58 protein-coding genes and 1 pseudogene (2 of these 59 cut by a window edge) are annotated in these 57,671 nt (G+C 32.0%); 49 read left to right on the forward strand and 10 right to left on the reverse strand.

Annotation, left to right across the window (positions count from 1 at the left end):
- The 9 genes from HBE96_RS23260 to HBE96_RS23300 all read left to right on the forward strand — a co-directional run.
- Positions 1–454: the 3' portion of a hypothetical protein gene (locus HBE96_RS23260; protein WP_169300082.1), read on the forward strand. The gene continues 329 nt to the left of window position 1, outside the view; the window shows 454 of its 783 coding nt (coding positions 330–783); its start codon lies beyond the left edge, outside the window; the stop codon is at positions 452–454.
- Positions 455–469: 15 nt separating this feature from the next.
- Entirely contained in the window at positions 470–1,474 is a 1,005-nt protein-coding gene (locus HBE96_RS26055; protein WP_206155043.1) for a hyaluronate lyase N-terminal domain-containing protein, read from the forward strand.
- A gap of 13 nt (positions 1,475–1,487) precedes the next feature.
- Positions 1,488–2,072: a hypothetical protein gene (locus HBE96_RS23270; protein ID WP_169300083.1), complete on the forward strand. Its 585-nt coding sequence runs from the start codon at positions 1,488–1,490 to the stop codon at positions 2,070–2,072.
- Between the two features lie 12 nt (positions 2,073–2,084).
- Positions 2,085–2,426: a hypothetical protein gene (locus HBE96_RS23275; RefSeq protein ID WP_169300084.1), complete on the forward strand. Its 342-nt coding sequence runs from the start codon at positions 2,085–2,087 to the stop codon at positions 2,424–2,426.
- Positions 2,426–2,590 carry a hypothetical protein gene (locus HBE96_RS23280; RefSeq protein WP_169300085.1) on the forward strand — a complete coding sequence of 55 codons (165 nt, stop codon included), beginning with the start codon at positions 2,426–2,428 and terminating at the stop codon, positions 2,588–2,590. Before HBE96_RS23275 ends, HBE96_RS23280 begins: the two co-directional genes overlap by 1 nt.
- A 124-nt stretch (positions 2,591–2,714) precedes the next feature.
- A complete protein-coding gene (locus tag HBE96_RS23285; protein ID WP_169300086.1) occupies positions 2,715–2,948 on the forward strand; it encodes a hemolysin XhlA family protein in 234 nt (77 codons plus the stop codon).
- A gap of 12 nt (positions 2,949–2,960) precedes the next feature.
- A complete protein-coding gene (locus HBE96_RS23290) occupies positions 2,961–3,788 on the forward strand; it encodes a GH25 family lysozyme (RefSeq protein WP_169300087.1) in 828 nt (275 codons plus the stop codon).
- 3 nt (positions 3,789–3,791) lie between these two features.
- Complete coding sequence (locus HBE96_RS23295; protein WP_169300088.1) at positions 3,792–4,157, forward strand: hypothetical protein; 366 nt, start codon at positions 3,792–3,794, stop codon at positions 4,155–4,157.
- A 104-nt stretch (positions 4,158–4,261) separates the two neighbouring features.
- The gene (locus HBE96_RS23300; RefSeq protein WP_425350790.1) at positions 4,262–4,504 is read left to right on the forward strand and encodes a GMP synthase (glutamine-hydrolyzing); all 243 of its coding nucleotides are present in this window, start codon (positions 4,262–4,264) and stop codon (positions 4,502–4,504) included.
- Between the two features lie 85 nt (positions 4,505–4,589).
- On the opposite strand, the gene HBE96_RS23305 is transcribed toward HBE96_RS23300, so the two are convergent.
- From HBE96_RS23305 to HBE96_RS23320, 4 genes are all read right to left on the reverse strand, one after another.
- Positions 4,590–5,657, reverse strand: a complete 1,068-nt coding sequence (locus HBE96_RS23305) for a site-specific integrase (protein ID WP_169300089.1) — start codon at positions 5,655–5,657, stop codon at positions 4,590–4,592.
- A 15-nt stretch (positions 5,658–5,672) separates the two neighbouring features.
- Positions 5,673–5,852: a MerR family transcriptional regulator gene (locus HBE96_RS23310; protein WP_206155044.1), complete on the reverse strand. Its 180-nt coding sequence runs from the start codon at positions 5,850–5,852 to the stop codon at positions 5,673–5,675.
- A 76-nt stretch (positions 5,853–5,928) separates the two neighbouring features.
- Positions 5,929–6,084 (reverse strand): hypothetical protein, encoded by a 156-nt coding sequence (locus HBE96_RS23315; RefSeq protein WP_169300090.1) that lies wholly within the window; start codon positions 6,082–6,084, stop codon positions 5,929–5,931.
- Between the two features lie 70 nt (positions 6,085–6,154).
- Entirely contained in the window at positions 6,155–6,358 is a 204-nt protein-coding gene (locus HBE96_RS23320) for a hypothetical protein (protein WP_169300091.1), read from the reverse strand.
- Positions 6,359–6,553: 195 nt separating this feature from the next.
- Here HBE96_RS23320 and HBE96_RS23325 point away from each other — a divergent pair, with 195 nt between their 5' ends.
- Positions 6,554–7,675, forward strand: coding sequence for a DNA-methyltransferase (locus tag HBE96_RS23325; RefSeq protein WP_169300092.1), 1,122 nt, complete (start codon positions 6,554–6,556; stop codon positions 7,673–7,675).
- A gap of 366 nt (positions 7,676–8,041) precedes the next feature.
- Positions 8,042–10,102: a hypothetical protein gene (locus HBE96_RS23330; protein ID WP_169300093.1), complete on the forward strand. Its 2,061-nt coding sequence runs from the start codon at positions 8,042–8,044 to the stop codon at positions 10,100–10,102.
- 176 nt (positions 10,103–10,278) lie between these two features.
- Here the strand turns inward: HBE96_RS23330 and HBE96_RS23335 are convergent, their stop codons facing one another.
- Genes HBE96_RS23335 through HBE96_RS23350 form a run of 4 tightly spaced genes read right to left on the reverse strand, consistent with a single transcriptional unit; the run spans position 10,279 to position 15,977 of the window.
- On the reverse strand, positions 10,279–11,076 hold the full coding sequence (locus HBE96_RS23335; RefSeq protein ID WP_169300094.1) for an AAA family ATPase: 798 nt from the start codon (positions 11,074–11,076) through the stop codon (positions 10,279–10,281).
- A 9-nt stretch (positions 11,077–11,085) separates the two neighbouring features.
- Complete coding sequence (locus HBE96_RS23340; RefSeq protein ID WP_169300095.1) at positions 11,086–13,971, reverse strand: DNA polymerase domain-containing protein; 2,886 nt, start codon at positions 13,969–13,971, stop codon at positions 11,086–11,088.
- Positions 13,964–15,652, reverse strand: coding sequence for a DUF5906 domain-containing protein (locus HBE96_RS26895; RefSeq protein WP_169300096.1), 1,689 nt, complete (start codon positions 15,650–15,652; stop codon positions 13,964–13,966). The genes HBE96_RS23340 and HBE96_RS26895 overlap by 8 nt, the downstream gene beginning before the upstream one ends.
- A 1-nt stretch (position 15,653) precedes the next feature.
- Positions 15,654–15,977: a hypothetical protein gene (locus HBE96_RS23350; RefSeq protein WP_169300097.1), complete on the reverse strand. Its 324-nt coding sequence runs from the start codon at positions 15,975–15,977 to the stop codon at positions 15,654–15,656.
- A gap of 900 nt (positions 15,978–16,877) precedes the next feature.
- Here HBE96_RS23350 and HBE96_RS23355 point away from each other — a divergent pair.
- From HBE96_RS23355 to HBE96_RS23380, 6 genes are all read left to right on the forward strand, one after another.
- Positions 16,878–17,144, forward strand: a complete 267-nt coding sequence (locus HBE96_RS23355) for a resolvase (protein ID WP_169300098.1) — start codon at positions 16,878–16,880, stop codon at positions 17,142–17,144.
- 167 nt (positions 17,145–17,311) lie between these two features.
- Positions 17,312–18,277: a helix-turn-helix transcriptional regulator gene (locus tag HBE96_RS23360; protein WP_169300099.1), complete on the forward strand. Its 966-nt coding sequence runs from the start codon at positions 17,312–17,314 to the stop codon at positions 18,275–18,277.
- Positions 18,277–19,782, forward strand: coding sequence for a DUF5050 domain-containing protein (locus HBE96_RS23365; protein WP_169300100.1), 1,506 nt, complete (start codon positions 18,277–18,279; stop codon positions 19,780–19,782). The genes HBE96_RS23360 and HBE96_RS23365 overlap by 1 nt, the downstream gene beginning before the upstream one ends.
- 44 nt (positions 19,783–19,826) lie before the next feature.
- Complete coding sequence (locus HBE96_RS23370) at positions 19,827–21,320, forward strand: AAA family ATPase (RefSeq protein WP_169300101.1); 1,494 nt, start codon at positions 19,827–19,829, stop codon at positions 21,318–21,320.
- Positions 21,286–22,869: a hypothetical protein gene (locus HBE96_RS23375; RefSeq protein ID WP_169300102.1), complete on the forward strand. Its 1,584-nt coding sequence runs from the start codon at positions 21,286–21,288 to the stop codon at positions 22,867–22,869. Before HBE96_RS23370 ends, HBE96_RS23375 begins: the two co-directional genes overlap by 35 nt.
- A 105-nt stretch (positions 22,870–22,974) precedes the next feature.
- Positions 22,975–23,736, forward strand: coding sequence for a hypothetical protein (locus tag HBE96_RS23380; protein WP_169300103.1), 762 nt, complete (start codon positions 22,975–22,977; stop codon positions 23,734–23,736).
- A 154-nt stretch (positions 23,737–23,890) separates the two neighbouring features.
- Here HBE96_RS23380 and HBE96_RS23385 read toward each other — a convergent pair whose 3' ends face one another.
- Positions 23,891–24,274, reverse strand: a complete 384-nt coding sequence (locus tag HBE96_RS23385) for a helix-turn-helix domain-containing protein (protein ID WP_169300104.1) — start codon at positions 24,272–24,274, stop codon at positions 23,891–23,893.
- Between the two features lie 657 nt (positions 24,275–24,931).
- Here HBE96_RS23385 and HBE96_RS23390 point away from each other — a divergent pair.
- From HBE96_RS23390 to HBE96_RS23405, 4 genes are all read left to right on the forward strand, one after another.
- Positions 24,932–25,513: a recombinase family protein gene (locus HBE96_RS23390; RefSeq protein ID WP_169300105.1), complete on the forward strand. Its 582-nt coding sequence runs from the start codon at positions 24,932–24,934 to the stop codon at positions 25,511–25,513.
- Complete coding sequence (locus HBE96_RS23395) at positions 25,510–26,004, forward strand: hypothetical protein (RefSeq protein ID WP_169300106.1); 495 nt, start codon at positions 25,510–25,512, stop codon at positions 26,002–26,004. The genes HBE96_RS23390 and HBE96_RS23395 overlap by 4 nt, the downstream gene beginning before the upstream one ends.
- A 51-nt stretch (positions 26,005–26,055) precedes the next feature.
- Positions 26,056–26,343 carry a hypothetical protein gene (locus HBE96_RS23400; RefSeq protein WP_169300107.1) on the forward strand — a complete coding sequence of 96 codons (288 nt, stop codon included), beginning with the start codon at positions 26,056–26,058 and terminating at the stop codon, positions 26,341–26,343.
- Between the two features lie 927 nt (positions 26,344–27,270).
- Entirely contained in the window at positions 27,271–27,567 is a 297-nt protein-coding gene (locus HBE96_RS23405) for a hypothetical protein (RefSeq protein WP_169300108.1), read from the forward strand.
- A gap of 51 nt (positions 27,568–27,618) precedes the next feature.
- On the opposite strand, the gene HBE96_RS23410 is transcribed toward HBE96_RS23405, so the two are convergent.
- Positions 27,619–27,816, reverse strand: a complete 198-nt coding sequence (locus HBE96_RS23410) for a hypothetical protein (protein ID WP_169300109.1) — start codon at positions 27,814–27,816, stop codon at positions 27,619–27,621.
- 795 nt (positions 27,817–28,611) lie between these two features.
- Here HBE96_RS23410 and HBE96_RS23415 point away from each other — a divergent pair.
- The 28 genes and pseudogenes from HBE96_RS23415 to HBE96_RS23545 all read left to right on the forward strand — a co-directional run.
- Positions 28,612–29,580, forward strand: a complete 969-nt coding sequence (locus HBE96_RS23415; protein WP_169300110.1) for a tyrosine-type recombinase/integrase — start codon at positions 28,612–28,614, stop codon at positions 29,578–29,580.
- Positions 29,580–29,789: a hypothetical protein gene (locus tag HBE96_RS23420; RefSeq protein WP_169300111.1), complete on the forward strand. Its 210-nt coding sequence runs from the start codon at positions 29,580–29,582 to the stop codon at positions 29,787–29,789. Before HBE96_RS23415 ends, HBE96_RS23420 begins: the two co-directional genes overlap by 1 nt.
- 2,900 nt (positions 29,790–32,689) lie before the next feature.
- Entirely contained in the window at positions 32,690–32,881 is a 192-nt protein-coding gene (locus tag HBE96_RS23425; RefSeq protein ID WP_169300112.1) for a hypothetical protein, read from the forward strand.
- A 221-nt stretch (positions 32,882–33,102) separates the two neighbouring features.
- Entirely contained in the window at positions 33,103–33,675 is a 573-nt protein-coding gene (locus HBE96_RS23430) for a capsid assembly scaffolding protein Gp46 family protein (protein WP_243187045.1), read from the forward strand.
- 81 nt (positions 33,676–33,756) lie between these two features.
- A complete protein-coding gene (locus HBE96_RS23435; protein ID WP_169300113.1) occupies positions 33,757–34,587 on the forward strand; it encodes a major capsid protein in 831 nt (276 codons plus the stop codon).
- A gap of 93 nt (positions 34,588–34,680) precedes the next feature.
- Positions 34,681–34,935, forward strand: coding sequence for a helix-turn-helix domain-containing protein (locus HBE96_RS23440; RefSeq protein WP_169300114.1), 255 nt, complete (start codon positions 34,681–34,683; stop codon positions 34,933–34,935).
- 439 nt (positions 34,936–35,374) lie between these two features.
- Positions 35,375–36,163 (forward strand): hypothetical protein, encoded by a 789-nt coding sequence (locus HBE96_RS23445; RefSeq protein WP_169300115.1) that lies wholly within the window; start codon positions 35,375–35,377, stop codon positions 36,161–36,163.
- Positions 36,164–36,264: 101 nt separating this feature from the next.
- The gene (locus HBE96_RS23450) at positions 36,265–36,432 is read left to right on the forward strand and encodes a hypothetical protein (RefSeq protein ID WP_169300116.1); all 168 of its coding nucleotides are present in this window, start codon (positions 36,265–36,267) and stop codon (positions 36,430–36,432) included.
- 564 nt (positions 36,433–36,996) lie between these two features.
- Positions 36,997–38,172: a hypothetical protein gene (locus HBE96_RS23455; protein WP_169300117.1), complete on the forward strand. Its 1,176-nt coding sequence runs from the start codon at positions 36,997–36,999 to the stop codon at positions 38,170–38,172.
- A gap of 135 nt (positions 38,173–38,307) precedes the next feature.
- A complete protein-coding gene (locus tag HBE96_RS26815; RefSeq protein WP_281064373.1) occupies positions 38,308–38,433 on the forward strand; it encodes a hypothetical protein in 126 nt (41 codons plus the stop codon).
- Between the two features lie 437 nt (positions 38,434–38,870).
- On the forward strand, positions 38,871–39,254 hold the full coding sequence (locus HBE96_RS23460) for a hypothetical protein (RefSeq protein WP_169300119.1): 384 nt from the start codon (positions 38,871–38,873) through the stop codon (positions 39,252–39,254).
- 4 nt (positions 39,255–39,258) lie between these two features.
- A complete protein-coding gene (locus tag HBE96_RS23465; protein ID WP_169300120.1) occupies positions 39,259–40,824 on the forward strand; it encodes a phage terminase large subunit family protein in 1,566 nt (521 codons plus the stop codon).
- 401 nt (positions 40,825–41,225) lie between these two features.
- Positions 41,226–42,584 (forward strand): phage portal protein, encoded by a 1,359-nt coding sequence (locus tag HBE96_RS23470; protein WP_169300121.1) that lies wholly within the window; start codon positions 41,226–41,228, stop codon positions 42,582–42,584.
- Between the two features lie 956 nt (positions 42,585–43,540).
- Entirely contained in the window at positions 43,541–44,140 is a 600-nt protein-coding gene (locus HBE96_RS23475) for a recombinase family protein (RefSeq protein WP_169300122.1), read from the forward strand.
- A 240-nt stretch (positions 44,141–44,380) separates the two neighbouring features.
- Positions 44,381–45,271, forward strand: a complete 891-nt coding sequence (locus tag HBE96_RS23480; RefSeq protein ID WP_169300123.1) for a hypothetical protein — start codon at positions 44,381–44,383, stop codon at positions 45,269–45,271.
- A gap of 203 nt (positions 45,272–45,474) precedes the next feature.
- Positions 45,475–45,696 (forward strand): BhlA/UviB family holin-like peptide, encoded by a 222-nt coding sequence (locus tag HBE96_RS23485; protein WP_169300124.1) that lies wholly within the window; start codon positions 45,475–45,477, stop codon positions 45,694–45,696.
- 92 nt (positions 45,697–45,788) lie between these two features.
- Positions 45,789–46,142 carry a hypothetical protein gene (locus HBE96_RS23490; protein WP_169300126.1) on the forward strand — a complete coding sequence of 118 codons (354 nt, stop codon included), beginning with the start codon at positions 45,789–45,791 and terminating at the stop codon, positions 46,140–46,142.
- A 6-nt stretch (positions 46,143–46,148) separates the two neighbouring features.
- On the forward strand, positions 46,149–46,526 hold the full coding sequence (locus HBE96_RS23495) for a hypothetical protein (protein ID WP_169300127.1): 378 nt from the start codon (positions 46,149–46,151) through the stop codon (positions 46,524–46,526).
- A gap of 212 nt (positions 46,527–46,738) precedes the next feature.
- The gene (locus tag HBE96_RS23500; RefSeq protein WP_169300128.1) at positions 46,739–48,193 is read left to right on the forward strand and encodes an Ig-like domain-containing protein; all 1,455 of its coding nucleotides are present in this window, start codon (positions 46,739–46,741) and stop codon (positions 48,191–48,193) included.
- A 134-nt stretch (positions 48,194–48,327) separates the two neighbouring features.
- Positions 48,328–48,429, forward strand: a pseudogene (locus HBE96_RS23505) (GMP synthase (glutamine-hydrolyzing)); the annotation flags it as partial.
- A gap of 272 nt (positions 48,430–48,701) precedes the next feature.
- Complete coding sequence (locus HBE96_RS23510; protein WP_169300129.1) at positions 48,702–49,391, forward strand: response regulator transcription factor; 690 nt, start codon at positions 48,702–48,704, stop codon at positions 49,389–49,391.
- Positions 49,381–50,490: a sensor histidine kinase gene (locus HBE96_RS23515; protein WP_169300131.1), complete on the forward strand. Its 1,110-nt coding sequence runs from the start codon at positions 49,381–49,383 to the stop codon at positions 50,488–50,490. The genes HBE96_RS23510 and HBE96_RS23515 overlap by 11 nt, the downstream gene beginning before the upstream one ends.
- Positions 50,491–50,878: 388 nt before the next feature.
- Positions 50,879–51,742: an ATP-binding cassette domain-containing protein gene (locus HBE96_RS23520; RefSeq protein WP_169300132.1), complete on the forward strand. Its 864-nt coding sequence runs from the start codon at positions 50,879–50,881 to the stop codon at positions 51,740–51,742.
- A 2-nt stretch (positions 51,743–51,744) separates the two neighbouring features.
- On the forward strand, positions 51,745–52,971 hold the full coding sequence (locus tag HBE96_RS23525; protein WP_169300133.1) for an ABC transporter permease: 1,227 nt from the start codon (positions 51,745–51,747) through the stop codon (positions 52,969–52,971).
- A gap of 4 nt (positions 52,972–52,975) precedes the next feature.
- Positions 52,976–54,091 (forward strand): hypothetical protein, encoded by a 1,116-nt coding sequence (locus HBE96_RS23530; RefSeq protein WP_169300135.1) that lies wholly within the window; start codon positions 52,976–52,978, stop codon positions 54,089–54,091.
- A 596-nt stretch (positions 54,092–54,687) separates the two neighbouring features.
- Positions 54,688–55,734, forward strand: a complete 1,047-nt coding sequence (locus tag HBE96_RS23535) for a PocR ligand-binding domain-containing protein (RefSeq protein ID WP_169300136.1) — start codon at positions 54,688–54,690, stop codon at positions 55,732–55,734.
- Positions 55,735–55,946: 212 nt separating this feature from the next.
- A complete protein-coding gene (locus tag HBE96_RS23540; RefSeq protein ID WP_169300137.1) occupies positions 55,947–57,296 on the forward strand; it encodes a glucose-6-phosphate isomerase in 1,350 nt (449 codons plus the stop codon).
- 74 nt (positions 57,297–57,370) lie between these two features.
- Positions 57,371–57,671 carry the 5' portion of a YaiI/YqxD family protein gene (locus tag HBE96_RS23545; protein ID WP_169300138.1) on the forward strand. 137 nt of this gene lie beyond the right edge of the window, so the window shows 301 of its 438 coding nt (coding positions 1–301); its start codon is at positions 57,371–57,373; its stop codon lies off the right edge, out of view.

The following is a 57,671-nucleotide window of genomic DNA, read 5'->3' on the forward strand; positions in this document are numbered from 1 at the left end:
AAGTACTCCTATAGCTCCAATATTGCAACGTGATTTAGACGCATATGAATTATGTATTGCAGATATTTATGTGAATAAAGGTGTAATAAGTATAGTACAGGCTAATATAACAGACTTAAGAATGAATACTAGTTTGTGTGGTTGGGTAAATTCACTTATACAAGCTGATACCACTGCAATATTTAATCAGTATTTGGATTGGTATAATACTAAAACAAGACAATATGATACAGACTTTACAACTTGGAGTAATGCAGAAAAAACTAATTTTGAAGCGACAAAGGAACAATTAGAGAAAGATTTTATTATATGGTTTAAATCTGTAAAAAATACTTTAAGTGGTGATGTTGCTGGAAATCTATTAAATATAATAACTGCTGTTCCTAGAATTTATAGGGGTACTACAGATCCCATTGAACCAAGAAATGTTGATTTTTGGTTTAAGGAAATATAGAAGAAGGTGAGATGATTGTCCCAAATAATTAAAATTAAAAGAGGATTAAAGAAAGACTTAACAATATTACAAGAAGGGGAAATGGGATTTTGCACTGACAAAAAGGAATTTTATATTGGTAATGGTACTGAAAATACTCTTATAAACAAAGATGTAAATATTAAAGTCGAGAATTCTATAATATCCAATGATAACCCTAATAATGTTATAGAACTTGTTGCAGGAAACAATATTAATATAACACCAGATGAAACTAATAATAAGATAACTATTTCTTTAAAAAATAATGTTGAAACAAAAGAAGAATCTCAAGCAAAAGCTAATACAGCTGAAAGTAATGCAAAAATATATGCTGATAATAAAGTTGCAAGTATAGTTAATTCAGCACCGACTACATTAGATACATTACAAGAACTTGCTAAAGCATTAGGTGATGATCCAAACTTTGCAACCACAATAACTAATATGGTAGCTTCAAAGGAAACTCCACAAGGAGCACAACAAAAAGCTAATATAGCTGAAGGCAACGCAAAAGCATATGCGGATAGTATTAAGCCTACAACATTACCTGCTAATGGTGGTAATGCAAACACATTAGACGGAAAACATGTGAATGATTTTGCTCCTAGTGGATATGGTTTAGGAACAATGGCAACAAATATCTCTAGTATGGATTTAAATAATTATAAAATAACTGGTTTTTTTAGAGGAAGTAATGTAATTAATGCTCCAAACACAGGATGGTTTTGGTTTATTATAATTGGACATGATACTGGTTGGACTAATCAAATAGCTATATCATATGGGGCAAATAATATTGGGAATATAATGTATTCTAGGATATACCAAAATGCTAGTAGTTGGACGGGTTGGAATAGAATTGCTAAAACAACAGATATTCCAACGAAGTTAAGTCAATTTGCAAATGACATAGGAGCTGGTAGTGGAGTTAAAATTACAACATCTGTAAATAGTCCAAGTGCAATAAATGCAGGTGATTTTTGGTACAAAATAATTTAAGGAAGGTGATACGATGTCAGATAAAAATATTCAGATGGCACAAAGGAATGAAAATAATACCGCATGGGATAATTTATATCCAAAGACTAAAGCAGTAAATGTAGATGTAAATCCCATAGATGGTATAGCTGGAAGTGATGTACAAACAATATTAAACAACCTTTTTCAATATGCCAGTAATGGTAAAACAGCAGTTGCTAATGCAGTAACTGCTAAAGGTGTTTCCGCAAGCCCTTCGGATACATTTTCAGTATTGGCTACTAAAGTAGGGCAAATTAATACAGGTAAAAAATCGGCTAGTGGCTCTATTGGATTTAGTAGCTATTTTAGTTCACAAGACGTTACTGGGTTACAATTTGTACCAAGTATTATATTATTAAGATATTCATATGCATATAGTGGTGCTTCACATATAGGACATAGTGTAAGTTTATATATGTTTGATGGATGGTATACTATGACAGATTCTTGGAGGCAAGATATAACGGTAAATAAACAACCAACCTCGAATTGTTTTACAGCAAATTATAAATACACAGCAGATGGCGGGTATAATGGCGTTACTGGTAGTAGTTTTGATTGGATAGCAATAGAATAGGAGGTTTTTTCAATGCAAATAGGTATGAGATTAATTTTTGATAAGCAAACAGGAAAAATTTTAAATGGTGTATTAGGAGAAATGCAAGGTGATCTGCAAGAAGGATTAAGACCAGCTGAAATAGATTTTATAGATCTTCCTTATGGTTATAATGATAATAATTTTAAAGAAGCTCTTGAATATCATGTGGATATAACAAAAAACAAAAGCACTGCATCTATAAAGGATTTAATAATTATAGACAAGTATATAGAACACACAGAAACAGAAGAAGAAAAATTAAAAAGAGAAAAAGCAGAATTAGAAAATCAATTATTATTAAAAGAAAATAAAGATTTAGGAGGTATTTTATAATGGTAAATCAAATAATTGTAAAAATAATAGCAGAAAGAATAATTAATAAAGGATTAAATCCTTTAAGAAATAGAGTATTTTTATTAGAAGATGTAACTAATGTAGATTATAAAAAGGCTGTAGAAGATTATATTATAATTAATAGTGGAGCTGTAACACAATAGAAAAAATATGAGTTTATATTATAAAAATTCAATGTAATAAAACAATATTAATGGCAATAAGGAATGACTAGAAATAGTCTTTTTTTTATTGCCTATTTTTAGTGGAGAGAAGGTGTATATGAATATGAATAATGAAACAGTAGAATTAAAAATTAATGAACACAACACAACGTTAAAAGAGCATGATAAAAGACTTGATAGAGTTGAACAGGATGGAAGAGAGTTTAGAACAGAAATTAAAAACCTATGTGAAAACATTAAAAATTTAACAGGTGCAATTAAATGGCTAATAGGACTTGGAGCAAGTACTTTGCTTGGGTTCTTTTTTTATGCCATTCAATCACATATTTTTGAGTAGGAGATGATTATATTGAAAGGAATAGATGTTAGTAATAATGATGAAAATATAGACTTTAATCAAGTAAAAAATGCAGGATATGAGATAGTATATTTAAAAAGCACAGAAGGACTTACTTATAATGATAATAAAATGAGAGAATTTTACGAAGGGTGTAAAGCAAATCAATTAAAGATAGGTTTCTATCATTTTCTTAGAAAAAATGATCCAACACAAGAAGCAATACATTTTCTAAATGCAATATCAGGATTAACATATGATTGTATTCCAATGCTAGATGTTGAAGGGAATGATAAATGTGACTTAACAGATGGTTCTGCTACATGGAGAACTCAACAATTTTCAGATTATTGTAAATCTCAAGGTGTACAAATTGGATTATATACATATACAAGTTTTTTAAAAGAATCTATGGGTGGAAATACACTGGAGTTACCTTTATGGATTGCAGAATATGGTGTTGATAGTCCAAACATTTCTCAAGATTACATAGGGTTTCAATTTACAGAGGAAGGAAGAGTTCCAGGTATCGGAACTAACTGTGATATAGATAATTTTGACGAAAGAATATTTGTAAATGGAGGTAAAAAGAAAGTGGAAAGTATAGTAATTTATAATTATGGAGCAGATATGCATAGTGCGGAGATATTAGCAGATTATTTAAATTGTCCTACTATATCTAATGGAAGAAGTTTTGATTATAGTTGTGTTAAAAATGTTTATGCTGTAGGTGGAAAAGCAGATCAATACACTAGTTATCTTACTAAGTTAATTGCCGGTGATGATAGATATTCTACAGATCAAGCTGTATTAGATTTTATAAAAAATGGAGGTAAGTAATATATGACTAATGAATTAGTAAAATCAATTATAAGTGATGGAGCTTACATAATAATTACAGGTTTGTTTGGCATAATAAGTTTTCAATTTAAAAAATTTATTGCAGAACATAATGATTATATTCAAAAAGAAAAGGAATTAGTTAAAACACAAATAGGTGCAGAACAATACTATAAAAATAAAGATAAAGCTATAGATTTAATATTAAGGATAGAAGAAGAAGCCAAAGCTTATAATTGGGATAGTGAAGTGAAACATTCTAATGCTGTAAAATTGATTTCTGAGAAAACAGGATTAAGTTCAGAGGATATTTATGATATTATAAAAAGTACCGTAACTAAAATAAAAACTGGACAGGTGGTAAAATAATTATAATTTTTGTTAAGGTACAATTAATTTTGCACCTGTTTTTTCATTTTTTATTGACTATTTAATGGAAAATATTTTATAATAGTCATAGAAGAATATCATAAATGCTTTTTATGATATGTCATAGGGATATGCAAAGTGGTTTTGAAATAAGTATAAAAGTATTTCAAAGAGCAATAGCTTTAAGAGCAGTAACATCTTCTGATGCAATGACTTCTGAATGGGCTAGAATACCTTATGAAGTTTTAGATATAGTTTCAAGAAGAATTGTTAATGAAGTTCATGGAGTAAACAGAATTGTTTATGACGTAACTTCAAAACCACCTGCTACTATTGAGTGGGAATAAGAACTAAAAACCTTGAATACATTGAAAATACAATGTATTCAAGGTTTATTTTTTATTCTGCGTACTAAAATCGTACTAACTGTATTTAGCCTCTTATCAGCTTTTGAAGTTGAGTTGCTACTTCTGTTTGCTTGTGTGGGTAGAGGTGCGAGTACGTCTCGAGGGTTGTCTCCACCCTTTCGTGGCCTAACCTTTCAGCAATTAGCAATGGAGAAAATCCCATCTCTATCAACAGAGATGCGTGCGAGTGGCGTAGGTCGTGTACTCTAATCTTTTTTAGGCCACTTTTCTGTGAACCTCGCTTCATTTCTATGGTGAGTAATGATTTAGTGACTGGAAAAAGCCTGTCTGTCGGCTGAATACCATATAGTTTATTCATGTACTCTCTTAATGAGTCGGATAAAGACTCAGGTAAGGCAATGATGCGCTTGCTTTTCGGTGTCTTTGGTTGAAGAATGAGGTCTTCACGGTTATATCTAGCGTAATTCTTATTGACTGAAAGCGTGTTGGCCTCGAAATCAAAATCACTTGGGGTTAGAGCCAGTAGCTCGCCCGAACGGATACCTGTCCAGAACAGAGTTTCAAGCATTAGCTTTGACATTGGTTTCTCATCAAATGCCCTAATAAAGAGCTTGAACTCAGCAACAGTGTAAAAACTCATAGCTTCTGCGTTTTTCTTGCCCATTGAGCCACAAAGTCTCGCAGGATTGGAACCCAATTTGTAATATTTCGTAGCAAAATTGAATATAGCAGAGAGTTGATTGTGTATGGTTTTGAGATAAGTCCCAGCATAATCCTGTTTTATTAACTCATTTTGCCACTTCATCACTGTAGCTACTTCAACAGTGCTTATTGTCATGTCCTTGAAATAGGGGAGTATCTTTAGCTCAATCAGAACCTTTTTGTTCGCAAGCGTTGTAGGTTTAAGTCTACTCTCACAGTATTCAAGGTAATGCTCATAGAGACTCGAAAACAACATATCGCTTTTGCTTCCAACTTTATCAAGAAAATCTCTCTCAAATTCATTTGCTTCTCTTTTTGTTAAAAATCCTTCTTTTTTCTTCTGTTTACGTTCGCCTTTCCAATCTTTGTAATAAAACTTGGATGTCCAAGTTGTTTTTCCTAATGCAGTTATCTGCTTAAATGCTGCCATTATTTTACCCTCGCTTTACATCATTACTTTGCTTTCAAAGTACTTTTTGCTGATTTTACCCGGTATCACAATATATTCTTTGCTAAGTAGCTCATTGTTTAGCTTTTTGATTATCCTATAAGCGGAAGTCTCAGATATACCAAGAATTTTACTGACATCCTTAGCAGTATAAAACATTATATTTATATTATTCATATTAATTATTCTCCTTTCAATTTTAAATGAAATGATGTAATTAAAGTTCCTTAAGTATAGCGCATCGGTTCCGCTTCTAAAAGGCTGGTTTAGACTTAATTTGTAGCTTACTAAGCACATCCTCTTTACTTCTAAGCACTTCCCTAGCATCCTGTATAGCTTTGCTGGATGCTATACATCTTACATCAGTTGCACAAACAGCACGCCATTCTCCGGTCTGTATCATACTCATAAACTTACACCTCCTTTTAATTAAATTTATTTTTTTGAAAACTGCATTTGTAACTGTACTATAGCTGTTTTCACTCACAATCTACATAGCAAGTACCATAGGGTAGTTGCTGAACCAACGCAAAATAACAATGGTCTGGACTAAAATAGTTGCCTTTACGTGTTGCTAACACAAGCTGTTTTGTTCTGCTATCAAACTCTCCTTTCGTATAACACCTTCCTGACATCATATTTTCCCAGTACTTACGCATTTTTTTACACTCAGATGAACTCATATTCATATCACTCCTTTCTTGTTCATTTATGGTCTGTTTTATGATAGGCACACATTCTGCAAATCTGAATTCTTACTGCCAAGAAAAAAGCATCTAACCGGCCAAGGTAGCATAGCTTATCGGCCAAGAATAAAAGATAGGGACAAAACGTTGAAGGTGTGCTATAATAGCAACACATAAATAGGAGATGATTGTATGAACAAGCCAAAACACCAGCTTACAAGGAAAGAACGCCGTTCACAAATAGAAAATTGCATAAAAGAAGACCCTTCGCTTTCTAGTAGAGGCATAGCTCGGATTTGTGGAGGTTCACACGTAACTGTACTAAAAATCAAGGAAGAAATGAAAAACACCGGTCTTATTGACCAGATGAACACAAGCGAAGAGACATGGAGAAAGCATCCGTATTTGAAAAAAAATCCACGTATTCTTGAAAATTTAAGCGAGCATGGCAAACGTGCTATTAAAGCCGATGGAGTACTTGATATGATGGAAGCGAAGAAATTGAAGAGCCCTGTGTATGCACAAAGACTGATATTTAAGGAAGCGAAGGCTGCTCGTAATAATCTGTATGTGGAGCTTGGTGAAGATGCCTGTACATTATTTGTAGCTGATATTAAGCAAGGACTCCCGCAAGTGAATGACAATAGTGTTGATTTATTGCTCACAGATGCACCGTATGACCGTGGGAGCGTACCTCTTTTTGTAGATTTAGGGCGAGTTGCAAATCGCGTTTTACGCAAAGGTGGAGTATTACTATGTATGGTAGGTCAAAGCTATTTACCTGACCAAATTTCACAATTAAGCAAACATTTGAAATATCATTGGACGCTTGCTTGTATTACACCTCACGGTTCACCATTCTTATATAAGAAACGTTTAACAACAGGTTGGAAACCAATTCTAATGTTTGTAAAGTCAGAATATACAGGAGATATGGCGTATGACATTGTACGAGCACCTATAGAAATATCAGAAAAAGAGGTGCCTCCACATACACAGCCCATAGAAGTAGTTGAAAAGCTCTCGGAAAATCCAGAAAACATGGTGGATGACCTTGTGTATGCCCCTGCTGATAAAGCCGAGAAAGAACTACTTAGGCACGCACAACCATTACAAGTGTTTGAGACGCTAATCGAGCGTTTCAGTCGGCCTGGAGATTGCGTACTTGATGTTTTTTGCGGATCAGGGACGACAGCTGTAGCTGCTTTAAAGAAGAAACGCAAGGTGATTGCCTGTGACAAGGATGAAAATCGGGTAGAAATGACCCGTAAGAGGATTGAAAAAGAAGTCGGTATAGACGTGAAATCAATATGACTGATTCAAATCGAAGTGTCTCACATTTTGTGTTTCTTGAGTTTTTATTAGTTAATAGTATAGACATAATGACATCTGAAGACTCAGGTGTTTATTCAGCATACTGGTAGAAAAAGTAAAAATTCTAATAGACATTCTAATTAATATAATGTATAATGAGATATACATAAAAAATCTTTGCAGCATTGCTCATAGATATTGAGTGGTGTATGATGCATCAGGATGGATATGTGTTTAATATTATGAATTTTTGCAAGGTGTTAATATATATTGTAGCCGTGCATTTTTCTATATTTGACATTAACTCTTCTGATGAATCAGAAGAGTTTTTTTATGCAAATTTTATCCAAATAGGAGGGAAATAGCATGGTACAAAACAGTATTGAAGAAATTAAGGCTGCAGTTGTAGTAGTACTAGGAAAGGGTAATCCGATTGTTTCCACAGGGACTACAGAGAGTGGTAAGTCAACAATGATGGCAGCCTTGGCGAAGAATTCGGGAGTACAGGAGCTTCTTAGTATTCGTGAGGCAGATGGGAAAGGAAGTACATCAGAGGTTGAGATTATCGCAACAGATTATGAAGGTATTCCAGAAGATAAACTTGTAGTCATGGCTAAACTTGGTCGTAAAACAATAGCTGATTGCAATGATGACAACGAATTTATTGGTAATATTCTTTATTCCGCAGCAAAGGATTATAATAAAAATCGAAATATTGACTTTTACAGAAATAAGATTATCAAGACGTTTCAGAATGGCTTAAATCACCCAGCTAATGAGTCTCTTGCTTATAAAATCAAAGAAATGTCAGATAGTGATTTTGACGCCATAGCTGAGATTCTAAATAGGTTTGCAATTGATGATGTTATGACTGTCTATAATGAGATGGTGGCTAAAAAAACAAATAAAGGTCAGAATGGTGTAAAGATTTTCATTGAACTTTTGTCAAGTAAACAAATGTTTACAAGTCTTATTGAAGAGTTTTGGAAAATTATCGTTGATTTGGTAAATCGTGATGTTACAGCACTTAAGGATGATATTTCTAAGAATGGTGCTGATGTTGAGGTAGATTCAGAAGGGAATAGTCATATTATTATTGTCTTAGGTGAAGAAGACAAGGATAGCAGCATTACAGAAACACTCTTAAAGAGTGAAGATGGTTCTAAGGAATACCTCTTGTCTGATATTTCTTTAATATTTAGAGGTGATGACTACATTTTCAATGTAGAAGATAGTGACCTTTTAATTGTATCAGAGCATGATGGACAGCCGATTAGATGTTTACGCCTGATTGACACACAAGGTTTATTCCATTCTACAGGTGTTACGGCTAAAGAAGAATCTGAGAGAATTATCGATATGCTTTCAGAATACCATAGTAACAAGCTGATTTTGGTTATTAACTCATACATTACTGATACCGTAAAGGACGGATACGAAGCTATCCGAACGATGCTTCAGGATGCTAACAGGGATGTCGAGATATATATCATTTATACTCATTGGGACGAATACCTAAAGACATATAGTCAGCAGAGAAGTGACACTGGAAAATTCAGTAGAGGTAGAGGAAGTGTTGATTGGAAGCAGAAGTTAGAGTATGCCATTACTGACCAGGATGTTTTGATAAGTAGTTTAAAGAGTAGCCTTAGCTCCAATAACTCAAAGAAGAAGCCACGTTTAATTAGCATTAATCGTGCGGCTATTCTGACTGACCCTGAAAACAAAATGGAAGATGAATTGGAAAGTAAAGGGTTTGTTTATCCGGAGGCTATGAAGCATCTTCTTGAAGATGTTCTGTGTGAACAGGCTAAGTTTGGACCAAGACCGAGGGTAATCGAAGGTATTGAGAAATGCATTACTGTGGACTTGACTAATGTCTCAAAACAAGATATAAGTAGCTTATATAACAACTTGGTTGTAGAGTGCAAAGGTCTTAAACTGTATGCATCAACTGTGAGAGCCAGCACTAGAAAGTGGCGCAACTCTGGAACAGTGCATAAGTCATATGTAGTAGCAAACGAGTATGGCTTCAATAACATTGAAACAAAGTTTGTGCAGGAAATTCGTAATTATGCGATGACCTTTAGAAACAGATTACAGATTGATGCCGCCAGCTTCGTGCCTGATGTTTTAGAAAGAACTAAGTTCTGTGATGATTTTGTTCAGTATTTGATAACTAATCAGAACTTAGGACGTGAGGTTGCAGAATTGATTGGTGACGAGGCATATAAGAATGGTTTTGGGAAGAACAAAGGATTCTCTTATCAGTATGATAGATTCAAGGACATGCTTGAATATACACAGGATAAATATTTTAATGCTCCCAATATTAGTCCTACAGCAGAATTTGTTGCTTGTCTCAACCAGTCAATAGAGAACTGTGTTAAGGATTTTGTAGATGCAAACTGTATTGTAATTTATTAGTTTATACTTTTAAGTATAGGGTCAGAACCAGCATTTTGTGTAAACTGGAAAATAGCATAAGATAGAGCAGCATTTAATTGAGGCGGGAAACCGGCATACGGATTCCCGCCTTTACTGAATACTAGCTGGAACTACCGAGGGTATTTCAAGGACGGCTGTGTGTCCCTTCATTTAAGTCATAATATTGATTTCAAGTCCATTTTAGTTCCATGCTTCAACGAGTGTTTTGCTATCGGATTTAACATATTTAGAAATCCACGAGGGGAACCAGTTTTATCCCAAAGTGCACGAACTTCCTTTTCTTCATACAAAACACCAGCATCATTCAAGCACTTTAAAGTATACTTCATCAACTGATTAGCATCGAATTTTCCACAATCTATCGGGAAAACGCGAGTCATCAATTGTGCATCTCCTATTACTGCCTGTGTTGAGAGAAGTAGAATGTTCCCACCCTGCCCATGTAGTCTGGTTCGGACTGCATTCATTTCTGTTGCTTGTTTTAGCAAATTAACGGCTACTTCAGTTAAATCGTGTGATTCATCAATAATAAGAAGTGTTCTTGCACATGAAGCCGTTGCAGTCATATAAATATCCAATGCTTTTTTTAACGACGCAACACCAGTTTGTCTGATTTGCGAACCATTCAAGTATAATATTTTACAATTATCTCGCTCAAGGCCAAAGCTCTGTTGCCAATCATCATACATTATAAATTCATTCATCTGTGAAATTATACGAGCAACAGTTGTCTTGCCGCAACCCGCTGGTCCGTGTAATAACACGGCTGCGGGCATCTCGTCGAGGTCCTCAACCCAATCAATCAGCATTGATTTGAATGGGTCAATAAGCAACAAATCCTCCAACCTTGAAGGTTCTGGAAACAAGGTATTAACGCGAACGGGTGGTATTCTGTAAACATCTTCACTGTAGTCGATGATATCCAATTCTAAAATACTATGTTTTAATGACATTATTTTTACCTACCTTTCAATCGATTTTAATAGTGTATCTCTATTCAATGCGTGTTCACTGCCCATATAGTCGCAATTTGCGAACAACCATTGTGCTGCAGTCTTGCGTTCCTCTACTGAGAAGCCATTCATTTTTAAGCAATATAATGAAGCAAGTATTGCTGGATAGCGCTGTTGACCTTCTTCCCACGCACACACTGCACCATTTGCAATTGCAATCATTAGATTATGTCGTTTTACTTTGTCTGCAGGCGGTTGTCGCCTCCCTTCGAATATGTCCTTTGTCTTGCTGTCAGCTAGAGTATTTAATAGCTTCTTTATAGTTGATGTTTTATAGTCTATTCTGTCACTGAAACACTCTATACGCTTACCTGTAATGGTGATTGAGTGATTGCTTTGTGCAACATTAAACAGTTCAATATTGAAACCATCAATTTGAGCTGTACCAACCTTTTTAGGGATGTCTGCAGCCTTTGCAAGTGTTATACAGTGAATACCAAAGCCACCAGCTGAAAGCTCAGTATAGCAATCAAGTGTCTCAAGCCATTTAAAAAGTTTTGGTGAAATCCATTTGCCTGGGAGAAGTTCTTTCCAGGCCTTACCTTGCGACTCTGTTTTCAGGCACTTGTCAATGTCAACTGCCCATACATGGCCATGCGGAAGCATAACTGTCGGGAACGCTCCATCCCAAAGCTGCCATGATGCTGGGTCATTTACTCGGTAAATTGGGCGGTTTGCATCGTCGGCCAGTGGTGAAAACTTGGGGTAGTGGGCTAAAAACTCTTTAAATGTGCCTTTATAGTTTGTCCTGTCAAATGTAATTCCCGACAGTTTCATCTCTGCAAGTTCTATGTAATAATCTAAATCCAAGCGAGCAATAATTGCTTTGTGTTCTTTAGGTGATAGCTCATTCAAATTGTAATGGAACAATTCTGCACCTGAAGCGGCGTTTGGAATTGAGGTTATAGCCTTAGCCGTATTTCTTGTGAATCTACTTCCTCCTTCTATAACACGAGCAAAACGCAGAATGCGTTCCCTGATTTCTTTACCATCCCTAAACACTTGGTTAGTTGATTTACATACGAACATAAACTCACGAGCATCTTCGCAGCTACATATAGTGTCTTCGATAGGTATACCTTTTGCCAAATACGCAACAATCGCTTGCTTGATAATCCTGCCGTCATACTTCTGCAACTTAACCTTGCCTCTTGAAAATGGTCCAGCAATACCTGATGTTTTTATACCTTTGTTGGTTATTTCACCTCCCTCGGTCTTGCATAGAATATAATTATTGACGTCAAATTGGTGCATTTCAGAAAACGCTTTTGCGTCTTTCCAGTCAACTTGTGGCCTCCCGTTAATTTCAAGCTGCAAACCTGTAATTCGCTGCCATTCTGTATGAAGTTCTATAACCTTGTCCCAATCTGATTTATTAGGAACTGTGAAGAATATACCGTCAGTATTTGTATTAAGTATGTAAACATAAGGTTCAAGCATTTCAACCAGCTTTAGAAGTGCAAGCTGCCCTGTAATACAGACACTACGCATCATCTTAGGGTCGTATAATTGTCCTCCACGATTGCCCATTGCTCCAAAAACCGAAACGAGAATAATTTTATAAGCATCAGCAGCCTGTGGATTTTTTGTCTTCATTTCTATTCGATTTAAAGTCATCATCTTTAATTTTTCTGGGTACTTCATTCGGCGCGACATTAACCCGTACTCAGTCATAATGCTTGGGTACATTGAGGACACATCAGAGTCCCAAACATCACTTGCTTTAATGTATCGCTCAAAAGCACCATGTTGTCCGCCAAGACCGAAAGTTATAATACAGCCATTATCAAGAGTTACATCTTTCTTGCGTTTGCGTATTTCTGCCTTTATTTCTTCATAGTTTCCACTATTGAGAGTTACAAATTCTTTTATCTCGGCGACTTGTTCTGCAAACCATTTGTAAACTTCTTTGAAGTCTTTTTTCTGAGGTTTAAAACGCTTTGCAAGCCCGATTAGAAGTTCCTTTTGTTCCCATTCATCGTTTGAATAGTCTTTGTCATCAAAACCTAAAATGATGGCGGATTTGGAATTGCTGGACTTCTTAAGATAGTCTTGCCAACGTTTCCCATCGATATCAGAGCACATTTTAGCCAATGTGATTTCAGCTTCAACGGAAGACTTACGAGTTGGAAATATAATACTCTCAGTTGCTTCAACATCATATTTGCAGTATTCAATAATCCTTGCTTTTTCGTCTTCAGATAATTCTTCCTTATCAAATGGTACGTCACATTCGAATACTCGTTCACCTGTGATTGCCTCAATATATTTAAGTGCAACTGATTCACCGCCAGCCTCACGAACTGGCATAAGTTCAGCAACTCCGAAGTCAACCCAAGAGTCACAAGCATCACTAAGAACTTTCCAACCCGGAATGCGGTCATTGATGATTTTACAGGTTGCATCGTAAATTTTATAAGTTGAGCAGCCTTCCGTCATCATTTTAAGCAGAGGGGCATCAAATTCTTTAATATTGTACCCCATAATGAAGTCATGATTGCTTAAAAATCTCTTGAGTTTGATGTTATCCAAGCGCATATCTGACCTAAAGACATGCACACCATCGGCGTTAGATAAAACAACACACCACCAGTTAGGGAATACTTCAATATCGACAATTCCGACTTTATAGTCTGGAAAGGCCTTTGTGTAGTCAAGTGCCGGTTTCGGCAGTCTGTCGCTTATCATAGAGAGAGGCAACAGACAGCCAGTTAAAAAGTCATGTACTTGGTAGTATTTATAGAGTTGTATAATGTCAGAAGGAAGATTGTTTGGGTCAATGTATACGGGTGAACCGTCTACAACTAAGTCTCCTGTTTTATAGAGTTTACTCATCTTTTTTATCTCCTTTCCAAATATAGCATTTATCACCTTTGATAGCCTTTACTTCGAAGTCAGGCAGTAGGTTACGCAGGCGCTTACCGAAACCTTTTATAGCAAGTGGCTTACCACCAGAACCAACAAAAGATACATACTCGGCATAAACGTCAGCCACAGGCTTTCTATCAAGTTTCGCTGGGTCATTTATAAAACCATTCTCATCAAGGTAAAAGAACACACTATCGAGGTCTGCATAATAAGCTTTGAGTTCATCTCTGATTTCGGGTATATGTATGTCAATTACAGAACCCCTCTTGTTAAATTCCTTTGTAAGAAGCGACAGACAATAAGATGCAAGCTGCTCAATTTCTTCCTTTTCATACTCACAGTCAATTGCACCTGGGTCACACATAAAGACACCAGTATCGTAGTCATCTTCAGTACAGTCGATAGAAAACTTAGCATCCATAGGTAAGACAACGATACGTCTAAGTACGCCATTTGCTCCTGCCGCCGACCCAATGCGAGGTATAACATTTCCGTTATATATGCAGGTGAGCCAATTCGGAACATAATATTGGTCTTGTCCTTTTGGAGCAATACGCAAATGTTCATCTGTAACCAAACTGTTGAAATCACCCTGATTTCGGATGGAATCCTCGTTTAAGTCATCGCACACATTTATGAGTTTGAACGCAAGATTTGTTTTTCCGTGTTCTTTGGCAAATATATCTTTAAGCTGTTCTTTTGCTATATAGTTTTTTCCAACAAGGTGTGGAGCCAGTCCCGTAATTGTGGACTTACCATTGCTTGCACCCTCTCCTTTGAGAATTAAGCATACCTGAGCACCAAGCCATGTCGACATACCTATGCCAAGAAAACAACAGAATACATCAATGAGCTGTTTTCTTCTCAAAAAGACTTTTTCAAGCAATTCGGCTGGTTTACCCGTAAGCTGTCCGTTAGGAACATAGTTAAGTTCTATCCTATAAGGGATAAGTCGGTCTTGCACTTTTGCTTCCTTGCCTGGATATGGGTGCAGAACCCCGGTTTTGATGTCATATATGCCGTTGGCCATCGGTACTCTCGTTCGCCATTCGTTATATTCACTACTAATTTTAGGAGCTGAAGCTTTCAGCAAGGCTTTCACTTCGGCCATGCAAGAATATGCACCGGCACCTGTTAAAAATGTTTCAAGTGTTATGGGCATACCGTTATCTGGACTCGTACATGCCGCAACTGCCATATTGTTTTCAACGAATCGAATTTCCTCCGAAGGGGTATCTGTACGATTGAGAGCCGACCTTGGAGTAACCTCTATCACGATTTCAGTGTTTGCAAGGATTTGAGCGGCAAGCCATTCAGCACGGTTCATATCAAGTTCGTCGGTAGCAGACTTAGTAGTTCGGTCAGTTTCGAGAGCAGCCAGATAATCTTTTAAAGCATCAAGATTAGTAATAATACCACCTTGAGTAATAGCAATAGTGTTTTTAAACTCAGTCTTCAAATGAGTGATGAGGTTTTCATAACCGTCTTCGTCAAGCATTCGGCGCAATTTTCCACGGTTTGAATCACCGGTGCTAGTCAAATCACCATTTTTCTTTGTAGTGATTTTCTGCAAAGATTGATTTTGGGCACCTCCAAAGTGCTTTATATAAAAGGCTTTTTCAGCCTCAATTAGTTTAAGTTTGTCCACTTTATTTCCTCCTTTGGTTTGTATATGCAACCATTTCTAATTTTTTTGTAACCATTTTTAATACTGTTAGTTGCACCTCTTTTGCCAGCAATATCGAGGAAAACTGTGAATTGCAACTATACCGAGAGATATTTTCATAACCATTTGTGATAACGCTATATAATTTTTTTCTTTTATTAATAAAGAAGTAAAACCAAATAGTATTATGGTTATTGATTTGCTGAAACCCTTGTATCGCAAGAGTTTTGACAAGAACCATAATTTTTATAATGGTTAAATTATGGTTCTGTAAGGTGGTAAAATGGTTATTTCGTACTAATATCATATCTTTACCTCCTTACAATGCGTGCAAGCCTTCGAATGCACGATGTCAAACCCAATAGAATTAGCTATTGCAATTACTTTCGCCCTATCATTCGGGTGTTTCAATCGAAGGTGAGTGATGCGCCAATAACTCTTAAGCCCAATTTTTTCTTGATGGCAATACTGCTGCTGGGTAATCTTAGGTTGAGGAGCATTGTAATGTCTGAGTATACCCTCAATTTGAGTCGTCGATAATCCAATGTGACGACCTTCGCCAACGATGGGTCGCATACCGCAGTACGGACATCTGCCGTTAGTGAGCAAATTTTCCTGGTTAATAGTCATATAGAAACCTCCTGTCGTTTAAGTTTTATACTCCATATTGAGCAAGGCACAGGATTGATTTGAAAAATTATTTCTGACAACACATTAACCAACTATTAACTACTTATCGGCCGTCATAAAAAGCCGAAAAACAGCCATATTACGGTTGTCTTTCAGTATTTTGAAATATTTGAAGCATTTTTCAACTTGTGAAAAAGCGGTTTATCTGACCGTTTGAACACATAAAAAATCCCTAACATAAAAAATAGGTAGGGAATTTTTTATAATTTAACTGTATGATAGCACTCTAATGCTATAATTTGCATTGTAGTCTCAGAATCGATATTAGCTTTACATCCAAGAATGGTTCGGAACCTAAACATTTTTTAGTATTGTGAGTCATGAAGTTGAAGGATAACTAAGTAATTAAAATAAGTGAGAATGAAAAAGTAAACAGATACATTTAAAGATGAGGTGTTGTGCCAGAAGGAAGACTTTTTAGATGTTTTAGGCAAGAATATTGAAATGGTTATTAATAAATAAGATAGCAACTCTGTAGCTGATATAAATAAAAAAATTAGAAGATTTACAAATGTAATTGCTAAGACTCGCTAATTCCAAAGAAGATTATAATGATATTTATAGATTGCTAGAAGAAAAGCATAATGCTTTAGCTGAAGCGGCAGAAAAGAAAACTACAAGCCAAAGAATTCTTGATATGACAGCTTTTCTAAAGGAGCAACCAATGCTTATTAATGATTGTGATGAGCAACTGATAAGGAGATTGATTGGAAAAATTATGGTGTATGAGGATAAGATTACGGTAGAATTTAAGTCTGGGGTGGAAGTTAAGGTGGAGATGTAAATAAAGTTAGAAAAGAGGAGCACCTTTTGGGTTTATATAGGCTTATAGGTCGATTTTTACTATTTATAAAAAAATTTCATACTAAGTATAACAACGTCATATTTTGACGTTGTAGCATGGTATAATGAGAATGTAGCAAGAAAGTAATAGAGTTTAAGGGTGATTTGATGGACAAGATAACAAGGTTGCTTTTGTTATACTCAAAGCTGATACAAGGAGAAAAAGTCAATAAACTTAGCTTTTGTATGGAGACAGATAGTTTGCCTAGAACATTTGATAGGGATATAGAGGATGTGCGATTATACTTAAGTGAGCTGTTCTGTAATGAAGAGTTAATTTATGATAGGCAGGAAAATCTTTATTACTTTGCAGGTCCACAAAGAAAAGCACTGGAAACTATGGAGTATATGTTTATTGAAAGAGTGTTATTAGATACTGGTGCACTTCGGGCTGATGAAATGGATGGATTGCTCACACATTTGGCAGGGAATGCTGAAAATGTAGGTAAAATGGTATTACATGAAAAAGAATGTATAAAGAAGTATGATGAACCTCTTCATAAAAAAGCAATCCTTAAGATGCATGGTGACTTGGTAACCATCATATCCAATAAATCTGTTATCAAAATAAACTATATAAAAATGGGTGGAGAGGTAGTTGAAAGAGAAGTAATTCCATGTGCAATAAAATATGACTTGGGGTATTTGTATTTAATAGCATTTTTGCAGACAAGCAATAAGCAATATCCAGCATATTTTCGACTAGACAGAATTTATTCGTTCTCTGTTGTTCGAAGTCAAAGAATGGATGAGAGGCAACGTGCAGCTGAGTATATGGAGACTTATTCAAAAGGGATTACTCAAATGTATGGGGGTGAATTTATAGAGGTTCTTATTTCGTGTAAAAAAGAGTTTTACTCATACATACATGATAAATTTAGAAATGCCAATATTGTAGAGATTAAAGCTGATACAGTAAGTGTAACGCTAAATGTATTTGAGGATGGATTTATAAAATGGATAATGAGTCAACCGATAGAGTTAGTACAAATAATAAAGCCACAGGAAGTAAAAAAGAAGATTATAAATGAAGCAAAAAAAATTGTTACAATATATGCGGAGGTGCATGAATAATGTCGAAGAAAATTAAATTTCCTTTAGAGATGGATAACGGAGTAATGGTTAGAACTTTAGAAGAATTAAGAGAAAATTTTAATCTAGAAAAAGTGGTAAACTACTTTATCAGTGGAAAATTAATAACATGGCTAAATGACAGATATTATGAAAGTGAAGCAATACAAGTTGGAGAGTTAAATAGCTCAAGCTTAGACTTTAAAAAAAAGATTTGTGAAATATTTGATATTGAATATATTGAGGAAAACGATATTGATATAGAAAACATTGAAAAAAGGAATAGTAAAATTACTAAACTTAAACAGTTTACTGAAAATGAAGATATTATAAGAAATGTTAATGTAGTAGCATTTAATCAAGAGGAATTATCAGACTTGTTAGATGAAAATGCTAAAACAATATATCTCTGTGATGAGAAATTCTATCTTCCTTTAAGTAAAAATGATATTAAATATATAGGTATATCAAATCCCGTTTTGGTTATAAATAGTAAAATTGATATTGATTTAGATGAGAAAAACATTATAATAGAGGATTGTATTCTAAAAAGTGATAGCCCTATTTCTTTAAAAGTTTCAAATTCAAAAGGCATTATTTATGAAGGCGAAATTAAACCACAATATTTAAAAGACCTTGATTGGAAGGTGTATATAAAAGAACGACTGTTTTATGTGGATGAATCAATTGAGATGATGAAAGAACTTACCTGTAAGCAAGATAGTAAAGGAAAATGGTATAAAAACATAAATAGTTTATATAGAAGTAGAATAGATGGAAGCGAGGAGCAATTATTAGTTGCCGATGATACTCCAGTAGTAGATTTTTGTGTAGTTGATGATATTGTATTCTTTACCACAGGTTATAACACTGTTCTGAGTAATTTAAGAATATATAGGATTAATTTGGATGGAAGCAATAGAATAGATATGAATATAGAATGTGCAAGTTATAGTGGTGGATTATTTAAATCTAATGATGAGGACAAAGGCGTATTGTGTAACAAGAATTATTTTTTATGGATAGAAAAAGGAAAATATAACTCGAGCTTATACAAAGCAAAACATGATGGTACACAAAAAGAAAAGATTTTAAACCTAGATTATTTAACATTTAATAATGCCAAAATAACTGATAAATATTTATTTTATTTTCATGGTAAAAATGATACTTTATATAGATTAGACTTGGATACAAGTTCCAGTATACAAATTGATACAAATATTAGAAAGTTAGATACAGATGGTGAAAATTTATATTACTTAAAATGGGAGAGCACTGGGTGGGGTGAGTATAGAAATAATTCTCAAAATTGTTTTTACAAAACAGATTTAGATGGAAAAAATAAAGTGTTATTAGAGCATCATTATCCATTTAGTGCTGTAGTTCGTATGAATTATTCAAAGGGGGTATTGTATTATTATACTCGAAAAAAAATGGGAGGTTTATTTATTGATAGTAATTCTCCAGAAATTGAAAATAAAATAATACTTAGTGAGTTTAAATAAAATATTTTGAATTTCTTTACAAATAGAAAGGTGTTGGGATTATTATGAATTATAGTTTAAAAGATAAATTGGCCCGTTATATAGATGCTGGATTTCCTATCATATATTTGAATACATTTGAAGAAGATAAAGTTGATTTAATTATTAAAGAGGTAAGTTGTGGAAAAGAAATTTATGAATGGAATGAGACAAATGGCTACATAGATTTCGAAACAAAGACACCAATGATAGAGGACTGTACTCTAGAGATGATGCTTGACCAGTTGAAGCCTCAAGAAATGTTGGATAGAAAAATAATTCTACTTAAGGATGTTAATGCCTATTTAGATAACCCTAAGATTGTTTCAAAAATTAAGGGTGTAGCCAGAATGATTAACCAAGGTGTGGATACTACAATAGTAATTATTTCTAATATATTGGTCGTTCCTAAAGAGTTAGAAAAATTTATTACCATTCTTGAAATGGATTATCTGAGTAGCGATGAAATTAAACAGATAATTCTAGACTTTATCCAAGAAAATGGTCTTGATGCAGTTAAAGATAGTCTTGTTGATGAATTTGCTGTTGCATTTAAAGGGTTAACTGAATTTGAAATTTATAATCTTTTGGCACTATCATACGCTGATGATGGGGAATTGACAAGGCGGGATTTAAGACTTATTTTTGACCAAAAGCAGCAGATGATAAAAAAAGCTGGGATTTTGGAAATGATTCCACTTAAAGAAACCATAGACGATATCGGTGGTCTAGAAAATCTAAAAGGATGGTTTATTCGCAAAGCAAAGGTTTATAAAAACATGAATAAGGCAAAACAGTATGGTGTGGATATGCCAAAAGGTGTATTGATTGCAGGAGTGCCTGGATGTGGGAAATCATTAAATGCCAAGGCTGCAGCTAATTTGTTTGAAGTACCGCTTCTGCGATTAGATATGGGAAGATTGATGGGAAAGTATGTAGGTGAATCTGAGGGTAATCTTAGAAATGCAATTGCTCTTGCTGAGGCAATATCGCCATGTGTTTTGTGGATAGATGAATTGGAGAAAGCCTTTGCTGGAATTGGAGGAGATGGTGGCGGAGCAGAAGTCACAACTCGATTGTTTGGTAATTTCCTTACATGGATGCAAGAAAAAGACAGTCCAACATTTGTAGTAGCCACAGCAAATGACATTACAAAGTTACCACCTGAACTTCTACGAAAAGGTCGTTTTGATGAAATCTTTTATGTAGGCTTACCAAGTGAATCCGAAAGAGAAAAAATTTTTCAAATACATATTAATAAACGTAGACCCCAAGACTTGAAGAGTATAAGAATATCTGAACTTGTTGTAAAAACAAAAGGGTTCAGTGGAGCTGAGATTGAAGGTGTTATTAAAGATGCAGTGGAGACAGCATTTGCAGATGATAAGAAATGTGTACAAACGCAAGATGTAATTAATGCTATAAATAATACGCATTCACTTTCAGAAATTATGAAGGATGCGCTTGAAAAGATGTCTAAGGAATATGAAAATAGAAAATTCAAGAATGCTTCTAAGTGAGGTGGGAAGAATGGAAGAAAAGAAAAATTTAAAAGAAGTCACCAGTACGGAATATATATCTGAAAGAGAGGCTAAAACTGTAAAGGAGATTTTTAAAAAGTATCTTAAAGCTTATAAAGAAAAAGATGCATCAGTGACGGATAAAGAATGGTTAGAGCAATTATTTAAGACTGAATTGTCAGAAGTAACTGATGAAGAAGCAAAGCAAGACGCTGAAGAGATTGTAGAATCTATAAAAGTGTTTGATAGCAATTTGCAATCTGTAAATGAGGCTGCAGCACGAGGGACATCTAAAGAAAGTTGGCTTGTAGATAAAATGCAAGAAGTATCAGTAGGTATGGCTGTAAATGAATATGGTCAAGTACTACAATCAATAGATGATATTTTGTATCATAAAAACATGGAGTTGGCATATGCGTTGCAACGTTCAACAGATGGATATATAAAGATGAGTCCAAATTTGGACGGAAATATTGCTGAAAATATGATTGCAAAAACTACAGAATTAAGTGGTTTCCTTCAAGGTAAAAATATTAAAGTTGAAGTAAGGGATGTTTTTACAAGCAATTCTGTAGATGTAAGAGCTATTAATCTTGATACTGGAAAATATCAAAATTATCAACTTAAATTTGGTAACGATGCAAAGGCAACAATAGATTTAATTGAGCGTGGCAATTATAACAATCAACAAATAATTGTTCCTTCAGAACAATTAGAGGAAGTGCAAGCTCATTTTAAAGCAAAAGGTTCTTCGAAAACAATATCAGACCATATTGATGCTTGGGGGGCAAAAGGAAAGAAGTTCACGAAGGATGACATGAAAGAACTTCAGTTAGCTGCACAAGAAGATGGAATTATGCCAAGTATGGATTATAGTCATTATCAAACTAAAGATTTGGCAATGTCTATCGGAAAAAATGTGGGTGCAATGGCATTACAAGCTGCAGCAGTAACAACAGGACTTAATATTGCTAATAAGATATTCAATGGTGAAAAAATTGATGCTGATGAAATGGTTGAAATTGCAATTAAAACAGGAGCAGATACCTCTATTAAAGTTGTTTCGGCTGGAACACTTCAAGTTGCTATTCGAAAGGGTATAATTTCATTTATACCAAAAGCAACTCCTGCTGGTGTAATTGCCAATATAGCTTGTGTAGGAATTGAAAATGTAAAGATATTAGCAAAAATCACATCCGGAGAATTATCTATGACAAAAGGGCTCGACCAAATGGGAAGAGTTACAACATCAATGATTGGTGGATTATGTGGAATGGCTAAAGGCGCTACACTTGGAGCATCATTAACTGCATGGATGCCTGTAATTGGAGCACCCTTAGCAGTTGTGACAGGATTTTTAGGAGGCATGGTTGGTTATTTTGGTGGTTCTAAATTTGGAGATGTCATTTATAGTGCCGGAAAAAAAGTTGCAGGTGGAGCCAAGAGTGTAGCAAAGGCTGCTGTGAATGGATTGAAATCTGCTGGTCGTGCGATTGCTAGTGGAATTAAGTCAGCGGGACGTGCAGTAGCAAGTTTTCTCGGGTTTTAAGATAAATTTTATGTCACCTTAAAACAGAGTGATATCTGTTTTAAGATATAAAAATAATTAAATTCGGGAAAGATATTTAATTATTACACTAAGAAAGTATGAAATTTGACGATGGTGGTGATATGTTTGGAGAGTAAAGAAGAAATAAATTCAATTTTTAATAATTATAAAGTGTGTATAGATGACACATTTTCTTGTGATAATGAGCTGAAATGGGTATTGAATAATATTAAAGAACATCAATCATTCGAGAAACCGGATGCGTATTTGGTTAATAATGACAATATATATGCAATTGAGCATTTCCAAATTTCACAATATAGACAATATAAAGGGAGCGATACTGCAAGAATTGCAAAAGGGTCAAAAGAAAACCGTGATAAAATGAAGAATGATAGGGATTTTGACTTAAAACCAAGTATTGAAAACTTGATTGCTGCTTTAACCAAAAACCTTAAGTCTCATGCTAGTAGTTTCGAATCATATAAATCAAACATTTTGAGCATTGCAAACAGTCAAAATAAACACTATAGATTGATAATTCTTATAGAGGACTCTACAGAATCAGCTTATATAGTTAGAAGTAAAGATACGAAAGCTGTTAATCCTCTCTTACTGAAGCAGATTGTTGAATGTATTTTAGAATTTAAAAATAACGTGTGGGCAGTACTATATTCATATGGAAATGAAGTTGATAAGGTGTTGACTGGATGTACAGTTGAAGAATTAGAGGAAAATGCAAAGAATCGATGTTTTGATGCAATTGACTATGTACCTTTTGAAACAGATAGAGAATTGCATATTTCAAAGGATAGCCATAAAGAAGACAGTAATACAGTCACTATTAGATTGTTTGACCGATTATAGATTGTAAGAAATTTAATGGAAAGGAAAAATCTTTTATTCTCAAAAAAATGTTCTTGGTTCTCCTTAAACACTTTGATTAAGCCAACAAAACAAACAGTAAATAGATAATAAAAGGCAACACAGCCCTTGGTGTTTTTTACTGGGGGCTGTGTTACTATTCACTTTTATCTTGTTTCTGTAAAAACTTACGCATATTTATCATTTTTTCAAAGAAGTCAACATCACTAATTCTAGGCTTTGGCTCTTCCTCAAAACCCGCATAGGCTTCAGGTGGTAAAGGCTCCTTGTATAGAGCATGCCTATCGTGGGGTTTTCGATTGAGCAGTCTATAAATCTCACTTGCTGGTATACGCATATGACCGCCATACGTGATTACCACAGTTAGAACGCCTTTGTGATACCACTCCCGCAGAGTTTCCGTGGTGATACAGAGCATGGCTGCTGCTTGTTGTGGCCTTAATAACTTTTCTTGCAAATCTTGTGCTTCTTGTAAACATTGTAATTCTTGCTGTTCTTGCTTTACTTGTAATTCTTTCATTTACATCACCTCCATATGGCTGATACGGAGCAAAAGAGTTTGAAATTTCTCTTAATAATTGTTTTCATTACACATCTTTGTGTCTATTCGGAAAACACGTTCAATGTCTTTTTCCTGTTGTAAACGCATATAAGCTACCAGCCTATATGTGTGCTCGCTTATACCCATCAGTTTGCAATAATCCCGTATAGTACGCTTCGGTTGCTCTGTCCTACTGTGCTTCAATATGGCTGCTATCTGCTCGTCTGTTAGACTGATGTGTCTGCCGTCAGCTTTGTGATATCGACGCCCACAGGTAGGGCATCTCTCTCCGTTTAACATTTAACTTCACCCCTTGTTGTTGTTTATTTATAAACTTAATATTAGACAGGCTCCCCAGTACACTTGATTTCGCTAACTAATAAATTAGCAGTAGCCCGAGTGTGAGCTACTACTTTTGGATATGTGATTTAGATTTAGAATTGCCGTTTGTATTTCGGGTGTGTCGATAGGCTATACCCATATGATAGAGACTAAAACCGTATCAATAGGGTAGTATATTTAATTATGATATGTATCATAATACGCAAATACCCTATTGGCATAGTTTAACTCTTATGATAGTATGTGAGAGTAGGGATTTATATTGCAGGCACTAATTTTAAGGAGGCGTTAGTTATGAAGGTTGGTTATGTACGTGTATCCTGTGGAGAAACCCAGAACACAGCCAGACAGGACACTCTTATGGCTGAGCTACAAGTAGATAAGATTTACACCGATAAAATGTCAGGTAAAGATGCGTCAAATCGCCCGCAATTACAGTCTATGCTTGACTTCGTGCGTGAGGGCGATGTTGTTGTTTCGGAAAGTATATCGAGAATTGCTCGTAGTACCCGTGATTTTCTAAGCATCATGGATAAACTCAACCAGAAAGGTGTTACTTATATAAGTAGAAAAGAGTCTATTGATACCTCCACACCGCAAGGAGTCTTTATGATGACCGTGTTCGCCGCCCTTTCAGAGCTGGAGAGGCAGACTACTCGTCAGAGAGCCTTAGAAGGTATAGCTGAGGCTAAAAAACGTGGTGTATATAAAGGAAGAAAACCCATTGCAATAGATGCTGGTAAATTTAAAAGTGTATATACAGACTGGAAAGCCGGTAAAATAACAGCTGTAGAGGCGTACAAAAAGCTAGGGATATCTGCTTCGTCGTGGTATCGTAGAGTAAAAGATTATGGAAATCGAGGTGCTACCTTATGATGCTTTGCCTTACCTGTGGCTTACAACGTCCTAATTCCTATAAGAACAACACCTGCCCAAGGTGTAAATCACACCTAAAATACATTGAAGCTGCAGCTAAAGGTACAGCTGTTAAACTTCATAAGGCAGGTCTAAGCGTAAGTTATGCCACAGCTGAGGTGTACAGCTATAATAGCTATGCTGTGCATACAGTAAATATTAGTATCGGCCTAGCAAAACCATATCAAGTTGAGGTATTGCGTAGACTACCAGAAGGATATGAGTATGTTTTCCCTGAAGCACATATTATAGAATATTTAAGTCACATCCCGATAGAGCATCTCCTATCTCCTTTACTCACCTATTGTGTACTACGGTATGAGGCTCAGTACCTTGATAATGCTGAGGCAAAGGCTGTACTAAAACAGAAACTAATAGAATTAGATGATTGGGTAGACGAGGCTGTTGAGGACGGCTGGCTTGCCATATGCAACCTTGGTGGCCTACTGTGAAGTTTAAAAGGTAGCCCTAAACCTTATACTAAATCAGGGGAGGTATAGTGTATGTACTGTGTAGAAATAGGAGAACTTAAATGGTGTTACGAAACAGCACTTGAAGCGTGGAACAATAAGCATTTACAGGTGCGATTATCGTGCTCTACAATTCACCTAAATAATGGTGCTATTACAGGTGTTAAAATTTATAATGAATTTGTACAGCACCTTGACGATGATGCTGTGTTGCAGTATCACACTTTGCATGTATATAAAGTAGTTGTACAGCATTTGTATCACGTGCGTATTGCATTAATATTAAATATAAACTACCGACTTGTACCAACAGGCACCTAGTCTGCGACAGTTATAAGCTAACCAGTCACAGAGCCGTCTCGCCTGTGTGCTGTTATCTACAAATATATTGATATTTATAAGCTTAAGGAGGTATAAGTTATGTATGTAATTGAGAGAGGGGCTTCTGCGTGGTTGTGTACCACAGTCATAGAGTCATTTGAAGTTCAAGTTGTACAAATTAGGTTACGAGGTGCTATGAAAGATTTTACAAAGTTTCAGCAAAGCATTGATAACTTTGAACGCATAAATGCTGGTGTAATTAGCGTCTACAAGTGCAGTAAAGCTAGAAAGTGTGAGGATTGTACGAAGTACACAGAATGTAATATACTGCGGACGGTGCAAGAAACCGCGCAAGCTCACGCTGAATGGGTCGAGAGTAATCATGGATACACATTTTAGTAAACCCAAATAAAAACTACAAGGAGGAATTTTTTATAGATAATAATATTATTATTAAATTTCTGGGCTATTGTCCTGACGGCACATTAAAAATGGCTCTCAAAAAATCGTAAAAAGCATGGGATTTTAGAAGACTTCTATAATAAAGTAAATCAAGCTACGGATAGTGGATGTAGCTGTTGTAAGCAAGAAACAACCTTTGTGTACGCAGTACAACCAGTTGGTCTACCGATAAAACCTACCGTGCTATCCCTCTGTGACTAGTGTATAAGTCAGTTACCTGAGGTGCTAACAATCATAAACCTAGATAGTAAAGGTGCTCCTCCTTTACTGATTGATAGACAATATGAAAGCGAGGTGTGACTTATGGACTTGTACTGCTTAAAATGCAGGAAGTATGATTACCGCAATCGCCATAAATGCGATATATTAAGCTTAGTACCTGTAACAAGACAATGTCGGACACTAGCTGACAAGCTCTTTGAGCTAGGTGTAGAACCACTCAGTGTGGCTCATTTTACACAACCAGTGGTCGGCTCAGAATATAAATATATTATAAGTATACATATAGAGCTACGGCATAGCTATCCAGTAGACATTTTAGGTGACTTACCAATAAAATGGAGGTGGTTTACAGAAACTATAAGCGAAGACCACACACCACTGTCAATACCAGTATTAACATACTACGAAACATATTGTTATGACGGTGTCAAGAGTGTTGATGATAGAGTAAAACAAGTTATAGATGGATTTGTTGATTATCTAGACACTTTTCGTGACCCACAGGCCACAAAAAGTATACTTATGTTAATGTATGATTAAGACAAGAATACCACAGGGGGCGAGTAAAACCTCCTGTGGTATTCTAGCTACTTAGTCATCCTCGCCCTCGGAGCAACCAAAGTCATCAGGAACAAAGTCAATGTCTGCATAGTGCTTAAAGATAATTGCGTCTGGTATGTCATTAGGACAATCATATTCGTCTACGTGGTCGTCTTCATCACCGTCACCATAATAATAGTTGGACTTCAACTCTGCTAATTGGTCTTGGTTTAATTCTGTAACTCTCATAAAAATAATACCTCCATGATAAACTAAATTGTTTAGTATCATGATAACTTATTTTTAATTATAATTGTACTTAAATTTACAGCAGGCACTATAAATTTGGATAATAGCCTTGTACTGAAGACATATATATAGGTAGAAACTCTAATAACCCTTAGTTGAAGTATCTATCAAGTAATCCCTTAAATGCTCTTTCATATCAACTAAAGACACTCAGATAAAACATTCTGAGTGTCTTGTTACATATTAAAATAACGTGTTCCCATACCCTAGTTCAACAACTACGGAAACTGCCACCCATTTCTTTATGAACTTATTCTTTTCATTTTTACCTACTTGCTCAAAAACTATACGGTCTACAAAGTGTTGAAAACACAGGATTTCTATAAATCCTTTCGGTGTAGTCCTACCACACATTCCACGTATGTTGATATGATGGTCATACTGGCGATTGGCGACTTGTGCACTATGCGAGTAGGTCAAAGGTTAAGGGTACTTATGAACAGCCAAATCCAAATAGAAGCGTACTAAAAGCGTACTAAAATCCATTGAAGTCATAGAAAATCGAATAAAATATATGAAATTACGGAAATGAAACGCAGTAAAATCAACGATTGGAGCAACTGGAAAACATACTAGAACAGAGTGGGAATAGGATTGAAGACAGATATATCAACGGTTTAACAAAATAGAAATAAAAATATATATAAAAAAAGTGTTTATGATATTTCTTAAATTAATGGAATATCGTAAGCACTTTTTTATGTTTTTTGTGCTTAAAAAGAGGGTGTTTTAGAAGTGAAGCGTGGAGAAGTCGTAGGGAGTCGACAATTTGGAAAAAAACTTAGTAAGGAAAGAAAAAAGTATAGTGAAGTTTATAAACAATTTGTTCAACAATTAAAAATTAAGGGTAGAGCCGAACAAACAATTAGAAGTTATCATTATCACAATAAATACTTTATGGAGTTTCTAGGAGGAGACATTTATTGTGATGAAATAACAGAGAGTACCTTAGAGGATTACATTCTTTATATCAAAGAGAAGAAAGGAATTACAAACGGTATAACAATTAATAGTTATCTAAGAAACATAAGTCCAATTGTTAAGTTTTGTATGAAGAAAGGCTATATTTTAGAAGAATTTTTAATTCCAGAAGTAAAAGAACAAGAAGTAATAAAAGAAATTTACACAGGTGAAGAATTACATGATCTACTAGAAAAACCTAAAGAGCGTGATTTCGTTGAATTGAGAACATGGGCTATTATATGGACATTTGCATCTACAGGAATAAGAGCGAGGGAATTAAGAGAGTTATTGATAAAGAATGTTGATTTATGCAATAGAACAATTAATGTAAACAAAACTAAGAATAAAAAAGCAAGGATTTTACCAATATCACATTCCTTTGGCGAAGTATTGGAAGAATATTTGCAACTTAGGAGCGGGGAAGGAGAAGATTATCTATTTTGTAGTGTTTATAATACTCAATTAGCAATGTCTTCTTTACAAAAATGCATAAAAAAATATTGCAATACAAGAGGAATAGAGAAAACTTCATTACATCTATTTCGTCATACATTTATCACTAATGCAGTCAATCAGAACGTTAGTCCTTTGATTTTGCAGCGTATTACAGGGCATAGCACAATGAAGGAATTGAATAGGTACTATAATGCTAGAACAACCGATTTAGCAAGTGTAATTGATGAGATAGCACCTAAAAGTGATAAGAAAGAAAGTTATTTTAAAAAGAGGGGGAATAAGTAATGGATCACTTAATTGATAATTTTGATGTATATATTGAGGATTCTTTTAATGATTTTTATAAAGAATGGACTTCTAAGAAATATAAAAAATTTTCAGAGTGTCCTAGTTACGGTGAATTAAAAACATTATTAGATAGTGTAAATCCATTAAGAAAGTATATAGGATGGGAAAGTTTATCTATTAAGCAAATGTTGGATTGGAGGGAATAGATACTATATGAATACGTGGCTTGTTCTTATCTGTATAGTACACATAAGAGCGTTAAGAGGGTTACACGTTAGGTGGAGGGAATTCTCCCTCCTGTGAGTGGTATGAAAATAAAAACGTGAAGTAATAGGAAATCGCTGCAACCATTGATATAACCACGATACAAGGTTTTATTAAAAAATAAGGTTTTTAGTATATGTTGCTTAAAGCCACTTATATCAACACTTTGAAGTACTTTTACTCAATTCCTATTAGGGAAGAAACATCTAAATATAAAAATAAAATCTAAATCGTCATAAAATAGAAAATTGATATAACTGTTGATATACCTAGGTTTGTAAGCATTTTTGTAGTAAAAATACTGGCTAAAGTGAAGTTATTTATCAGTATGAGTAAGGAGACATAATAATCATAAAAAATAGAAAATAACCACTAAACCTAAAACCTCTACAGAGGTTGGTGATACTAGCGTTGCAAGGTATTTTTATAAAATCGTGCCAATCTCTATAGTGTAAGAGAATAACATTCAAAAAAGAATAAAGCCACCTACTGTAATAGATGGCTTGTAAAACTGAATATTGATTAATAATTCTTGTTAAAACCTAATTTAACAAAAATTTATACCTAACACATATAAATTTTATCAAAAAAATTAGGAATTATCAAGGTTTGTTTCCTATACCCTTTTTTAAGGATAGAGGTTAGTGTTTAAGCATACAAGCACTATAAATTTTGTATAAGTTTAGTGGGGCTGATGCATAAAATCCACTGGGACAAGTATTATTTCTGCTATTATATTGATTGCCCCTCAATCGGGTGTACTTGACCGATAAATAAATTAAGTAGGAAGGTAAACTGGTACATAAGGTACGGGATTATGTTGACTATTAGGGCAGTTTTTAATAGGATGAAGCATAATACAATAGCAGTATGAACTAAGCGTGTGATTAACGCAACAACTCAAAAAGCATATTTTTCCCCTTTTTCTAGGGGAAACTATATCCTCCACAATCTAAAAAGCATACTTAGTTTAAATCAAAAGTCAAGTAGTAAATAAAAAAATAGTATAGTTTTAATAACCCTCAAACACTGATTCTATGGTCAAAAAAGTGGCTATATTTTAAAGTTAGGGCGTGAGTAGTACAATTTTTATCATTAGAGTGGAAATAAAGCATTTAAAACGAAGATAGATGGAATAGGAGCGGGGTGTGGAAAATTTACCACAGGGTATGGACTGGATGTCCATAGGTGATATTTATTTTGAAACTCATATATTAGTGTGGACAAATAGAGTTTATTTATCAGTATGAGTAAAGAGTAAGAAAAAGATAATTGTCCGATTTTATAATATTTTTTTAAAGACTGCAAACCGTTGAAAACACTAGGTTTAGAATACATAGCCTAAAAAATCATAGTTTTCCTTATATGAGAGGAATAATATAAGATCCAATAAAAAGTCACGAATTAAGCATTTTTATAAAATTATCATATAATGCTAACCTATGTATATCAATGATTTTAGGTGTATTGGCATTTTAAAAAGTTCTACCGCCTATGGATAGAAATAAAATAGAAAAATGATAAATGATTAGTTGGGTTGGAATCGCTACATCAATTGATATAACTAGTTTTAGAGTGTATTTTTTATAAAAAAGTATTATTCCTATAATGTAATAGAAAAACAATACAAAACTTATTTTTTAAACACAATGTAAACCGTTGGTATGACTAATGTTATGCTAGTTTATATAAAATGCTACAATAGGAATAGAATACCTATTTGATTGATAATACGACTTATGGGGCGATTCTTACATAAATAAAGTCCATCAATCGTAGTCATACCAATGACTATAGCGATTTTACGATTATGGTTTAATAGGAGAGCGTACTTATATAAAAAATCAAATTTTGCTTTTTCCATGACTAAAATTTTGAGAAGCCTTGATACTACTGGTTTAAAGAGGTGTCTATCTCCCTTGTATATGGAGATATGCAAAAACATCTTGAAATTTTCATTATTTATTTTTTGAACATGGCTTAAATGTAGTAGTATCAATGAATAGCAGGCTTTACTATCTTAGGAACTATGGAGAGTGATAAACAGAAAGTATAAAAAAATAATAAAAAAATATAAACTTTTATGATTAAATGATAAAACAGAAAAAATCCTAAACTCGTTGATATTACTAACTTAGAGGCACTTTTTAAAACTCAACTACACGTTCATATTATGTAATACAGAAAACAAAAAATATAATAAAAAACGTAAAAATTCTCGCAAATAGAAAATCCCCATGAACATTGATATATCAAGGTTTATAAGGAATTGGTTGTTATTTTCCTTTTTATGAATAGCAAAATAATATGAAAGAAAATACTGAGTAATAAAATTTGTTAGCATTTAAAACTTATTTATCAGTATGAGTAAGAACAAGTGAAAAATAGAAAAAGATAATAATGTTCCGATTTAATTAATCTCCACAATCGTTGATATAAGTACATTTACAGGTTTATTGATATTTTCGGTATAATGAATAGTAATAATCAAAATGAGTTACTCAAAAATGGGTAATTGATTTAGGTTATTATATAACCGATTGTAAATCTGTTAGCATATTATGTAGTAGTAATATGTATTAGTTTTATATCTTAACATTATGTGGAAGTTTTATACGTTTTGTAGCAGGTTCAACTCCTGTCACCTCCAAAATTGTATAAACGTATAAGGTATTGCTAATTTGCAATGCCTTTTTATTTTGATATTAATTACATCGTTAATATATATGGAAATTTTTGTTTAATTTCATGATTTTCTTCTTTAGAGTGGCTCTTGTAGTCACTCTTTTTTTAAAGCAACTTTTGTTGGTGTAATTAAATGTAAAATTATAAGGGGAGAGAAATGTATGAAGGAGATTTAAGAGAAAGATTAAAAAATTATGTGGATACTACAGGAGTCAAATATACTTATATTTGCAAAAAGATTGATATTCATAAAAGTACAATGTCTCATTTCATTATAAGAGATAGGGCATTAAGTCAAAAAACTTTAGACAAGATATATAACTACTTATTTGAAAATAATGCGTTATAGGAATGGCTTAAAATGGTCACTAAAAGTGTCAAATTTTAAAGAGAAACACATTAGTAATACAATTAATCATTTGCGTAAAATAAACGCTTCTATGAGCGTCTTATTTACATATATAAAAATATTAAATTTATTAAGGGTTTTATAATGGAAACTTAGTAACCGACAAGTTGTCGGTGGCTAAAGGGATTGCTATAAAAAACTTAGAAAGGTGGAATGTAACAATGGAAAATTTAAACAAAGAAAATCAAGAAACTACAGAGGTGAAAGACGTAAATACCGAAGTCAAAAATGACGATGCTGATTATACTCTTAAAACAAAAGAAGAAGGTATGACACAGGAGGAATGGCTTAAAAAATTACAAAGTGAAACAGATAAAGTTAGGACAGAATATTCCAAGCAAATAAAGGAATTAAAAAATCAAATAGAAGAATTGACTCCAAAAACAAAATCTCCTGAAGAGGTTGAAATGGAAAAAAGGATTAAGGCTTTAGAAGATAAAGAAAAAGAGGTACAAGCAAAAGAAAAATTATTAAATGTAACTAATAAACTACAGGAACAGGGTTTACCTTCACAACTAGCAAAATATTTATCAGGTGTTGAAGATGTGGAAACTGAAATTAATAGTTTAAAAGAAATATTTAATAATGGAAAACTTGATAACTCTTATAAACCTAATAATCATAAAATAACTAAGGATGTAATAACTAAAGAACAATTCACAAAAATGTCCTATATGGAAAGGATGAACTTGTTTCAAAGCAATGAAGAATTATATAACAAATTATCTAAGTAATTAAGGATTCTGTAAAAATGCAGAGTCCTTTTTTAATACATAAAAATAAAAAAAATATTTAAATTCGAGGAGGAATTTTTTATGGCAAATTTAATAGTACCACAAATTTATGCTGGAATGGTAAGAGAAAAATTTTTAGGAAAGGTAAAAATCGCTAATTTAGCAACTGCACTAGGAGATTTAAAAAACACTAATGTCGGTGATACAGTTACATTCCCAAAGTGGAAGACAATAGGAGATTGTACAGAAGTTGTTAAAGGAACTCAATCTGCTATAGATAGTTTAGATCAAGATTCTAGTCAAGCAAAAATCAAGATGGTAGATAAAATTGTTAGAGTGTTCGACATTGACGATATGACAGCGTTAGGAAATTCTATTGATGAAGCAAGTAAGCAACAAGCAATAGTTTTCGCAAGAAAATTAGATACAGATTTAATAACAGAAGCATTAACTTCTCCATTAAAGTCTGCCGTAGCAGGTGCAAAGGCTATAACTGCAAATGAAATCAATAGTGGCCTGTTACTATTTGGAGATGAACAGGATACTGAAGAAATGAGTGGTATAGTAGTTAACTCATTAGTAGCATCTTCTTTTTATAATATGGCTGAATTTGTAACAACTAGAACAGATACAATGCAAGGTAATGGAATTGTTAGAAATGGTTGTATAGGCTATTTTCGAGGTATACCAGTGTTCATGAGTGATCATGGCACATTTGATACTAAAACAAGTGAATGTATTTCTTTAATTATAAAGAAAGATGCACTTGCTTTTATGGAAAAGAGGGCAATTGATATAGCAGAAGAAAGAGAAGAAAAACTTCACTGTAGTGATATAGTAGGAGACTACATATATGCTACGAAATTAATTAATGATGCTGGTGTAGTTGTTTTAAGAAAGACGATAGCCTAATTTAATTTTTAGGAGGGGTGGAATTTCCATCTCTCCTATTTTTTAATGTCAAAAGTTAATCTAAAAAAAGTTTAAAAGAAAGGAATGATATTAATGTTAAGTCCAGAAAAACTAAAATTTTTGAGATTGCTTCATTCAATTAGTCAAACAGAATTAGGCAAAGAAATGGATGGTATATCAAAAAATTATATATCAATGGTAGAAAATAGAAAAACAAAATATACAGATGAATGGGAACAAAAATATATAAAAGCAGTTTATACAATTGCAGCAAGAAAAAAAAATGAAAAAAATATTGAACAAGTTGAAGAAATGGCCCAGGAAATTAAAACTAAAAAATCTAAGTAAAGGTAGGTGAAAAGTATGGATTATTTAATAACATTAGTAGCGGTATTCTTTATTATATTTTCAGTAAATATGTATATTAAATGTAATAAAATAGAAAAACAAGTAAGAAAATTAGAAGAAAAATTAAATTAAAAAGGTAGGTGAAAACATGATGAAGTATAGTAATACGCTCCCACTTTAGTCCATAAAAAATGAGATTATAGTGGGAGTTTTAAATTTGTTTAGAAAAAAGAATAAAAAGTAAAAAAGACGTTAGACCACATTTGTTCAAAAAAAGGAGAGGATATGGACAATAATTGCTAAAAATTTAAGATAAGGAGATAAAATAATGTATAACTTTATTAAAAAATAAAAAGTGAAATATTAAAAAATCGTATGAACTTATTCAATTTTAGACACAAAAAAGTGTGAGATGTAGCAAATTACTACTTCTCATATTATGATGAAAAACGAAATCAAACAAAAGTTTCCAAGTTGGTGTAATGATACAAATACAAAATACAATTTAATGTTAAGTGATGACCTAGATTCATTATTTAGTTGTGCAATTTTAAACAAACTATTTGGCTATGAAATAAAATGGTTTTATGATTTTAATAACATGTATATTTCAGATGATAATGATAATAAAACAAAATCATTTGCAGTAGATGCTGACATGGTAAAATACCGTTGCTGGGGAAATCATGTAACTTTAAATAACCCTAAAGCAGCCAATATAAATACAATAATGGGAATAGGTCAAAGTAATTATACAGAAAAATTTTGTGGATCAACCCTACTTACAATATTAAGTTATTACTCAGCAGATTTATCAGAATTATCAGAAGAACAAAAAATGATATTGCTTACAATAGATTCAACTTATTTAGGCTATTGGTTTAAGGATGGATTTTATTGTAAAAAATATTTAAAAATGATGGAATTGGACTGCTTATTGGATGTATTAGAAAGACATTCAAAAGAAGAATTTAAGGAATTAGACATAAAATACAATCTAAATAAAGGTAAAATATGGGTAGATATATTAGATAATACTCTACATAGTGATATTCAATTGGACAAACTAAGAGAACTGTTTCCTAGTTTGTCTTTTATTTTACCTAAAAATGAATTTAGTACATATAAAAGTTTTGAAATAGTACAATCTGCATATCTAAAACACAACCGTGAAGAAGTTTTCAGTTGTGCAAGAGTATACAGAAATGCACTAAGATATTCAATTTAAAACGAAAGCAAGTTATATCAATAGGGGTACGTAAAATACGTATACCCTTTTATTAAAAATATTGGTCATGGATAAAATGTCCATAGGAAAGGATGATTATGATGAAAAGATATATATATAATTTACAACAAGCATATTTTTACATACAAAATGGAGTATTACCTTTAGATCCTCCAGCAATAAATCACAATACAAATAAAGTATATTTTACGTTTAATAATGAAAAAACAAAAGAAGTATATAAGTTGTGGTGTGATAGAAAACATTAGTATAAATTCTATGCAAAAAATGAAGGGTAGTATTTTTAGTATACTAGACTTTCATGCAAAAAACTGCTAATTAGTATTTTTTATAAACACAGTAATATTAACGGTTAAGTAGCATTTTTGAAAAAGTACGTGCAAAAAACTGTATACGTAGTATGGTTATTTTTAAAACTCATGCAAAATCCTGTATGCGTAGTATAGGTATTAGTATAAATTCCATGCAAAAAAGTGCAAAAATCCGTACCTATAGTATCTAATAGAAAAACATACCTCTAACCATTGATATGACTATGATTAGATGATTTATACTAAAAATAGTACGTGCAAAATCCTGTATATGTAGTATGGTTTTTGAGGATACTTTCATGCAAAAAAGTGTAAATATCCGTACCTAATTATATATGTTAAATAAGACTAGAATAGATATATATTAAATAACTTACGAGACACATTACGCTATCGCTTCATGTGACTCGTGTTACACTACACTTTTTTTACTTCTCATTATTAGAATCAATCATTATATAAAAATAAAAAATAAATTTATGTTGAAAGGAAATGATTATTATGAATGAAAAAATAGTATTTAATTATAAGTCAAATTGGTATGAGAATACGGTTATATCTAAAATTGGTATAGAAGGTTTATGGGTATACTTCAATATAAGAAAATTTAAGTTACAATATTGTAAAGATATATGTGTATTTAGTTTAGATTTATTACACAAAGAAATTCAGAGTTACTATAAAGAAAATAATAGAAAGTATAGTACAAGCAATATAAGAGATATAATATTTCAATTGAAAAAATATAAGATAATTAATTTTGATAGAAAATATAGCATGAAAAACACAATAGATTTGTGTTATTGTGAATTATTAGATTTACCTAATTTGGATAATAAATATAAGCCTTTATCAGACAATGATTATTATATTACAGTTGATACAGATACAATAAATGGTATTTTTGATAAAGGTCTAAATGAAAAACACATAGCAGTATATTATTGTTTGAAGAAATACATAAATGTTCAAGGAACTCCTACAGGTCAAATTAATCTTAGTTATGAAAAAATGAGTGAATGGTTAGGGATTAATAAAGAAACTGCTAATATATATGCAATTGAACTAGAAAAAAACAAGATAATTGCTAATGAATATACTAAGAGTAAAGCAGGACACAAGTGTAATAGTTTTATTATTAGTAACAATAAAAATTTAGGACAAGATAGTACAATTAGTGAAATAGCAGAGAAGAATAATATTAAAAGATTAAAGAAGAAATTACAAAATAATAAAATTAAAGTAACTGTAAAAGCATTTGATAATATGGAAGAATATATTGAATTAATGACAGAAACAGAGAAAGACCACATTAAAGAATTAAATGAAAAAAATATTGTTTATGCAATTGAATATTTTTATTTTGAATTACTAGATGCTTTAAAAGAAAGAAAAAATAATAAGGATAATTTCATTACAGATGTTAGAAAAAGACAAATAGAAGTTTCTCAAGAGGAAAATTTGCCAGAACCGAATAATTCAGATGTGCCAAAAACTGAAGATATTAAGGTAGTGCCAAATTCAGTACCACCATCTCCAAGTGTATTTTGTGCAGATGATGAAGTGAATTCTATATTAAATGATGAAGATATATGGGGAGAAGATGATCCTTTAGAAGATAATAATGAAAAATCTCCATTCCATAATTATGATAGACCTGCAAGTGAAGTTTTTTAATATACTCATAGTATATAGTGTAAGTACATTATGCAGCCATAGTAGTATATTAGTACATTTAGTACAGGATAAATTGGCTGTTTTTAAGGAAAAGTTTTTCCAACTAAGGAATTATAATTTTAGGAGATGATAAGTTTGAATAATAAAATAAAAGAAATAATGAACGAAATTGAAGATAATTTAAGGGACTTGGATTTGCAAATAGATAAACAATTTAATAAAATAAATGAAAAGTTAGATAATATTATAGAAAAACTATAGTTTGGGTAGCAATATTTCAACGTCCCCTTTAAAGGGGAGCGTTTACAGATTTGTGAATGGTGGTCGGTTCAAACGACTTCGAATAAGGTGGATAGTATCGACAACACATTGGCGAAAAATTTCTCCGTTGTGAAGAAATAGTTTACGCTTTTGAAAGCGTAAATGGGCTAGTCAATTAGAAGAGATCCAAAAAGTTAAGGCTAAAGAAAGACAAGGAGAGAGAAATGACATCATGGAAAATTTTCCACAATGTCAGAAGGGTACAACTAGAGATATAGTTGCAAAAGAATCTAAATCGTTTCGAAACGAAAAACATGGGGTCGTGAAATACGAGGTGTCGTTATCTGCGACACGTTAAAGAATACATATAAAACAGGTCGGTTCAAACGGGGTGTTTAAATTACCCTGTTTTTTATTTTTTTGAAAGGAGAATTTATATGATGATAGAATTAAAAAAGTTTTTTAAATCAAATGGTAAGAAAAAAGAGTACTTTGTTAAATGGTATATTGATTCAGATAAATCTAAAGAATCTTATGATAAAAATTGCAAGAAAAATTCAGAGGTAGAATATGATACTGCTATGAACAATTGGCTCTTAGAAGAAGAAACACAAGAAGCAATTAAGGAATATTTAAAGGCAAAAAGAAAATTAAAAATGCTTGAAATGTATGATGCTATGTATAATAAAGCAATTGCAGGAGATGTTAAGTCGGCTGAATGGGTGGAGAAATTCTTTAAATCAGATTTCTTTGAAGATGGTGTAGATGAAGTAAATGATTATTTAGAGGGTATAAATATTCCTGCTTTAAAGGGGGAATAGGTGTATGGCTTTAAGTAAAGAAAATGCTAAAAAATTAAAATGGCTATGGCAAGATGAAAATAAAATTGATTGGATACAAAGTTTTATTAAAATAGTTGATAAGGAAGGAAAAACTGTACCTTTTATACTTACAGATGAACAAAAACAATTTGTAGAAGGACTTGAAGCGGAAAATATAGTAAATAAGAGTAGGCAATTAGGTTTATCAAGTGTATCAATTGCATTAGCAATAAGGCAATGTATTGTATATCCTAATTCATGTTGTTTATTGGTATCACATGACCAAAAGAGTTGTAATGCTGTCTTTGATAAATTGAAGCAGCAATTTAATTCATTGCCTAAATGGCTTAAACCCGAAACAGTTGCAAATAATAGACAAGAAATTAAAATGGTAAATGGCAGTAAAATTACTTGTGTTTGTGCAGGTAATAAAGAGTTGTCACGTGGTGACACCCTTCAATTTGTGCATCTTAGTGAGTTTGCGTTTTGGAAAAATCCTGAGAAACACCTTAATAGCATTACCCAAGCAATAGGTACTGGTGCAACGCTCATAATTGAAAGTACGGCTAATGGAGTAAACTTATTCCATGATTTATATTTTGGTGCTAAAAATAAAGAAAACTCATTTAAATGTTACTTCTTTAATTGGATCAATGGAGGTACTTTATTTAAGAAAAAATATAAAGAAGCGGTACAGAGGTATAAAGCAATTCATGGTAAAGATTTAAGTGAAAATGATTTAGATGATGAAGAATTGGAGTTACACAAATTAGGTGCATCTATGGAACAACTAATATGGAGAAGAATGATTATAAGTAAAACTTCTCTTGAACAATTCCATCAAGAATATCCAAGTACAGATATTGAAGCGTTCTTAATATCGGGTTCAAGCGTATTTGATAGTAAACGTGTTAATGAAGCATTAAGTGCTTTAAAAATAAATAAAACTAAATACATAGATAAGAAAAATATAACTGATTTACCAAGTTTATTAAAGCAACATTATGGTAAGTCTTTTTTTATGTACAAAATCCCCAAAGCAGGGGAAAAGTATTATATTGGTGCTGATTTATCAGAAGGATTAGGACAAGATTATAGTGTAATAGAGGTGTTAGACAAAAATGGCTTACAGGTAGCAGAATTTTATAATAATAAAATTAAACCGTACCAAATGGCTGAAATAATAAATTCTATAGGCTTATATTACAATAAAGCACTGGTCTGCATAGAGAAGGCTAGTGGTGGCCACAGTGTTATTGAAAGATTAAGGCACGAATTTAAATATATGAATATGGTCAAATACAAATCATATGATGAATTTAATAGACCTAAATATGAAGTTGGATTTGATACCAATACTAAGACTAAGTCATTGATAATTAATGATTTTATAGAGTTGTTTGAAAAAAGATTAATGGTTATTAATAGTGAAAGATTATTGCAAGAGATGCAAGTTTTCGTGGCTGAAAATGGAAAAATGGGTGCTATAAGTGGAAGTCATGATGATAGTGTAATGGCTATGGCTCTTGCTATAGTTGCTATGAAACAAAAATATCATTATAAATGGTAAGTGATTTTATGTTTTTTGGTGAGTAAGATTATCTGACTGACCATTCACATATTGATTAATTAGAAGAAAAAGAGTTTACCACTTCGAAGAGTTAAAACAAAAGAACGCCGATGCATCCAAACAAAAGCGTTCTTAGTTCCATAGAGGAAGGGGACTTGGAAGAGTCTCCAACCTTTAAATCTATTATAACACTTCCATAAAAAAATATGAAGAAAAATTAAGATTATCACTCTTCATAATTGAGGAATGAACACTGACCACCATTTTGTTTTTAGTACTTTGAGCGATGGGTTTAAACTCAACGGCATCCTAAATCGGTAATAACGATTTAGGATTTCCCACTCATGGGAAAAATCAAATTTTGCATTATGTAAAACTATAAAAATGAAAGGAATGATAATATGGATATAAATGAATATATAGAAAAAGTTTATAATAACTCTACTGAATGGTTTGCTGATGAAGTAAAGAAAGCAACACATCTTAATAGAATTGCTGATGTTTTAGAAAACAAAGATTATTTAGCAGGTAGGCACAAAGTATTAAAGAGAGAAGATATAAAATATAAGGAACAGGAATATATAACAAGGAAAATAGTTATTCAAGAAGCCAAAACAATATTAAATTTTCATAGTACATATCTGCTAGGAAAACCTATTAGTTTAGTTGGTACAGAGAATATGGTTAAGGAATGTGAAAAAATATATAGGCGTGGAGAATATAACGATATTGATTATAGAATTTTAGATAAGATGAGTAAATATGGTGATGCTTATGAGTATGTGTATATTGATAATGGAACAATTAAAAGTAAAATAATTGATAGTGCTGACGGGTATCCAGTTTATAGTGAAGATGGACAATATGTGGCTTTCGTTGAATATTGGATTATAAATGCAATAAGTTATTATAATGTTTATTATATGGATCATGTTGAGGAATGGAATAATGAAGGTGGAGAATTAAATTTAGTAAATGAATATAAGAATATTACTGGATTGCCTATACACTATCATAGTTTATCAGATGAAGATGATAATTTTGGGATAAGTGTATTAAAGGATATTCGACCACTTTTGGACGAAATAGAAGATCTATTAAGTAAAATGGGAGATGGTATTTACACTCTTTCACTAAATCCTATATTGACAACTATTGGACAACAACTTGAAGGAACTATTAGTGCTGATGCAGTAGGGTATAGTGTTGCATTAGAAGCAGGTAGTGATATGAAATATGTAACTGCTACTATGGATTATTCTACTATTAAATTATACTTAGATACATTAGCACAAAAATTAAACTTAGTAGCACATATGCCCTCTATAGTTGGTGGTAATACTAATGTTGCAAATGTTAGTGAGGTATCATTAAAACTTTTATATCAATTAGCAGACGTTATGGCTATGCTTAATGAAAAATGTATTAGAAAAGGTATAAGGAAAAGATTTGAAATATTTAAGAAGATATTAGAATTAAAAGGAATCAAGTTTGCTGAAGATGATTATATTGATGTAGAATTCAATTATAGTAGACCTGTAAACGCAGCAGAATTATTAGATAATATAAGTAAACAATTTGCTATGGGTGCTATTAGTAAAAGAAGTATTATTGAGAAAAGTCCTTTAACATCTAATGTTGATATGGAAATGAATAGATTAAAAAAGGAAGACAGTAGTAATAATAGTACGAATGAGATCATCACTAATGATAAGAAACAGGTCACAGAGAGTGACCTAAATCAAGATAATCACAAATAGTGACCATTAGGTTATAGAGTTATACTAGGATACCTTAATTTAGGGTGTCACTTTAGGTGATAGCCGATTAAAACGACTATTGTTTTGCTATCTTTTGACAAAATCTTGTCAGAAGTTAAGAACAGGGATAGAATTTAGGTCGCATTTAAAGTGTGAGCCAGTTTAATTGGTGTCCTTTTGTGAGACAGCAGAAGTGGGTTAAATAGTAATATAAGGGTGTACTAAATGGTACATAGTTATAGGCTTAGAATGGTTGGTATTAGTAGGTTTGACATGTGTGTCAAGGGTGGGGAGTATGACTACCTAACCTATAATAATTTTATAATAGTAGCAGGGTGTTAATTAAAGTTAAGTGATATAGTCTGGATTAAATCAAAAAAATCCGCCATGTTATGGTATGACTAAATATAGCGATTCCTTTAAAGGAAACCCAATATAGAGTATACATGGGTACAAAATTGTTCTGGTGTATTTTGAATTTTTAATAATTTAACGTTTTACTGTGGTAAAGTGAAAAAATAAAATGTCACTTAGTGACACAATGTCATTCAGTAGCCAAATCCAATCTTGGATTATGGAAATAAAGCGATTCCAATTTTGGAACATGACCTAAGCGTTTGAAATGTAACGCTCCCTTTTAAACTAGGTGCGTGAATATTGACGTTCCTTTTTAAAATATAATAGTATCTTCATATTGAGGATAGCAAAATTGTTAGGTCTTGGGAATATTTCCTACGACCTAATGTCGTTACTAAAATAGGTACGACCTGATACACATAATTTGCGTATCAGAAAGTGTACTATATGATACGGAATAAATATTACCATTTATCAACGTTTATTATAGTATCAAAACATTATTAAAAAACTTTTGAAACGTATCAAAAATGTATTGACTATTTGATACAGTATGATATAATTAAAGTATCAAAAGTAATGAGGGGGGTTTTGATACTATGAGTAAAACAGTTGCTTATGTAAGGGTATCCAGTAAAGATCAGAATTTAGACAGACAACTTTATGAGATTAAGAAGTTAGGTATTGAAGATAAATATATATATACTGATAAGCAGAGTGGTAAGGACTTTGACAGAATAGGTTATCAATACATGAAAAAGGGACTTGAAAAAGGAGATTTACTTGTAATAAAATCACTTGATAGGTTTGGTAGGAATTATGAAGATATAATGAAAGAATGGAATGATATTACTAAGAATATAGGTGCTGATATTAAAGTATTAGATATGGAGTTATTAGATACAACTAAGCACAAAGATATATTAGGTACATTTATTAGCGATTTAGTGCTTCAGGTATTATCGTTTGTGGCACATACTGAAAGAGAGAATATAAAGCAACGTCAAAAAGAAGGAATTGCATCTGCACATAATAAGGGTGTAAAGTTTGGTAGACCTACAATAGATATAGATGATGGTTTCATAAATGCCTATAATAAATGGAAAGCAGGAGATATTAAAGCAGTTGAAGCAATGGAACTGGCAGGAATGACGAAAGCAACATTCTATCGTAAAGTTAAAGAATATGAAAATAAATAAGGCTTCGTCATGTTTGACGAGATGGTACTTGAAATTTCAAGCAGGGTATTCAAAGTTTGAGTATCCTTTTATTTTGCTTAAAAGTAGCGGATTAAGTAGAAAAATATATATTAATTACCCCTTTTTTTCTATGGCTGAGGTAGTTAATCAATTTTTTACCCACAGAAAAAAATACATATAATTTTATATATAACTGTATATAATACTATTAAATTTATATACAGATTGGAGATTGATATTGTGGGAATAGAATCATTGCATAAAAAGATAGAGTATTATTTAATAGAAAATCAAAAAGAATATTTTCCATTTTCGATAATAGGGAATGAAGTTATATGTAATATTATTAGAAAAAACAGGTGGAATATTAGTTTATTAAAATTAGATTTATTAGGTGCAGACGAAAATTATTTTTATATTATAGAGATAAAAACAAGAGAACTAACTATGGCTCATATTGAAAAATATGAAAAGACATATAATAATTTTAATTGTTTGGATAAAGAAATTAAGATTATATTTGTAGTTCCATCAATAAACAAGAAAGCCAAAGAATATATTGAAAATTTAGATAGATATAAAGTAATTTATATAAGTGAATTAGAAAAATTGAATAATTATACTATAAATAATGAATTACAAAAAATTCCTAGTTCCTATGCTTTAGATGAATATAGAATATCATTTTTACTCAGTACTTTTTTTGATAAATTTAATTCATATATATGGGACTTTAAATTTGGCAATGCAAGATGTGGAGAAAGTTTTTCATCAATAACATACAAATTTAAAAATGATTATAGAGTTAATTTATATATTGGCAAAGATAATATTTGTTTAGTAGATACCATATTTAATGCATTAGGAGATAAATCCCATTATCCTTGGATAATAACTGGACAATTTAATTATGAAGTAGCACAAATGATTTATATGAGGAAGTTAATGGAGAAAATCAAAAGAATTCCAAGCAAAAGAATAAGTTTTGATGAGTTTGAAAATATATGTGATATTGCTACAAATGATACATATAAAGAATTGGAAGATGATAACAATTTTAAAAAATATAAAAATTTATACAAAACAATTACACAAACATTTACTAAACATTATAAGTATGAGTTGAGATAGATATTAAAAGGGTAGTCAAAATGGCTATGCCTTTTTTTAGTTTATTTCATAAATTTATATTAGTCCTTAACGGACTTAAAACTAAGTCGGTCAAACCGACCGATTTAAAATCTGTTACTTTCCCCATACGTGTGGAACTACTCCCCACGTTCGCCACAACTGGCGATTTTTTAATTTAAGGAGATGATAGGAGGTGTAATCATATGGAAGGTGAATTATTAAAAATGGCTTGTGGACAAGGATTAGGATATGCTTTATTTGTATTCCTACTAATATATACACTAAAAACTACAGGTACAAGAGAGAATAGATTAAATACTACTATAGAAAAAAATCAAGAAATTATTGCAAGTTTAACTAAAAATACAGATAAAATAGATAAGATTGAAAAAGATGTTGAAGACATAAAAGAATTAATAAGATAGTACATAAATAATCCTTTTTTTCTATATTTTATGATAATATTATAGTAAAAAGGGGGATAAGTATATGACAATATATAAAGGGAGTTGATAGCATGACGGTACTTGAACGTTTTAAATTAGAATTAAGTAATAAAGGATATTATACAAATGAAGAGTATTCAGTATTTTTACAAGAAAATGGGTTGTCCGTTGAGGACAATTACGATAAAAAAATTATGCAGCGTAATTTATTGCTTTCAGTAGTAGATGTATTAGAAACATTGGCTAATGATGTTGACCTTATGAGAAAAATAGATGCTACTGATATTCAATCTACTTCAGAAGCAATTAAATGGATCAGACAAAGGATAAGTGATGTTAAACAAAAAATATCTACCATTCCAGAATCAACAGAAGATGAGGAATATTCTAATATACATTTACTATTTACTAGAAACAGGAGGTAATATAAAATGAAAAAAATTATTGAATTGGAAACTCTTTATTATAATTATGAAGATGAAGGATTAAGAAATATAATTAATTATTTAGAAGATGGTTTTAATAGATTTTCTAATAACATTATGACACGTCAATGTATTCAATCAAGACCAATTTATGTTGATATAATTATGGATAATGAAACACATAATAATGTACAATTAGCGTTTGTTGACCAAAAATGGTATCCAATAACTAAAATGTGGGTTAGAACAAGTTCAAATCAAGTAAATGTAAAAGAAAAAGTTGAAATAGATACAGAAAAATATATAGATACTATATATGATATAGAAAATTTAGTAGAATATATTAAAAAAGAAAAATATACACAATATATTCCTATTCGTTAGTTACTAGAAGTTAAGAGGTAAACTGTTTACCTCAACAATATATGCTTCAAATCCAGAGGTGTTTTTATTAGCACTTCTGGATTTTGTGTTTTAGAGTTATTTTAACTAACACCAAAATGGGATTAACGTAGAGGTAAATCCGATACCGTTTCAAACGTGAGCCAATTTAAAAGGGGGACGAAATTTAATCCCGCCTGAAAGGAGTTGATATATTGAATAACATAATTGAAAATATGTATAAAGATAATAAAAGAAGATTTGGTCAAACTGTAAAAGTAACCAGAGCCGACTTCTCGACATTTGATACTATTGTAATTATTAAAGAATATGATAATGGTAATAATTCTTTAGATGATAAAAGAATACTTGCAGATGTTCAAGACAATATTAGGCAAGGAGATATTATACAATATGGAAATAATACATATATAATTTTATTGCAAGAGGAAACTGTAAATAATATATATTGTAAATATGTCGCAAGAAGGTGCGACAATATAATAAAAATGTATATAGGTAATAAATTAGCAGAAATACCTTGTGTAATAGAAACAGGAACACAAAATACCACAACGAACCAGTACATGACATTACCAAATGGTAATATAAAAGTTACTATTCAAGATAATTCTATAACTAAAATGATAAGTAATGATAGAAGATTTTTAATAATGGGTTTGCCTTGGAAGGTTGTAGGATTTACTAGCGAAAACAAGGGAGTAAGATATGTTTACGCTGAGAAAACAGAATTTGATAATGCTTATGATGATAAAGAAAATGAGATTGCTGATTATTGGAAGTATAATATTAAGCATAATTATAGTATGACTATTGCTGAAGAGAGTATTGAAATAGAAGAAGGAAAGAGTAAACAATTGGTTGTGTCCATAACGGACACAGTAGATAATAATACCACTACTTTAGCAAATCCTACTATTATATATACATCTTCAAATACAAATATAGTTACAATAAATAACACAGGAGTTTTAAATGCAGTTGCAGCAGGGGACACTTCAATTAAAGTACAATTTGAAGGTATAGAGAAGATTATTAATATAAAAGTAGTGAAGCCTTTACCAATAGTTGTAACATATCAATTTAAAACTATAACATTGGATGGTGTAGCATTAACTACTGATATAACAATGGATAAAGGTACTTCTAAGCAAGTAGTTGTAAAAGAGATAACTAAAACAACTACCCAAGGAACTAATGTAACTACCGAAACTATAACTAATCCAGTTGTGGCTTATAGTAGTAATAATAGTAATGTAACTGTAGATAGCACAGGTAAAATTCAAGCGGTTGCAGCAGGAAGTTCTATTATTACAATTGGCTATGAGAATATTAAGAAGGATATAAATGTTATTATAAATGATGTAGTACAGTTAACAGTAACAGGGAAAACGAGTGTGGCTCTAGGTAGAAGTACAACATATACATCAAATATGCCTGTTATTTGGAGTGTTGAAGATGTAAACAACTCAACGAAAATTACCACTTGGGTTACAATAACATCGCAAAATGACACATCTTGCACTATTAAGGTTACGGATAAGTGGATCTTTGAAGATAGTAAAAGCAAATATTTTAATATTACAGCAGTAAGTAAAGATAATCCAAACATAAACGCAACTAGTAAAATTAAGATAAGTGCATATTAAAATTATCATAAAATATATTGATTAATTAATTCTTGAAATGGTATACTATAATTGTTAATTTAAGAAATATGTTTAAAGTATATTTTTATTGATATTTAAAATTATTGATATATAAATATCTTCTTAAAACTAGATTAGATATAGTTTCAAGAAGAATTGTTAATGAAGTTCATGGAGTAAACAGAATTGTTTACGACGTAACTTCAAAACCACCTGCTACTATTGAGTGGAAATAAAAGTAAGAATTTAAAACCTACTAATATCAACGAAATTTGATAAATATGAGTACCTATAATGTTTTTCTAAAATAAGAAACATTATAGGTACTATTTTTATTTTTTTGTATTAAATTTTTAAGGTAGATATGAAAAGTAATACTCCTTAATTCATTTATGCACCTCTAAAAAATTAAATAAGCATGAATGTACTAATTCTATTTGGTATAATTGTACTTAAATAGAACTAAGGATATTATAAGTCTTTTGATGTAAACATATGGAGGAGTTAAATGGAGAAAATTTTGATTGTGGAAGATGATGAAGACATTCGAGATATATTAAAAATATATTTAAAAGCTGAATCCTTCGAAATATGGGAAGCTGAAAATGGCAAACGAGCTTTTGAAATTCTTGAAGATAAAGAGCCGGATTTAGTTATTTTGGACTTAATGCTGCCGGATATAAATGGGTTAAACATTTGCAAAAGTATACGCACCAAATATAAGTATCCTATAATAATGATCACTGCAAAGACAGCAGATCAAGATAAAATAGTAGGTCTTACTTATGGTGCAGATGATTATATCACTAAACCTTTTAATCCCCTGGAAGTTATGGCAAGGGTTAAAGCTCAGCTTAGACGATACAAGGAATATGGAGAAGACACGAAGGAAGATAGCACTATATATTATAAAGGTTTAATCTTAGATAAGAAAAGTAGACATGTTAATCTAAATGGCAGAGAGTTAAAACTAACACCTACAGAATTTAAACTTCTTGAAACATTATTATTAAATAAAGGACAGGTCCTAAGTGGAGAAAAGTTGCTTCACTTATTATGGGAAAATGAGTATTATTCAAAATCTACAAATACAGTAACAGTTCATATTCGAAACTTAAGAGAAAAAATGGAGGACTCTTTTGAACATCCTCAATATATTAAAACTGTTTGGGGGGTGGGATATATAATTGAAGAATAGAAAATGGAAATGGAATTATTATATTTTAGCTTTTTTCATATTTATAATTTTAATGTTTGTTATTGATTTAAAATTTGAAGGGTTAGTAGCAGAATATTTTCAAAATCAAATATTATTTGACAGTGAAAAAGTATTGTTTTTAGGAGTGGATCGTTCCAGAGGTATTTTCTATTGGCCGCGGCTTAAAGATATATTAACATTTATAGCTATTTTTGGTTTTCTTATTTTAGAAATTGTTGTTTATTTTACATCAAAATATTCAAAGAATAAAGAACGGAAAATGACAATAGATGAGATAGAACAACGTATATCCTTATTAACAAAGGCAGAAGTTCCACAAAAAGTTCAGGAGTTAAAAATCATTGATTCAGAAATAAGTAATCTTATGCATGAGAATGACCTTGTAAAGCAGGAAATCTCACTAGAGATGAGCAAAAAAAATGACCTTGTAACTTATTTAGCACATGACTTAAAGACTCCCCTTACAAGCATTATTGGGTATCTCACAATTTTAGATGAATCTGAAATACCGGAGGACGTGCGTAGGGACTATATTAAAAAAATTTTGCAAAAAGCCTATAGATTGGAAGATTTAACGAATCAGTTTTTTGATATTACCAGATTTAATCTTCAGGAAATTCCTTTGAATAAAAGTTTATTAGATGCAGATTTTCTCCTAGAACAGTTGACAGAGGAACTTTATCCTCTACTTAGGGACAAAAACTTAAAATTTGATGTAAATCTTCCTTCTAATATGAAGCTTTACGTTGATGGATCACTATTTGCCAGGGTACTTAACAACTTATTAAAGAATGCTATAGCATATAGCCATAAGGATTCTATCATAAAAATAAATGGAAAAGTTGGAAAATACAGTACACAGTTATTTGTAGAAAATGATGGTGATGTAATAAGTGAGCAGGAATTAAAACTTATATTTGAAAAGTTTTATAGAAGAGATCAGTCAAGAAGTCAATCAGCTGGAGCAGGACTGGGGCTTGCTATTGCAAGAGAAATTATAGAAAGACATCAGGGATCAATAGAGGCAGAAAGTAAGAATGGACATACTATATTTACTATTACTCTACCTAATGCATAATAAATATGATAAATTTTTATATATATTTTTCTTAATAAAATCTTTATAATTGCTAAATAATTTATGAATAAACCTTTCTTTTATCTTAGTTATACTTAGGATAAAAGAAAGGTTTTTTATTATATAACCTTCTTAGAGATGAACTAAGAGGTTATTTCATAATGCATATTTATCAAGTAATTCTTAGAATCAGGTGGAGTTTGCTTATGAGGAATACCTCTCTACATCTGAGTCTTAGAAGAACTTATCCAGGGACGTAGCTGCTCTTTACTCCCACTTGGAGAAAAGCAGATATCCCAAATCTTTGATTTGGTGATAGTCGCTTTCACAGAGTGTGTGGGAGTATTAGAGCAGGTAGTCATCGGATAAATTTTGAGGAGGAAGAAGCATGAAGTTAACAATCTACAATCTTTCTAAGGAATTTAAAGATTTAAAAGCTGCCTGTAATATAAATCTTGAATTTACTCCAGGGATTTGGGGACTTTTGGGACCAAATGGTGCAGGAAAAACTACATTAATGAGAATGTTGGTTGGGAATATAAAGCCAACTAGTGGAAGAATAATGCTTAATGATGTAAATATTAATGAACTTAAGTCTACATATCTAGATAAAATAGGATATTTGCCTCAGCAATTTGGATATGATAAAAATCAGTCAGTGGAAGATTTTCTTCATTATATTGGAGTTTTAAAAGGTATTAATAAAGAGTTAAGAAATGAGAGAATCAGTGAGTTATTAAATCAATTTAATTTATTGGAAGTTAGAAAGAAGAAGGTGGATAGGCTTTCAGGAGGTATGAAGCGTAGAGTTGGAATATGTCAAGCTATGTTAAATAATCCTGATATTTTAATAGTAGATGAACCTACTGCCGGTTTAGATATTGAAGAGAGAAGAAGGTTCCGTCAATACTTAACTGCAATAAGTAAAGAAAAAATTGTTATTTTGTCTACGCATATTGTTTCAGACATTGAATTTATTGCTAATTATCTTGTGCTTATGGAAAAAGGTAAAGTAATTGCAGAAGGAGAGAGTCATTCTTTAATTGAAACACTTGATGGCAATGTATTTGAAACAGTTGTTTTAGAAAGTGATATGGCAGAGTTAGAAAAAGAATATAGGATTATGAATTTCCGAAATGAAGATAGGGGACAGGTTGCAATTCGTTATGTTGCGGATGTTCCTTTGCCAAATAGTAAATTAGTTTCACCTTCTCTTAATGATTTTTATCTTTCAAAAGTGAAGGAGGTATAAAAATGGAGGTGTTTTTTCAAGAGTTAAAAAGACAGCTTAACTTTAAAAGACTGCTGACATATGTTTTAATTTCAATTATGCTGGCAGGATTATGGGCGTGGTTTATTGTAGGGGGAGCCACTGAAGATTTTATGCAGACAGGATGTTACAAGGGCTATAAAGGTAAATCAGCAATAGAAGCAGCAGCTAAAGACAGAAACGTTACTGCTGGAGAAATGACTGAAGATAAATTTCAAAGGGGCTGTGATGCGTTACTTCACTCATTAAAGGGTGACAAGGATAGTGATATTGTGATGAGTAAAGATTTACTGAAACATGCTGTTTATGCTGATATTTTGGTTATGCAGGAGCTAAGACTTAGGAATATGAGAGGAGAATCTACAAAGGATCTTTTGCATATTCAAAAGGATGCGGGAAAGCACTTTTATGAAAATGAAGACTTATATTATCGCAATTATATAGATAAAAATGCACATAACCAAAGAGAAAAGGACTTAGCTCTGTCAACCTGGCATAAGGCGAAAAAACCTTATATTTATTACAGTGGGTTTAAACAATGGGATGAAGGAATTGGACACATGATGATTTTTTCATTTGTGCTTATGGTTATGGTAGGGATTTTTGCAGGCTCCATTATAGCGAAGGATAAAGAAAATGGAATGGATGAAATTATAAAAGCTACAACAAAGGGTAGAAAAAGTCTTACAGCAGCAAAGATTGTTATACCTTGGATTATGGCATCTATTATCTATCTTTGCGGAGTAGGTGTTTATGTTATACTTCTTAATCAGTCATTACCTCATGATGCTTTAAATACATCAATACAGGTTTCAGGCAAAAGTTTTTTCCCCTACAATGAAGGAGAATTACTTAAAAAGTTATTTATTTTCGGAGCAGTAGGAATTTTAACCATAGCAAGCTTTGCTACATGGATTTCATCTATAGTTAAAAAATCATCAAGAGCCATTGAGTTTTGTATATTAACAATATTGGGAGCTTTTCTTTTTGGTATATTTATCAATATAAATTCTCCTGTTATTAATGTAATTAAGATGTTATTACCAGGAGAAGTAGTATTTTCATATTTAGAATTTGTAGAATTGGTAAAATTCCCTATGACAACAATTTTGGGAAAAGTTTTTTGGATGCCGTCAATTTTACTTATGGTGAGCGGAATTACATTCTTAATTAGTACAGTATTCACAGCATTAAACTATAGAAGGAGGTAAAGAGGTGATATATCAAGAATTAAAGCGCCGACTTTTTACAAGGTATGTACTTTTCTCAATAATAGGAATGTTTCTTTTAACCGCTGGATTAAGTATAGCACTGATAGGAGGAGAAAAGAATCTACATGAAGTGATGAAAGAAGAGGGTATATATTCAGGTGAAATGACTGAAGATAAATTATGGTTGGGGCTTAAAAATGTGAGAGATCAAAAATCAGAGGAAATAAAATATCAACCAATTATAACTTTTATACAGGGTTTAGTGGAGGTTTACCCTGGAGTGCTTTTCTCTGAAAAAAGAATTCAAGATTACCCTGATGCCTATGCCAAGAATTTTTATGGATGCTGGAGAAAAAAGTCAATTGCACTTATAGAAAAAATACCTCAAAAGGATCAGAAAAAGGCATTTAAAGAATTGAACAAGGTAAAAACACCTTTTGTTAAGTATTCTGGATGTTATCTTTGGAATTTAGGAATTGATAATCTTAAGTTTCCTTATCTAATAATTATATTCATGGTTGCATTTTTTGCAGCAGCCACCTATTCTGACAGTATGGAAGACGGTAGTATGGAAATTATTTATGCAACAAAATTAGGAAAAAAGATGATGTTTCTTCGTCTTTTGCCAATTATGATATATGGTCTATTGTTAACATTGGTAGCAACACTTAGTACAGTGTTAATTCTAGGTTCGGTTACAGGATTTCAAACTTTGGAGAGTAGTTTGAAAGTATTTGCATTATTTTCTATAGGGAACTTTACATTAGGAGATGGAATACTTTTGATGTTTGTAAGTGAACTTTTAGGAGTGCTGGCTTTAACGACTGTTATGGGATGGATATCATATAAAACAGCAAATACAAGTTTGGCTACAGTAATGGGAATTGCAATAAATGTTTTTTACATCATTATGGCTTTATTCATAAAGGTGCCATGGGAATTCTCTCAACTTATATTAAATGCATTTCCAATGGCATCATCACAGGTGATACGTGAAGTGTCTGGATTTTGTTTTGATATGTCAATTTGGCGACCATACGCAGTTATGGTGAATATGGTTGTGGTATTCATTGGATTTGGTATGTTACTCAATTATGCAATTTGCAAAAAGAAAATATAATTAAATAATTTTCTAAAATTGTATACTATTTGGAGATATTAACCAATATGCCTAAGTTGAGAATTTTAGAATTGAATGAAGTAAAGCTTAAAGATAATGATGATTTTGAGAAAATTTTAAATTTAAAACAATTATCAACTTAGTGAGTGGAGAGTAAAGAAAGCAAACAATTGTTCTAAGTAAACATTTACAAAAAATTTAAAAAAAGTAAACAGCTAATACAAAACTAGAGCATAAAATAATAAGTGCCCTAAGTTATTAAACTTAGTGAAACAAAAGCTGACTTTTTATCAGGCATTAGTGATTTCACTAATGCCTGATTCTATTAAAAAAGTAATTAGTTATTTGGGATATTTTAAAAATATAGTATATATAATGAAAAAATGCTAGGGAATCATTATTCTTATTTAAAAACCCTTATTTTATATCATAAGTTCATTAGTTGCAACAAAATAATACAAAAATAGGGTTATTTTTTAAACTAAGAACATAAAACCATATTACTTAAATAATTTATATGATATAATAATAAAAAATATTAATTGATTTTTATACTAATTTAAAGTAAATAAGCTTATTATATTGGAGGAATTATTATGATAAAAATTAATAATGGTACTGATGTGGATTTGGATTTATTAGAAATAAAGGATGTTATTGACATTAGTTTGCTTCAAAAATTTCAGGATAATTTTGCAGAAAGTATGAACATTGCTAGTGTAACGGTAGACGTTAATGGAAATGAAGTAACTAAGCCAAGTTCTTATACAGATTTTTGTGCAAATTATACACATTCAACTAAAATAGGTGATGACAGATGTGCTGAGTCACATAGAAGAGGCGGCGAAGAAGCTGCAAAAACAGGAAGACCTTATATATACACTTGCCATGCAGGACTAATTGATTTTGCTGCACCTATAGTAGTAGATGGTAAACAAATTGGAACAATTTTAGGTGGACAAGTATTAACTTCTAGTCCAAATGAATCAAAGTTTAGACAAACTGCAAAAGAAATAGGAGTTAATGAAAACGGATTTGTTGAGGCAGCAAATAAAGTAAAAGTTACCAGTGAAAAAGGTGTAAGAGCAGCCGCAGAGGTTTTATATATTATTGCTAATGCATTATCAAAAATAGGATATGAAGAATTAAAAATTAAAGGTATGTCTCAGGTACTTTCTGATAATTTTAATCAAATATCAGCAACTATGGAAGAATTATCAGCATCTTCAGTTAATGTTACAAATAATCAACATACTTTAAGTGAAGAAATAGTTAATGTAAAAAAAATATCTATGGAAATTAATTCAATACTTGATTCAATAAAAAGTATAGCTGATCAAACAAAAATGCTTGGATTAAATGCATCTATAGAGGCAGCAAGAGCAGGAGAAGCAGGAAGAGGTTTTGGTGTAGTTGCAAAAGAAATAGGAAACTTATCACAGAATTCTAAACAAACAGCTTTAAAGATATCTGAGCTTACATCAAAGATACAGCAGTCAGTAGATAAAACTATAGAATCTTCTAATTCTACATTAGAAACTACAGAACAGCAATCATCCGCAATTCAAGAAGTTACAGCAAACTTACAGGAAGTTACACAACTTACAGATAAGTTAAATACAATGGCAAATGCTAAAAAATAAAAATAGATGGTTAGTGTAAATTAATTTTTGATTTGCACTAACCATTTCTTGTTTAAATTTTTATTATGGATGAATAATATTACTATAAGTTTTATAAGTAAATGTTTACAAATGCATGTTTATGAAAAATTTGTATTTGCAAACTTGATTTATGCAAATAAATAGAATAGAATTTCAGTAGAATAAGTTAATAAAAATTTGGAGGTAAAAGCATGTCAAAAAATTTAACATTAGATTTAAGTAAAGCAGTACCTTATTTAGAGGAGCATGAAATACAAGGTTTACAACCTTTTGTAAATGAAGCTCATAAAATGCTCCATGAAGGAACTGGTGCTGGTAATGATTTTTTAGGATGGATGGATTTACCCGTAAATTATGATAAGGAAGAGTTTGCAAGGATAAAAAAGGCAGCAGAAAAAATAAAAAAAGATTCAGACGCTCTTATAGTTATAGGAATTGGTGGATCATATTTAGGAGCCAGGGCTTCAATAGAAATGCTGTCACATACTTTTAGCGGGAGCATATCAAAAGATAAAAGAAAAAGCCCTGCTATATTTTATGTAGGAAATAACATAAGTTCAACTTATATGGCAGATTTATTAGAAGCTGTAGAAGGTATGGATCTATCTGTTAATGTTATATCAAAGTCAGGAACAACTACAGAACCAGCCATAGCTTTTAGAATATTTAAAGATTTAATGGAAAAGAAATATGGTAAAGATCAGGCTAAACAAAGAATATTTGCTACTACAGATAAAGCAAAGGGAGCATTGAAAACTTTAGCTGATGCAGAGGGTTATGAAACTTTTGTAATTCCAGATAATGTAGGTGGAAGATTTTCTGTTTTAACTCCAGTAGGATTACTTCCAATAGCTGTGGCAGGAATAAATATAGATGAGATTATGCATGGCGCTGCTGATGCAAGAGAACAGTACAGCTCACCAGATTTAAATAAAAATGCAGCATATAAATATGCAGCTGCAAGAAATGCTTTATATAGAAAAGGTAAAACTACAGAGATGTTAGTTAATTTTGAACCTTGTTTACATTATTTTGGTGAATGGTGGAAGCAATTATTTGGAGAAAGTGAAGGGAAAGATAACAAAGGAATGTTTCCTGCAGCAGCAGATTTTTCTACAGACTTACATTCTATGGGGCAATATATTCAGGAAGGCCTAAGGGTTTTAGCTGAAACATTTATAAATGTTGAAAAATCAAGGAAAAGCGTAATTATAGAAGAGAATAAAGATAATTTAGATGGATTAAATTTTTTAGCAGGAAAATCTATGGATTTTGTAAATCAACAAGCTTTTAGAGGAACTATTTTAGCCCACAGCGATGGAAATGTTCCAGCTATGGTTGTAAATGTTCCAGAATTGACAGAATATTATTTTGGACAAATGGTATATTTCTTTGAAAAAGCTTGTGCTATTAGTGGATACTTATTGGCTGTAAATCCATTTAATCAACCAGGTGTTGAGGCATATAAGAAAAACATGTTTGCTCTTCTTGGAAAACCAGGATATGAAGACATGAAGGCTAAATTAGAACAAAGACTTTAGTTTTGTAAAATAAGCATATTGCGAAGCAAAGCTTCGCAATATTTTTAAATTGTTAATTGAAAAGGGAGTATTTTATGAGAATAATAGTAGACGCAGATGCATGTCCAGGTAAACACATGATTGAAAAAGCAGCAAAAGAAAACAATATAGATGTTATTATGTATTGCGATATAACACATGTAATAACTAGTGATTATAGTGTTGTGAAATATGTAGATAAGGGATTTCAAAGTGTAGATGTAGCTTTAACAAATGCTGCAAAGAAAAATGATATCATAATTACCCAGGATTATGGGGTAGCAGCCATGGCTCTTGGCAAAAAGGCATATGCTATAAGTCCTAAGGGGTATATTTATGATGATAATAATATAGATA

Origin of the sequence: Clostridium muellerianum (genome assembly GCF_012926525.1) — a bacterium.
In the GTDB taxonomy this organism is placed as follows: domain Bacteria; phylum Bacillota; class Clostridia; order Clostridiales; family Clostridiaceae; genus Clostridium_AM; species Clostridium_AM muellerianum.

Excerpts from the sequence above, each read along its gene's own strand:
- HBE96_RS23365 (WP_169300100.1), top strand. The coding sequence starts at position 18,277 with ATGTCGAAGAAAATTAAATTTCCTTTAGAGATGGATAACGGAGTAATG.
- HBE96_RS23285 (WP_169300086.1), top strand. The coding sequence starts at position 2,715 with ATGAATAATGAAACAGTAGAATTAAAAATTAATGAACACAACACAACG.
- HBE96_RS23340 (WP_169300095.1), bottom strand. The coding sequence starts at position 13,971 with ATGAGTAAACTCTATAAAACAGGAGACTTAGTTGTAGACGGTTCACCC.
- HBE96_RS23320 (WP_169300091.1), bottom strand. The coding sequence starts at position 6,358 with ATGAGTTCATCTGAGTGTAAAAAAATGCGTAAGTACTGGGAAAATATG.
- HBE96_RS23275 (WP_169300084.1), top strand. The coding sequence starts at position 2,085 with ATGCAAATAGGTATGAGATTAATTTTTGATAAGCAAACAGGAAAAATT.
- HBE96_RS23420 (WP_169300111.1), top strand. The coding sequence starts at position 29,580 with ATGGATCACTTAATTGATAATTTTGATGTATATATTGAGGATTCTTTT.
- HBE96_RS23370 (WP_169300101.1), top strand. The coding sequence starts at position 19,827 with ATGAATTATAGTTTAAAAGATAAATTGGCCCGTTATATAGATGCTGGA.
- HBE96_RS23490 (WP_169300126.1), top strand. The coding sequence starts at position 45,789 with ATGACGGTACTTGAACGTTTTAAATTAGAATTAAGTAATAAAGGATAT.
- HBE96_RS23445 (WP_169300115.1), top strand. The coding sequence starts at position 35,375 with ATGATGAAAAACGAAATCAAACAAAAGTTTCCAAGTTGGTGTAATGAT.
- HBE96_RS23470 (WP_169300121.1), top strand. The coding sequence starts at position 41,226 with ATGGATATAAATGAATATATAGAAAAAGTTTATAATAACTCTACTGAA.
- HBE96_RS23350 (WP_169300097.1), bottom strand. The coding sequence starts at position 15,977 with ATGATATTAGTACGAAATAACCATTTTACCACCTTACAGAACCATAAT.
- HBE96_RS23450 (WP_169300116.1), top strand. The coding sequence starts at position 36,265 with ATGAAAAGATATATATATAATTTACAACAAGCATATTTTTACATACAA.
- HBE96_RS23360 (WP_169300099.1), top strand. The coding sequence starts at position 17,312 with ATGGACAAGATAACAAGGTTGCTTTTGTTATACTCAAAGCTGATACAA.
- HBE96_RS23540 (WP_169300137.1), top strand. The coding sequence starts at position 55,947 with ATGTCAAAAAATTTAACATTAGATTTAAGTAAAGCAGTACCTTATTTA.
- HBE96_RS23525 (WP_169300133.1), top strand. The coding sequence starts at position 51,745 with ATGGAGGTGTTTTTTCAAGAGTTAAAAAGACAGCTTAACTTTAAAAGA.
- HBE96_RS23485 (WP_169300124.1), top strand. The coding sequence starts at position 45,475 with ATGGAAGGTGAATTATTAAAAATGGCTTGTGGACAAGGATTAGGATAT.
- HBE96_RS23430 (WP_243187045.1), top strand. The coding sequence starts at position 33,103 with ATGGAAAATTTAAACAAAGAAAATCAAGAAACTACAGAGGTGAAAGAC.
- HBE96_RS23390 (WP_169300105.1), top strand. The coding sequence starts at position 24,932 with ATGAAGGTTGGTTATGTACGTGTATCCTGTGGAGAAACCCAGAACACA.
- HBE96_RS23395 (WP_169300106.1), top strand. The coding sequence starts at position 25,510 with ATGATGCTTTGCCTTACCTGTGGCTTACAACGTCCTAATTCCTATAAG.
- HBE96_RS23465 (WP_169300120.1), top strand. The coding sequence starts at position 39,259 with ATGGCTTTAAGTAAAGAAAATGCTAAAAAATTAAAATGGCTATGGCAA.
- HBE96_RS23440 (WP_169300114.1), top strand. The coding sequence starts at position 34,681 with ATGTTAAGTCCAGAAAAACTAAAATTTTTGAGATTGCTTCATTCAATT.
- HBE96_RS23270 (WP_169300083.1), top strand. The coding sequence starts at position 1,488 with ATGTCAGATAAAAATATTCAGATGGCACAAAGGAATGAAAATAATACC.
- HBE96_RS23330 (WP_169300093.1), top strand. The coding sequence starts at position 8,042 with ATGGTACAAAACAGTATTGAAGAAATTAAGGCTGCAGTTGTAGTAGTA.
- HBE96_RS23455 (WP_169300117.1), top strand. The coding sequence starts at position 36,997 with ATGAATGAAAAAATAGTATTTAATTATAAGTCAAATTGGTATGAGAAT.
- HBE96_RS23535 (WP_169300136.1), top strand. The coding sequence starts at position 54,688 with ATGATAAAAATTAATAATGGTACTGATGTGGATTTGGATTTATTAGAA.
- HBE96_RS23335 (WP_169300094.1), bottom strand. The coding sequence starts at position 11,076 with ATGTCATTAAAACATAGTATTTTAGAATTGGATATCATCGACTACAGT.
- HBE96_RS23495 (WP_169300127.1), top strand. The coding sequence starts at position 46,149 with ATGAAAAAAATTATTGAATTGGAAACTCTTTATTATAATTATGAAGAT.
- HBE96_RS23435 (WP_169300113.1), top strand. The coding sequence starts at position 33,757 with ATGGCAAATTTAATAGTACCACAAATTTATGCTGGAATGGTAAGAGAA.
- HBE96_RS23475 (WP_169300122.1), top strand. The coding sequence starts at position 43,541 with ATGAGTAAAACAGTTGCTTATGTAAGGGTATCCAGTAAAGATCAGAAT.
- HBE96_RS23520 (WP_169300132.1), top strand. The coding sequence starts at position 50,879 with ATGAAGTTAACAATCTACAATCTTTCTAAGGAATTTAAAGATTTAAAA.
- HBE96_RS23315 (WP_169300090.1), bottom strand. The coding sequence starts at position 6,084 with ATGAGTATGATACAGACCGGAGAATGGCGTGCTGTTTGTGCAACTGAT.
- HBE96_RS23410 (WP_169300109.1), bottom strand. The coding sequence starts at position 27,816 with ATGAGAGTTACAGAATTAAACCAAGACCAATTAGCAGAGTTGAAGTCC.
- HBE96_RS23400 (WP_169300107.1), top strand. The coding sequence starts at position 26,056 with ATGTACTGTGTAGAAATAGGAGAACTTAAATGGTGTTACGAAACAGCA.
- HBE96_RS23305 (WP_169300089.1), bottom strand. The coding sequence starts at position 5,657 with ATGGCAGCATTTAAGCAGATAACTGCATTAGGAAAAACAACTTGGACA.
- HBE96_RS23385 (WP_169300104.1), bottom strand. The coding sequence starts at position 24,274 with ATGAAAGAATTACAAGTAAAGCAAGAACAGCAAGAATTACAATGTTTA.
- HBE96_RS23325 (WP_169300092.1), top strand. The coding sequence starts at position 6,554 with ATGAACAAGCCAAAACACCAGCTTACAAGGAAAGAACGCCGTTCACAA.
- HBE96_RS23295 (WP_169300088.1), top strand. The coding sequence starts at position 3,792 with ATGACTAATGAATTAGTAAAATCAATTATAAGTGATGGAGCTTACATA.
- HBE96_RS23510 (WP_169300129.1), top strand. The coding sequence starts at position 48,702 with ATGGAGAAAATTTTGATTGTGGAAGATGATGAAGACATTCGAGATATA.
- HBE96_RS23425 (WP_169300112.1), top strand. The coding sequence starts at position 32,690 with ATGTATGAAGGAGATTTAAGAGAAAGATTAAAAAATTATGTGGATACT.
- HBE96_RS23375 (WP_169300102.1), top strand. The coding sequence starts at position 21,286 with ATGAAAATAGAAAATTCAAGAATGCTTCTAAGTGAGGTGGGAAGAATG.
- HBE96_RS23460 (WP_169300119.1), top strand. The coding sequence starts at position 38,871 with ATGATGATAGAATTAAAAAAGTTTTTTAAATCAAATGGTAAGAAAAAA.
- HBE96_RS23280 (WP_169300085.1), top strand. The coding sequence starts at position 2,426 with ATGGTAAATCAAATAATTGTAAAAATAATAGCAGAAAGAATAATTAAT.
- HBE96_RS23310 (WP_206155044.1), bottom strand. The coding sequence starts at position 5,852 with ATGAATAATATAAATATAATGTTTTATACTGCTAAGGATGTCAGTAAA.
- HBE96_RS23300 (WP_425350790.1), top strand. The coding sequence starts at position 4,262 with ATGCTTTTTATGATATGTCATAGGGATATGCAAAGTGGTTTTGAAATA.